Here is a 45,679-nt window from a genome sequence, read left to right as displayed (position 1 = left end):
CCTTCAGCATCAAAATCTGCCCGCAATGAAATTCCTGTTCGCATCCGACACCTCCGCTTTGCACCAGAGATTCAGATTCATCGACTTTTGAAAGGCAAAAGGAGTCACGATCAGTGAGGAGCCGTATCAATGGGCCAGAGCTTACTTCAAAATGGATTATTTCAACGGGGCAAGGTCAGCCGACCTTAATGTTGAGTTTCGAACGACGAGCTCTCCCCGGAGAGTGACCGTCTTTAAATCCGAGTGCCCCTTGACCATACTCAGAATTGCATCAATCATTTCGTCGCGCGGTTGCTCATAGGTGGTAATGCCATATCCGAACGAACCGGATAGCTCGTAGTTGTCGAAGCCCACTATCGCAATGTCTTCAGGCACTTGAAGGTGGAATCGCGCCCTGATTTCATCCATGGCGCCCATCGCCAGAATGTCGTTTTCGCACATCAGGACATCGATGCGATCGTCAGGAGACGCCTCACTCAAGTACTTCCTCACCGAGGCGGCGCCAGCGTCCAGGCTGTATTTTTCCGCGCTCATGTGGACAATGTCCTGGATACCTTTTTCCGCCCAAAACTCCGTGAAATAGTGACTTCTTTTTAAAGCTGTAGACAAAGCCGTAGCACCACTCATGAAGCCTGGGCGCTTATATCCCCCCGCATGAAGGTGGTCTACGATTTCCTTGAGGGCCAGTTCCGCGTCGCAGACAACAGCGGGAACGCCGTCGATCTGACTGTCGCGTGCAAGCACGAACATAGGCGGCATGCCTTGCCCCTGCTGCAGGTCTGTCAGAGTTTCGTCACGAAACGCTGTACCAAAGAGAATGATGGCATCGACCTGACGCTGGTCCGCGTGGAGAAGGGCGTTTACATGGTCAAAGTGACTGTTGATATTGATCAGCATCACCACCAGGCCGGCCGCCTGGAGCTTCTCGGTGAGCGCCTCAAGGAAGGGGAGCTTCTGCGGGTTGGAAAAGTCATCCACGAAGACGGCGATCTGTCCCGTCGAGTTGGTTGCGAGGCTTCGTGCAAGGAGGTTCGGCGTATAGTTCAAAGCTGCAGCAGTTTCCAGTACCTTCCGCTTGCTTTCGTCAGTAATAGAGGCGCCCGGTGTGAAAGCGCGTATTACGGTCCACTTCGAGACTCCCGCCGCATCCGCTACCTGTTTTGCCGTTGCTCTCTTGCGCATGAACTCTCCGGTAATGGAACATAAATTCCATTTTTCTGATCCAGTGAAATGAATGCTTGCTTTTAACGCATTGTGACGTAACATGCACCTGCTTGCACCCGGTAGCAAACAAATTTGCACCCGGTAGCATTCGAATTTGTCATCCAGAGGAGTGGGTGACATTGAGGAGGAAAAAATGAAATCCATTTGGAAGAATGTCGCTTCTGCGGCTATTGCTGTGTCACTGGCTGCAGCGGGGTCGATAGGCGTCAGAGCCGATGAACAGCCCAGCATCATTGCTGTCACTCATGGGCAAGCGTCCGACCCCTTCTGGTCGATCGTGAAAAACGGTATGATGCAGGCCGGCAAGGACATCAATGCCAAGGTTGACTATCGTGCACCGGAGACCTTCGACATGGTCGCGATGGCTCAGCTCATTGAAGCTGCAGTCAATCAGAACCCGGCGGGTATTGTAATTTCCAATCCCGATCCGGATGCGCTGGGCCCGGCGATTGCCAAGGCTATTGCGGCCGGTATCCCCGTCATTTCCATGAACTCCGGCATTGCCGCAACGGAAAAGCTGGGCATCAGGCTCCATGTTGGCCAGGACGAACTTACCGCAGGCGTGAAGGTCGGCGAAAAACTGAAGTCGCTCGGCAAGAAGCACGTCCTTTGCGTAAACCAGGAGGTCGGAAATGCCGCTCTTGACCAGCGTTGCGCGGGGACGGCGAAGGGCTTCGAAGGTGGAAAGGTTACGGTCCTGCCGACGACAGCCGACCCGGCGGAAATTGAATCAAAGATTCAGGCTGCTTTAACCTCAGATCCTTCCGTCGATGTCGTACTTGGCCTGTCGGCACCCCTCGTTGGTGAGCGGGCGGTCGCTGTTGTCGAGAAGATGGGCAATGGTGACAAGGTCAAGGTCGCTTCTTTCGATCTTTCGGCGAATTTCCTGAAGGCTGTTTCGGAAGGCAAGGCACTGTTTGCCGTGGACCAGCAACCCTATCTCCAGGGATATCTGCCAGTCACATTCCTCGCGCTGAATGCAAGATATGGCACGATTCCTGCTGGAAACGTTGCCTCGGGTCCGAGCTTTGTCGAGAAGGATACCGCCGCTTCGGTGATTGAGAAATCCTCCCAGGGTATCCGCTGAGCGGGACCCATCTAGCAGCTCTCGCACCTCCGGCGGGAGCTGCCCTCATCGCCTGGCATCCGATCCGCGTGACGCGTGAACGGCAACCGATGGCGCACGTAGAAAACTTACATCTGAGGTATGCCCATGACGCTGGCCAACGAACAGAACGGGTCACCGACTCGATCCGACGAGCGCCTGAAAAAGGTTTCGACTTTGACCGCGCTCGCGCGACGTCCGGAACTCGGCGCCGTCGCAGGATTGGTGCTCGTTACGATATTCTTCATGCTCACCGCAAACCCAGCCATGTTCACACTTGCCGGTATTGTAAACTTCATGGCGCCAGCAGCCCAGCTCGGAATTCTTGCGGTTGGTGCGGCACTTCTAATGATCGGCGGCGAGTTCGATCTGTCCATCGGCTCGATGGTCGCATTCGCGGGGCTGGTTTTCGGCACGGCCCTTGTCGTCCTTAATCTCCCGCTCAGTGTCGCGATCCTGATCGCGCTTGCTTTTGCCGTGGTCATAGGTGTCACCAATGCCCAGCTCACCATGCGCACCGGGCTTCCATCGTTCATAGTGACGCTTGCGTTTCTCTTCATTCTTCGCGGCTTAACGCTCGTCGGCCTGAAGTGGGCGAGCGGCGGTTCAACCCAGCTTCGCGGGATGAGAGAGGCTGTTGCGGACAGTCCCCTTGCGCCGCTCTTTTCAGGCGATGCCTTCCCGGGTCTCTTCACATGGCTTGGCAATGCAGGAATTATCGAGACCTTCCCTAACGGAACGCCGAAAGTCCCGGGTATTCCGGTGGAAATCCTCTGGTTTGTGCTCATTGCACTCGTCGCGACATGGGTTCTGCTTCGCACACGATTTGGAAACTGGATCTTTGCATCGGGCGGTGACCCGAAGGCTGCCCGCAAGTCGGGTGTTCCTGTCGCCCGTGTAAAGACCACTCTATTTATCGTAACCGCGATGTGCGCCACTCTTGTCGCCATTCTAACTGTCCTCGACGCCGGTTCGACTGATGCCCGACGCGGTTTTCAGAAAGAATTCGAAGCAATTATCGCGGCCGTTATCGGCGGATGCCTTCTCACCGGCGGCTACGGTTCGGCGATCGGCGCATTTTTCGGTTCGATCGTCTTTGGTATGGTTTTGATCGGCCTCACCTACACGTCAATCGACCAGGATTGGTACCTCGTCTTCCTCGGCGGGATGCTGCTGACTGCAGTTATTTTCAACAACATCATTCGTAAGCGTGTGACGGGAGAACGCTGATGAGCACGACCCAGACACCACTCGTCGAGGTCAAGAACCTCGTCAAGCACTTCGGCTCGATTATCGCACTTAACGGCGTTTCGCTGAGTGTCCACGCAGGAGAGGTTCTGTGCCTTCTCGGAGATAACGGAGCCGGCAAATCAACCCTGATCAATACTCTTTCCGGCGTTCACAGGCCGACATCCGGCGACTTCCTCGTCGAGGGGAAACAATATCTCTTTACCGGGCCAAGAGATGCGCTCGATGCGGGGATCGCGACCGTTTACCAGGATCTGGCGATGATCCCGCTGATGTCTGTCACAAGAAACTTCTTCATGGGTCGCGAGCCATTGAAGGGCTTCGGTCCGTTCAAATACATGGACATGGAATTCGCGGATCGCGTTACCAGCGAAGAAATGAAGAGAATCGGCATCGATGTTCGTGAACCCGGACAGGCCGTCGGCACGCTCTCCGGTGGCGAACGTCAATGCGTGGCGATCGCACGCGCCGTGTATTTCGGGGCAAAAGTCCTCATTCTTGACGAACCGACATCTGCACTCGGTGTTGCGCAAACCTCGATGGTCCTGAAGTACATCGATCAGGTTCGTAGCAAAGGTCTGGGCGTCATTTTCATTACCCATAACGTCAGACACGCTTTTGCCGTCGGCAACCGTTTCACAGCTCTGAACAGGGGAAAGACGCTGGGGACATTTGCCAAGCATGAAATCGACCTCGATGGCCTGCAGAATCTGATGGCCGGCGGCAAGGAACTACAGTCGATCTCCGCGGAGCTGGGCGGCACCATCTGAAGACACTTGGAAACATCAATTTTGGCTCGGCGTATTCGCCGGGCCTCGGGACAGCCATATCCAAAATCCAGGAAACCACCCCAAATGAGCAATGCGAATAATACCCAGTTTCAGTTAGCCGCCTGCGCGGAGATGCTGTGGCGGGACAAGCCGATCGAATGGCGCGCCTCCCGATTGAAGGAGCAGGGATTTGGCGTCGGCCTCTGGAATTGGCCAGAGCACGACATCAACAAGCTCGAAGCCACCGGTGCAACCTTCACAATTATGAACGGTTATCTGACAGGCCGCCTCACCGATGATGAGGGCGCAGCCGAACTTTTGAGAACCGCACGCGAAACGGCTCAGATTGGCAAACGTCTTGGCGTTCAGCGCCTCAACCTTCACGGCACAGGCCTCGGGGATCGTGGACTGCCGGTTCAGCCTGTCGAGGTCGTCACGGGAACCATGTGGCTGAAGGCTCAGGAGACGCTATGCCGTATCGTTGACCTCGCGGAAGAAGAAAATGTGGTTTTCACACTGGAGAACCTGAACCTTCCCGTCGATCACCCCGGCGTGCCGTTCGGGCGCGCCGAAGACACGTTGGCGCTTGTATCCAGCATCGATCACCCGCGTCTGCGTTTGAACCTTGACCTCTACCACGCGCAGATCGGTGAGGGGAACCTGATCGAACTTTGCCGCAGGAGCCTGTCGTGGATCGGTGAGATTCAGGTGGCTGACGTACCCGGCCGATTTGAGCCGGGCACCGGCGAGGTGAATTGGAAGGGGATCGCAAAAGCCCTGAGCGATATGGGCTACTCCGGCCCGATCGGGATGGAAGCTTGGGCATCCGGAGATGCCGACGCCGCGCTCGCTGCCTTCCGCGAAGCCTTCACTCTCTGATTTCAAAAACAGGACTAAAAATCATGACCAAGGTCAAAACAGTCAACGTCGGACTTATCGGGGCAGGGCGCATCGGTTCATTCCATGGGGAGAGTGTCGCAAGAAGGCTCGTAGACGCGGAGCTTGTGGCCGTCGCTGATCCCGCTCCCGGGGCCGCCGCAAAACTTGCAGAGGCGCTGGGCGCCGACGCTTCTTATCCCGACGTCGCAGAAATGCTTTCTCACCCCGGTCTGGATGCGGTCATCATTGCCACACCTGCACGCTTTCACACCAATATCCTTGTGCAGGCGGCGGAGGCCGGTAAAGCGATCTTCTGCGAAAAACCGATGGCACTCACGCTTGAAGATGCGGATCGCGGCATTGCAGCCGCCAAGGCCGCGGGTGTTCCCCTGCAGGTCGGTTTTAATCGCCGTTGGGACCAGGCATTTTTTGAAGGCCGCGCAACGATCGACGCTGGAAAGATCGGTGCGGTTCAACTCATCCGGTCGCTGACACGCGATCCGGGTCCGTTCGGCGGTGATCCTGACAGGATTCCGGCGTGGACGATCTTCTATGAAACCCTTATACACGACTTCGACACATTGCTTTGGTTGAACCCCGGCGCAAAGCCTGTCGAAGTGTTTGCAATGGCAGATGCATTAGTTCGCCCGGATGCACGCGACAAGGGCTTCCTAGACACGGCGGTCGTCAATATCCGCTTTGACAACGGGTCTATTGCGGTTGCGGAAGCAAACTTCTCTGCAATGTACGGCTACGATATTCGCGGCGAAGTATTCGGCTCCGGCGGAATGGTCACGATGGGCGACGTACGACGTTCGAGCATGACGCTGTTCGACGCGACTGGCGTATCCAACGACACATGGCGGCGCGACACGGACCACTTCGTCCAAGCCTACACGGCGCAGCTTGCTTCTTTCGTTGAGGCGGCTCGTCGCGGTGTCGTTCAGAACGCACCCACGGGAGCTGATGCTCGCAACGCTCTGGCGATCGCCCTTGCTGCCATTGAATCCGTGTCGAGAAAACAGCCGGTTCCTGTGAGTTGAAGGCCTAGCTGACAGGGGCGCTGTCGGCCTCTGTCAGCACATATATGCTGGAAAAGTTCGTGACCAGAAGCCTGTTGGTGAGGCTAGGAGGATCATCATGGAAGCGAAAGCAGAAGTTCAGAAGCCAAAAACAGTTCTTGATCTGGAAAGCTTGCTTGCGGTCCAAGGTGTGACGCTATCTTTCCGTCAAGAGCGAGTAGCGCGATTTGCGGTCGCCTATCCGGAAATCGTCGCCTTCGGTACAGCAAATTCCCTTGCTGTTCGTTGTTCAGTCACCCAGTCGACGGTGGTCCGGCTGGCAATCTCTCTTGGGTTTGAGAGTTATCGCGAATTCAGGCGCGTTTTTCGGCAGCACGTGAAAGTCAACGCAACCTACCGTTAGGTTATTGATTTTTGATTCTCGTCGCGCCTACCGTCAGAGAAAGCTGCTATTGCCAGATTTGTTGGCCCGTGTCTCGCCGCTCGGATAGGAGCATGTGTGGACGGCTCCTGCGGCACAGTGGTGGTTCATGCGATATCGTTCGGTCGATTGCAATCATGTGTCCGGCCTACTCGTGCGACCGCACGGGTCGCTGGCCATGATGAAGTCCGCAGACAAGGTCCCAAACGGGCTTGTCGCAATCATTTCTGCACGTCGCAATTACCCTCTGACCGCCGCTGCTTTCACGCTTTGTTAAGCTTTTGAAGTCCGAAGAGGCGCGCAAGGAGATCATTCGGGTCGTTTACGGTCCAGCCGCGTGAAAAACCGAAGCCCTTCCTCAGCCACAGCATCGCCTCGAAACCCGCGATCGTTCGCCGCACCGTGTTGAATGACTGGAAGCCACCAATCTTCGGCATGTTCTTCTTCACTCGGAAATGGTCGCTCTCGATGCCTTGCTGCAGGTGTTTGGTGACGTAGTGCACGGGATCCGGATGCAGAAGCCCATCGTCAACCGACGTTTTAATCGCCGATGGAAACGTATTGGCGCCATCCGTGCCGATCCTGCCGGGCGACAATAACGGATCATCTTTCAGCATTTTGCGGAAGAAACGCTTGGCGGCATCGAGGTCGCGCTTGGCTGTCAGCAGGAAATCAACGGGATTTCCTGCTTTGTCGATGGCGCGATACAGGTATCGCCATTTGCCGCGGACCTTCACATAAGTCTCGTCGATCCGCACCGATCCACAATGTGGTCGCGAAACCGGCGAAGCCGCTTCTCGATAATGGGCGCATAAACCAGAACCCACCGATTGATCGTGCTGTGATCGACCTCGAAGCCACGCTCACGGAACATCTCGTCCAGATCCCGATAACTGAGCGGGTATCGCAAATACCACGTAACCGCCTGCACGATCACCCACGCCTCGAAAAGCCTTCCCTTGAAATCGTCCTTTGATTGTCGCTTTAGCTTTTCGGCAATGGCATTCAGATTCATTGGCTTGCTCCGCAACTTTTGGAGCGCGAATTTCTCTTCCGATGGTCAACTTTCCGTCAAGCTAGAAAATTTGCGACAAGCCCAATTATTGCCTGAAACGGTTCGGCAGAAACGGAAGCGCCTCGCCGCTGATGCGATTTTCGAGCGCGTCGAGCACGAGATCTGCCGTCTTGGGGGCGGCCGCAATGCCGACATGCCCGTGGCCGAATGCGGCGACAAGACCAGGGTGCCGCGACAGCGGGCCGATCACCGGCAGGCCATCCGGTGTGGAGGGACGATGCCCCATCCAGAGCCGAAGCCTGAGTGTCTTGTCCGTGGACAGATAGGGGTAGCTCGCCAGGGCATGCCGTTGCAGCACCTGCGCGCGCTCCCAATTCGGAGGTTTATCGACTGATGCGAGCTCGACCTGGCCCGAAAGGCGCAGACCCATGTCTGTCGGTGTGTTGGCCATCCGGCCGGTGCTCGGCATCACGGGGATCTCGAAAGGCGTTTGCCCCGATGTCACGGTCACATGGTAACCCCGTTCGCTCTGCATCGGAATGCGCACGCCGAGCGGGCGCAGCAGATGGCCGGAATGTATGCCCGCAGCCACGACGATGCGGTCGGCAGATAACGTTTCGCCGCCCTCGAGAACGGCCTGCGGTGTCGCGCCGTCGAGGATGGCCGTCACGGCGGATTGGTGGAATTGGACGCCCCTGCGCCGCGCGGCGTCCACAATGCCGGCTACATAGCGCCCGGTGTCTCGGCAATGGGCACCGTTGACCACATGGATGGCGAACCGGTAGGCAGGGCCGAGTGCCGGCAGCCTTTCGCGGATTTCAGCCTCATTCCATTCCGCATAGGCAACGCCATTCTCGCGACGCAGCTCCCAGCTCAGTGCTTCCGCCTCGAAGGAGGCTCGGTCGGGATAGGCGTAGAGCAGCCCCTTTTGAAGAATGAGCTGCTCCTGTCCGGTCTTCCGCGCGAGCTCCAGATGCCGTTCGGGTCCATCGTGCAGCAGGAAGTTCAGTAATTTCGCCGTCCGGCGCACGCGTGCCTTGCTCGCACCTGCCCACAAAAAACGGAGGAGCCACGGCGCCAGCTGCGGCAGAGACGCCCAATCGATCGTCAGCGGCCCGTTTCGGTCGAGGAGGAAGCCGGGGACTTTCCGCCACAGGCCAGGCATGCTCATCGGGATGATCGATGCCGGGCTGATCCAGCCGCCATTGCCATAGCTTGCGCCGGCCTCGCTGCCTGGCGCATTGCCATCGCAAAGGACTACATCCCAGCCCGCTTCCGCTAATCTTAATGCTGTGGTGGCACCGATGATGCCCGCGCCGACCACGATTACCTTGCCTGTCATTGCCGTTTTCGTCCTGCTCTCAGGAAAGTCCGCCATGGAAATGGCTGAGGAATTCCCGCGTTTTCGTCTCGCGGGGTTCGTTGATGACCTGGCGCGCATCGCCCGACTCGATGACGAAGCCGTCCTGCATGAAGATGACGGTGTCGGCGACATCGCGGGCAAAAGCCATCTCATGGGTGACGAGGATCATCGTCATACCCTGCTCGGCGAGCTGGCGGATGACCGCCAGAACCTCACCCACCAGTGCCGGATCGAGTGCCGAGGTGGCCTCATCGAACAGCATGACCTCCGGTTTCATGGCCAGTGCCCGGGCAATCGCCACGCGCTGCTTCTGTCCGCCGGAAAGCTGCTCCGGGCGTGCATCGGCTTTCTCGACCAGCCCGACTTTGGAGAGCAGCTCCATCGCGAGTGTCCGCGCAGAATTGCTGTCCTGTTTCAACACGCTCACCGGCCCGATCATCACATTGTCGATGACGCTCATGTGCGGGAACAGATTGAAGTTTTGAAATACCATTCCCGTATTGGCGCGGAAGGTTGCCAGATCCCGGTCGTGCATGGCGACGTGGCCCGAGGAAAAGTCCATTCGCCTTCCGCCGATGGTGATGCAGCCCGCATCGGGCAATGACAGCAGATTGAGGCTGCGCAACAGGGTGGATTTTCCCGAACCGCTCGGCCCGATCATCGCCACGACATGACCGCGTGGCACGGAAAGATTGATATCTTTCAGGACCTCCAGCGGTCCGAAGGACTTCTTCAAGCCCACGACCTCGATCATCGGTTCCGTGTCGGCCATCGTCTGGATCTCGTTATTCATGTCCTGCGGCCCTCCAGCCAATGCGCCAGGCGTGTCATGGGAAACAGGACGGCCAGATAGATGGCTGCAATCAGGGTGTATGTTTCGAGTGGTCGGTAGGTGGCGGATGTCACCAGTTGACCTTGATAGAGCAGGTCGGGCACCGCGAGCACGGAGAGAAGCGAGGTGTTCTTGAGCTGCAGGACGGACTGGTTCACCAGCGGCGGCACCATGCGGCGCAAGGCCTGCGGCAGGATGATCTTGGCCATCAACTGGCCTCGCCGCATGCCGATCGCGCGTCCCGCGTCCCATTGTCCCGTATCGATCGAGACGATGCCGCCCCGGATGATCTCGGCATAAAACGCGGCGCCGTACATGGTCAGCGTGATGAAGGCCGCCATCGCTGGCGAAATCTGGATACCGACCAGCATGGGCAGGGCATAATAACACCAGACCAGTTGCACGAGGACAGGTGTACAGCGGAACAGTTCCACGATCGTCATGATCGGAACGGTAACGACTTTCATCCCGGAGAGCCGGGCAAGAGCGAAGACCGTGCCGACGACGATGCCGGAGATGATGGTCAGAACAGTAAAGCCGACCGTATAACCCAAGCCTTGAAGAAACAGGCCGCGGTACTGCCAAAGGCCGGAGAAGTCCCATTGATACTGCATCACAGCGCGCTTTGTTCGGCCCCGCGGAATATCCGGGGAGAGGTTGATGTAAAAAGCCACTCGCCAAGCGTCAGGATGTCGAATACCGGAAGGCCGAGGGCTGCCGAGATCGCCTGTGCAAAGGGCGGCATGTTGGTGCATTCCAGCACGATCGAGCCGACCGAGGGATGCTCGGCGATGAGCTTTCGGGCAACATCGATCACTTCGGCCTCCAGCGCCGCATGATCATATGCCGCGGAGCCCTCGATGAGCGCATGAAAAGCGCCGCCGGAGGGCACGCCGCGCACGGGCACCGATGGATCGGCCCCACAGGCTTCGAACACGTCATCACCCAGGCTGGCGGCATCATAGGTTATCACGCCGGGACGCAGCCCGGCGCCAAGCGTCATTTCCACCATGGGCAGCTGCATCAGGCTGGAGGCGGCGACCGGCACGCCGAGCGCCTCGGCCAATTTCCGCTGATGTCGCGCCATGAAGCCGCAAGACGTGATGATTGCGCTGCAGCCCTCCGAAATAAGCTCTCGTCCGGCGGCGATGAAATCTTCAACGAGACCCTCGCCGCCTGCACGGACGACGAGGGAAACGGACGCACCGCGCACTTTGCGAAACTTGACCGGAAAACGCCATGACCCGGCATGGCCGACATCACCAGGTGGACGCTCGAACGTCGTATCCAGCATGATGATGCCCAAGGCACCTGAGGAAGCGGACATTGGGTTCCTGTCAGAACGTCAGATTTGCAGGCAACGCAGCCTTGTCGACCCCGACGAGTGCGAGGCTTTCGACAATCCAGTTCGAGATCTTGCCCTGCTCGCGGCGCTCCGCAAGCCAGGTAGCGACATAATCGCGGAACTCGCCATTCGGATCGCGGCGCACACCAATCGTGGTCGGCTGGCTTGCATGGGGTCCAGGAATGATAAGCTTGACATTCGGCGCAAGGTTCTTCGTCGTCACGACAGCAAGTAGGGCGACCTGAATGATGGCGTCGGCGCGGCCCGATTGAAGCGCCAGAATGGTCTCATCCGCAGATTTGAGCGCGACCAGTGTGCAGTTCGGCAGGTTCTTGCGGGCGAAATTGTCCTGCGTCGAGCCAAGGTCGACCGCCACCCGCATCTCCGGCCTGTTCATCTCCTCCCACTTCGTCACTTCCAGGTCCTTGCGGGCAACGAGGGTGAAAGTATTGTCCATCAACGCCTTGGTGAAGTCGACAACCTTGGCGCGCTCCGGATTGTTGCTAAGCCCGAACATGATGTCGATCTTGTTGCTTTGCAGATCGATCACGGAATTGCCCCAGGTCGTCTCGACCAACTCCAGTTTGACGCCGATATGTTGCGCCAGATCACGGCCCATTGCGACGCAGAAACCTTCCCACTCTCCGGTCGCCAGGTTCTTGTGATAATAAGGCTCGGTGCCTGCAAACACGCCGATCCGCAACGTACCGCGGGCTCGGATCGCTTCGAGCGTTGCGCCTTCGGTTGCTGCGAGAAGTGCGGAAGATGGGAGGAGTGCTGCAGCCCCTGCAAGCAGCATTACTCTTCCGAAGTCACGTCTGTTCATGGCCATATCCCCAGTTGATTATTCGTTCCCTATTGCGCCTTGCGGGCGATCAATGCGTTGTCGCGATTGATTTTATTGGAAAGCACGACCGAATAGGTCACGCTCTCGATTTCCTCGATCCGGGCAAGCTCTTCGATCAGGGCTTCCAGATCTTCCAAAAAATTGACGTTCACACGGCAGAGGATGTTTGCCGGGCCGCTGATCGCATCGGCTGTCAAGATCTCCGGGTAGCCGCGCAATACCACGAATAACCTTTGCGTGGCGCGCATGGCGGTGGTGATGAAGATATAGGCTGAAACGCTCTGATCGATCTCGCGGCGACCAACGATCGCACGATAGCCGAGAATGACGCCGCGGCGTTCCAGCCGCTCGAGGCGCTCCTGGACACTCGATCGTGCGAGGCCGACACGTCGGGCCAATTCACTGGCAGGCACGCGTGCGTTTTCCTCCAGGATGCTGAGCAGATTGCGGTCAATGCTGTCGCCGTAGTCCATGTCGTTCCCACTTTCTTTTGTGGAAAGACTGCGTTCAAACTTTCCCAAAGAAAAGCATTGAAAAATGGGTTCTTCATGACTTTTATTCATGATCCCAACAGGAGCTTCGTCATGCGCCGTTTTCTGCCATCCTTGAGTGCCCTGCATGCATTCGATGCATCCGTGCGTCACTTGAGTTTTACCAAGGCGGCCGAGGACATGGGGATCACCCAAAGCGGCATCAGCCGGCAAATAAAAAACCTTGAAGATTTTCTGGGTCTTACCCTGTTCGAGCGCGCCGGGCCTAAACTGATCCTGACGGAGGAGGGCACGCGGTATTATGATGAGATTTCGCGCCTTCTCGATAAGCTGGAAGATGTCTCCATCGATGCCGTCCGCGGTCGAAAAGCACAGAGCATGCTGAAGATCGGCTTTCCGCCGACACTGATGCGGCGTTGGGGCGCGTCGATGCTGACCGCGTTTGCAGCCGCGCATCCCCAGACATGGTTCGAGGTTTATCCCTGCCGTCACGATCTCGATTTTGCGACATCCGAGCTGGATCTGGCGTTTCTGCGCGGCACCGGAAATTGGAGCGGAGCGCGCAGCCAGCTGCTCTTCGACGAGGAATTGGTTGTAGTTGGCGCGCCGAAGCTGATGCCGCTGCAAGGTCTCCCGAACGACGAGGCGCTGCTGGAATATCCGCTGATCCAGAATTCCAGCCGCCCGAGCCTGTGGCTGCATTGGCTGCGGGGTGCAGGCGTGCACTACAAGAGCCGCATTTATGGCCCGCGCCTGCCGAACTTCGATATGATCCTCGAATGCGCCATCAACGGTATGGGACTGGCAATCGTTCCCGAATTCCATGTGCGCACCGAACTGGCCGCGGGGATTTTGAACCCCGCTCTAAGCAGGCTTCAGACATCGGGCGAGGGCTTTTATCTCTGTTTCCCGCAGGCGCGGATGAACTCGGCCAATGTGCGGATCTTCCGCGACTGGTTTGCTACCGAATTCGCGCGCCGGCGGCAATTCCTGCCTCTGACGCATCCCTTAAGTCAAAAATAGGACTTTTCTATGGGCTTCAGTTCAAGCGGATCTTCTCCCCGCTTCAATAGCCAGGAATAGACCGGCGGCACTCGGTCTGCGATGGATTCGACGTGAACGTCAATGAAGCACGGTCCGTCGTCATGGGTAAAGGCGGCTGTGAGTGCGGCATCGAGTTCCGAACCTGTCTTGGCTGTCCATGCCTTGAGGCCATAGGCTTCCGCGATTGCCTGACCGCGCGGCGCCAGAAAGTCCACGCCAAAGCACTGATTGTGACCTTTGAGCCGGTGGAGGCCCTTGATCCAGCCGAATGTGCCGTTGTTGAAGAGGATAAGGATTGCCGGTACCTGCAAGCGCACCAGCGTTTCCAATTCGCCGACCGTCATGCCGAACGATCCGTCGCCAAAGAGACCGATCGGCCTCTTGGATGGATCGGCCCGCCAGGCTCCGACCGTGGCGGGAAGTGCCGAACCGAGTCCACCGAAGGCGCGCGGAATGGCAAAACGCGTTTCACGATCATTGATTTTAAGGAAGCGCGTCATGTAGGGCGTCGGCGTGCCGGCGTCGGAGTAGATCAAAGCCGGCTTGCAGGAGTCATGGAGCGCCTCATTGAAGGCACGTACGGCCCTCTCCGGCCGCAAGGGAACCCGCTCGTCGGAAAGCGCTTCCTCGGCGTGCTCCCAGAAAACCTTTCGACGATCATTGAGGCTGCCGATCCACGCTTCGTGTCGGGCGGGTTCTATTGCAGCGTCCAGCGTCAGGAGTTCTTCCAGAACCAACAGGGCATCGCCCTGGATGGACAGCAGATTCTCATAGTTGTTCGCCATGATTTCCGGGGAGATATCGATCTGCGCCAGACGGCGATTGAGGGTGATCCGCGGGAAGGTCCAGCCAATGGTGACGACCGAGCCGATGCGCGAGCCAACGAAGAGCGTGAAATCCGAATGCTCCAGCGCCCAGTTCGCATGGGGATGAAAGCCGTTGTCGCCGATGACGCCGATGGCGAGGCGGTGGTCGTCGTCAATGGCGCCTTGGCCGGTCATTGTCGTGCACATGGGCACGTTGTATTTTTCGGCAAGCTGCGTGATCCGGTCGCCGGCACGCGCGCGGTTTACCCCGCCGCCTGCCACGATCAGCGGCCTCTCGGCCCTGGCCAGAAGTTTGAGCAGGTCCTCCAGCTTCGAGCGCGGCGGCAGTGTCGGGTAAGCGGGGAAGGTGCGGCATTCCTCTTCGACATGAAGGGAGATCCGCCCCGGGTCCACTTCGGCAAGCAGCATGTCCTCCGGAATTTGCAGATGCACGGCGCCGGGTTTGCCGGAGCATGCGACACGAAAAGCCCGGCGGATGATTTCCGGCAGTTTTTCCGGCGATTTCACCTGAACGGACAGTTTCGTCACCGGCTCGAAGAGCTTAGCGCAGTCGAGTTCCGTCAGAACGCCGCGGCCTTCGCCGGGAAGCGGGATGTCGATGGTGAGAAGGATTACTGGCACGGACGAGCCGTTCGATTCGGCGACCGGGGGCAGCGAATACATCGCGCCCGCGCCTGAGGGGCACTCGAAAACCCCCGGTCTATTGGTGAACCGCCCATAGGCGTCAGCCATGTAGCCGGCTGAACGCTCATCGCGGGCCATGACATGACGAATCTTGTCTTCACGCAACTGAAGGGCCTCGTAGAGAGGAACGTTGGTGTCCCCCGGGACGCCGAAAATCGTGTCGACCCCGTAACCGATGAGCATTTCCACCAAAATATCCGCTCCACGCATTTCGTTCTCTCCTGTCTGTGCTGCAGGAGGATAGGACCGTCGGGAGCCGGCGGGGACCGGCGATGTGTCGGGTCTATGAAGCGTGAACCGTCAGATTGCCGGTCTCGGCCGCTGCACGGCCTGTCGCCCACGGAAATACTCAGACGAAATTCACTATGTAGGCCGCTACTCGCTTTGCGCCTGGTGCAAAGAATTCCGGTCGCTGCCGAGGCGGCTGCCGAACTCTCACCGCGAGGCAAAGCGCTATTGCCAGATTTGTTGGCCCGTGTCTCGCCGCTCGGATAGGAGCACATCAATCTCAACGGACAATATCGTTGGCCAAAGTCTAAGCGTAGGACCTCTTCGAGGCATCTTTGGCATTCACGGCAGCCAAAGCCTGTTCAATCGACGTGTAAATCTCGGTATCGATGCCTTTAGCGCGCCACGAGACGACGCTTAGGACGTCGCCACGCCTGTTTTTTCTGGCAAAGAGAACCGTTCCAGGCGGTAGGTCGCTGTGGTGGATCATTGAGAGCACCTCCGTTCGAACGTATGGCCAGAATTCGTTGGGTATCCCCATTGCCAAAAGCGCCTGCAACTCGTTCCAGAACAGTTTCGAGCTAATCGTGCGATCGTCTTTCTGAACTACAACTACATAACGGCTTGCCTGTCGCAGGCGGAGCAGTACAGGCAAGCTTGTTGACTGGGGTGAGACGTGTTGTCGACAGTTCATCAGCGGTGAAATTCCGTCTATCTTGATATGATTTTCGAAGCCAGCGGTGAGAACCAACCGGTTGACGCCTTTGCGATGGCGATCTTCTGGTTGGGCACTCGACGTCTCTACCGGGCAGTTTGAACGTCCTGTTGCCTGCCAAGATGGAAAATGCGGCGCGGCAGCACGGCGACGGCCGTTAATCCACCGTATGCGATGGCCGCCACCGCCACGATCTGGAAAAGGGAATTGAGACTCGCCTCAAACCAGATCACCGAAGCCCACCCGACGAAAGCAGCCAGGATCATCCTGACTGTTCCGGCAAGAACCGGGAGAAGAACACGCTTCAGTCCCTGGCTTGCAAAATAAAGTGCCAGTCCCAATCCAACCGCACCATAGGCCGGTGCGACGATTTGCAGATACTGCGAGCCTAGCTGCTGCACATCCGGGTCTGCCGTGAACAATCTCATCCAAATCATTGGGAACAGAGTGGCGAGAATGCCAATGGTCTGTGTGATGCCAAAAGCAATGGCTGCGCCAACCCAGGCGACCCGGCGGGCGCGTTCAATCTGGCCCGCTCCGATATTAATCCCGACCATGGTGACGATAGCGGTTCCAAGACCGAAGATGATGGGGATTTGCAGATAATCAAGCCGCGATGCAATGCCGAACCCCGCAATCGCGTCTGCGCCGAAGTGACCAACGGCTGCCGTTACGAACGTAACCGTCAGATTTACCTGGATCGTGCCGACAGCGGAAGGCAGGCCGACACCCAGAATGTCCTTGAACAGTCGACCTTGCAGCGGAACGATTTTAAGCTTCAGCGGGCTGCTTGACGAGCGCAGGTAAAGGGCAAGCACCAGTGCCGCGATCAGATAATAAATGAAGACCGCGGCGCCTCCGCCTGCCACGCCGAGCTGCGGGAAGGGCCCCCAGCCGAAAATCAACGGCGGCGACAGGACGAGGAGAAGGAACGCGCCGGAGATGATGACGAGTGCAGGCACGTTCACGTTGCTAGCGCCCCGCAGGGCTGCCGAAAGCAAAGCCGTGATCCAGATCGGAATGGAGCCTGCGAACACAATTCCTGAATAGATGAGGGCGGCCTTCAGGGTTTCTCCCGTCCCTCCCATTGAGCGGTAGAGCAGAGGTCCAAGGAGGATTGCAGCGACTGAGAAAATGGCTCCGAATACTGTGGCCAGAACAATCGAATGCCAGACGAGCCCATCGGCATCAGCGTGGCGGTTGGCACCCAGCGCTCGCGCCACGGCTGAGGAAACTCCGCCTCCAATTCCGCCATTCGACATCATTTGCATCAGCATGAGGACCGGAAAGACGAGGGTCACACCTGCTAAAGCCTCGGTCCCAAGGAAACTGACGAAATAGGTTTCCGCGACCCCAACAAAGGTCTGGACCACGAGAACGACGACCGTGGGCAATGCCAGCCGGAACAGCGCGGGTGTGATTGCTCCATGAAGAATTCCATATGGTGTCTTCTGTGAAATTGTTGAGACGTGAGAATTTTTGCTGTCCGGCATATCGGCCATGGCTGATCCTAAAAAGTTCTCCGAGGCTCTGCTCCGCTCCCAAGGCCGGGGTTCGCAACCGGTTCTCAGAATTTAAAAATAGATTGGTTTCGAAATCTAAATTATATAGAGTTCATTCGCAATCTAAAATATCGCTTACGAGCGTGAGACCGGAGCCCGTGCAGGTGTTCAAAACCCATGTTTCCGATCAAGGATCGATAAAAGCTGAAATGGTGGAAAACCCACTTGCCGGGGACCTATGCTTTGCCGTGCAGCGGACAAACCGCATCATCTCCCGCCAGATCAACGATGCATTGCGCTCGACAGGACTAACGGCAGAGCAGATATTTCTTCTTGCAGCGATTGGTGAAGCAGGTTCCCCTCGAATATCGGAAGTTTCGCTACTTCTTGGCCTTGACCACTCAACCGTCGTTTCAAATCTAAAACCCCTGGTGAGAAAGAATTGGGTGACGATGTCCGTGGATGTCGATGATCGCAGGGCACGAAGGCTTCTGCTCACCTACAACGGGAGCGCTCGGCTTGTAGTGGCATTTGAACGTCTTCGGAAACTTGAAGACACACTGGTGAAAAAGGTTGGCGGGGTACAGAATACTCTTAGCCTTTGCCGGATGCTTAGCGAGCTATCAACAGCGTGCGCTGGACCTAGGCCGCGCGCAGCCGACACCGGCACCTGACTGCAAGGATACAGCCATCACCCTCTATTTTCGGCGCCGTCTTCCCGTACTATCTCCTCATGGGGCTGTGCCTTTAAGCCAGCCACTTCGGTCTCCAGCCGGTCCAGCCGTTTCTCCAGCGCGATGAGGTAGTCTCCCTGCGGATCGTCGATACCCAGGACGACATCTTCCCACGATCGCCATTTTTCTCGAAAACGTTTCAACATTTAAAATCTCCATCGCCATCAACTTTATAAGTCGGCATTTGCATGCCTGGCAGTTTGAGCGAGCGTTATGCCATTCTCTCTGAAAGAGAGATCACCTCTGCCGGTTGCCGCAAACCGGTTGCGACAACGGAAACTCTTAACCGCCCTGTCAGCGCATCATTGAAAGTCGCGCCGACGACGATATTCGCGTCGTCGTCGACTTCTTCGCGAACACGAGTTGCAGCTTCGTCGACATCAAAAAGGGTCATGTCCGGTCCGCCAGAGATCGAGACGAGAAGCCCTTTCGCTCCCCTGACGGACGCTTCATCGAACAGCGGATTGGCAATTGCTGCCTCGGCGGCATGTCGGGCGCGGGCGTCTCCCGTTGCCTCGCCCGTACCCATGACCGCTCTGCCCATGTCACGCATGACTGACCTTACATCGGCGAAGTCGAGATTGATCAATCCTTCCTTGACGATCAGATCGATGACGGAACTGACCCCGGCATGCAGCACATGATCTGCCATTTCGAATGCATCCGCGAAGGTCGTCTTCGCATCGGCAACCCGGAACAGATTCTGATTGGGGATGACGATCACCGTGTCTGCGCATTCGCTGAGACGCTCGATTCCCTGCCGCGCTGTTCGCATTCGCTGCGTACCTTCGAATGTGAAGGGCATGGTGACGACGCCGACCGTCAGTATGCCTGCCTTGCGCGCAGCATGGGCGATGACGGGTGCGGCACCTGTTCCCGTTCCGCCCCCCATGCCCGCCGTCACGAAACACATATGCATTCCGTCGAGGTGGTCCATGATCTCATCAATCGACTCTTCGGCTGCCGCCTGTCCAATGTCAGCCAGTGATCCGGCACCAAGTCCTTCCGTGACGGTCAGGCCAAGCTGGATAAGGCGTGGCGCTTTTGACATCGACAAAGCCTGGGCGTCGGTGTTCGCAACGACAAACTCTGCGCCCTCGAGATCGTGCATGATCATGTTGTTGACAGCATTGCCGCCGCCACCGCCGACGCCGATGACGGCAATCCTTGGCTTGAGGAGCGTTATGCCGGGCGGTGAAACGACCGTCGTTGGTTGCATAGTGGGAGTGTCCTGGTGGAGACTTTGTTCAAAGGTGACCACGCGCGGGGGTTAGTCAGCCAATGGCGTTCGACTGCCTCTCTTCGGCCAGCGTCGAAACACTGCACTTGCATTGACCCCACCGAAGCCGAAGCCATTGGATATCGCATACTCAACATCGAGAGGTCGGGCATCGTTTGCGACAAAGTCGATGCCATTAGCCTCAAGGTCAGGTGAACTGAGATTCAAGGTCGGGGGCGCGATCTGGTGCTGGAGCGCCAGGATCGTAAAAATAGCCTCAAGGCCGCCGGCGGCCCCCAGCAGGTGCCCCGTCGCCGACTTCGTGCCGCTGACGGCGATCGACTTCTTTTGGCCGAACAGGCTCTTGATTGCTCTGAGCTCTCCGAGATCTCCAACCGGGGTCGAAGTCGCATGTGCGTTCAGATGGCCGATTTCGTGCGGGGCGATACCCGCCTGGGCGATGGCGATTTGCATTGCCCTGCGGGCGCCGCTTCCGTCTTCCGGCCCCGACGTAATATGATGGGCGTCGGCCGTCGTTCCGTATCCAACGAGTTCTGCTATCGGCGTCGCACCACGAGCAAGGGCGTGGCTCAACGCTTCAATGACGAGGATGCCTGCGCCTTCACCCATCACGAAGCCGTCGCGGGCGGTGTCGAAAGGACGTGAGGCCTTGGCCGGGGTCTCGTTAAAGCCTGTCGATAGCGATCTTGCCGCTGCGAAACCACCAAGGCTTACAATGTTCATACAGGCCTCGGTTCCGCCACAAACCGCAATGTCGGCTTCATTGGACCTGATCAGTCGCGCTGCATCGCCAATCGCCTGAACGCTGGCGGCGCATGCCGTCACCGGCGCTCCCAGCGGGCCTCTGAAACCATGCCGGATAGAGACTTGTCCGGCAGCGAGATTGACGAGAAAGGATGGAATGGTGAAGGGCGAGAGGCGGCGGACGCCGCGTTGGTCGACGGTACGCACCGCCTCCGTTATCGCGGGAAAGCCACCGATGCCCGATGCGATGATTGTCGCCGTTCTCAGTTTTTCTTCTTCGGAAGCTGGCTTCCAGTTCGCCTGTGCGAGAGCCTCTTCCGCCGCCGCCAGCGCAAAGATGATGAAGCGGTCGACCTTACGTTGATCCTTCGAGGGCAGGGTCTTGTCAGGATCAAATCCTCCTTCAGGATCTTCAGCCAGGGACGGGACCACGCCTCCGATTTTTGAAGGCAAATCCCCGACGATGTCGTCGCCCAGCCGTCGGATCCCGCTTTTGCCAGCAAGAAGCCGGGACCAGGAGATATCGACATTTGCACCAAGGGGGCTGACGGCTCCCATTCCCGTGACAACGACACGACGCATTTGCATTTCCACCTGTTAACGATCAAAATTTTGGCATGCCTTCGGCACCCGACCGAATGACCGGTCGTGAACTTGGGACATGCGGTTCGCGCTATTCTCTTCTGATAGCGTGGGGCTACGGCCGAGCTGTGCCAGCTATCGGCGACGAATATCCAAAAACCATCCGTTAGCCGCCATCGCGGCCAGCAATGCGCCGGACCTCGCTCGCTGCCGCATCGAGTACACTCGTCGAAAGCGCTTCATCCCCAATGATCCTGGACAGCGTCACCGCACCGACCATCATGGACAATATTGCCATGGCCTTTTCGCTTCGAGCTTTATCGCCACCCTCTCCGATAAGCTCTTCAAGCACCTCGAAGTGTGCTCGGATACCGTCTTCAAACGGGCGCCGAACTTCGGCGGTTTGACGCGCAGCGTCGGAGCCGAGAGCAACGAGCGGGCATCCTTCTGCCTTCTCGCCACTATGGTCTTTGGAAAGGTAGAAGATGATGATCGATTCCAGCGGATCCGACGTGTCTGCTGCGGCATCAGACCACCTTCTCGTGGCGCTCTCGAGAGCACGCCGTGATGCAAGCGCCGCAAGATCGTCCTTGGATGCGAACTGCTTGTAGAATCCACCCTGGGTGAGGCCCGCACCCTTCATCAGGTCTTTCAGGCCAATCCCGTCGAAACCATGCTCTCGAAACAAGCGGCTGGCGACGTTGATCACCCGTTCCCGGTTTTCCTCTGCCTGTACACGGCTCACTCGCATGTGGACCTCCAATTAGATTTCATTTGACATCTATATGTCTTTTAGAGTTAGAGTGCAATCTAATATTTTCAGGATGGCCGTCAAGAAGGGGCGATGAAATGAAACGGAAACTTGTTGTCACTGCAGCAGCAGTGCTGGCGCTGGCCGCAGGCGGAGCCGCAGCGCTGCTGCTTCCGACGCAGGCACCCGAGGCAAAGGCTGCCGATCCCCGGACTTTGGCGCCACTGGTCAACCTCGCGACGGCCAGGCTTCCTGGCAATTCGAGCAGCAGCTTTACCGGAACCGTTGGTGCCCGGGTCCAGAGCAATCTCGGCTTTCGCGTTCCCGGAAAGATCGTTGAACGTTTTGTCGACGTCGGGGAGCAGGTAAGCGCTGGACAGCCATTGATGAGGCTTGACGAGACCGATCTTCGTCTTGCTCTGACCGCCAAGCGAAACGCTGTCATCGCAGCACAGGCGACATTTGTCCAAGCGAAAGCCGATGAGAAACGCTTTGCCGTGCTGGTGAAGACCTCTGCTGCCTCGACGCAGCAATATGAACGATCGAAGGCCCTGCTGGATACGGCGACGGCACAGTTGGCCGCCGCTCAGGCTGAGGCGAATGTTGCCGAAAACGAGGCCAGATATGCGGTTCTCGTTGCCGATGCGGATGGAACCATTGTCGAGACGCTCGGTGAACCGGGTCAGGTGGTAACCGCCGGGCAGCCGGTTGTCCGGCTCGCGAAGTCTGGTCCGCGCGAAGCCATTGTCTGGCTTCCCGAAACCATGCGCCCTGAAATCGGAGCTCAGGCTTCCGCATCGGTTTATGGCAGAAACAATGCGGAAAAGGCCAAGCTGCGCCAGATCTCCGATTCTGCCGATCAGCAGACCCGCACCTATGAAACGCGCTGGGTGCTTGAAGGGGCTGCGTCCAATGCTCCACTGGGGGCGACCGTCACTATCGAAATCGAGAACAGAGATGCGCAAAACCACGCCGAACTGCCGATAGGTGCCCTGTTGGATGACGGGACGCGCACTGGCGTCTGGGTGATCGATCAGCAATCGTCCGTCGTGAAGTTTCGTGATGTGAAAGTAGAGCGGGTAAGCGAAGAGAAAGTGGTCGTCACTAACGTCAAGCCGGGAGAGGAGGTCGTTGCGCTTGGCGCACATCTTCTGAAGGATGGAGCGCAAGTTCGCACCAGCGTTGGGACAAAAGAGGTGACAAACTGATGAACCTCAATCTGTCCGCCCTTGCGGTTCGCGAACGCGCCGTCACGCTGTTCTTCATCGTCCTTCTGTCGCTTGCCGGCGTCTATGCTTTCGTCAAGCTGGGACGCGCCGAAGACCCCTCCTTTACCATCAAGACATTGACTGTCACGACTGTCTGGCCGGGCGCAACCGCACGCGAGATGCAGGATCTGGTTGCCGAGCCGCTGGAGAAGCGCATTCAGGAATTGGCATGGTACGACCGTGTCGAGACAACGACGCGTCCCGGCTTTGCCTATCTTACCGTTACGCTCAAGGACAATACGCCGCCAAGCGCCGTCGCTGAAGAATTTTATCAGGCGCGCAAGAAGCTCGGCGATGAAGCCAGAAACCTGCCGCAGGGTGTGCTGGGACCGTTCGTGAACGACGAATACTCCGACGTCAGCTTCGGCCTTTACGCTCTCAAGGCGCAGGGCATGCCGATGCGCGATCTCGTCCGGGAAGCGGAAAAGATCAGGCAGGACATGCTTCATGTTCCCGGCGTGAAGAAGATCAACATTCTCGGCGAACAGCCCGAGCAGATATTCGTAGAGTTCTCCTATGAGAAACTCGCCACGCTCGGCATATCTTCTCAGGACATTGCCGCAGCTCTTCAACGGCGCAATACCGTTACGCCCGCTGGCTCGATCGATACGCAGGGTCCGCAGGTCTTCATTCGCCTCGATGGTGCCTATGACAGTGTTCAGTCTATCGCTGATACGCCCATCGTCGCTTCCGGCCGCGCGTTGAAGCTTTCCGACATTGCTGAGGTACGCCGGGGTTATCAGGAGCCGGCAGGCTATGTCATCCGTCATGACGGCGAGCCGGCCATCATGCTCGGCGTGGTCATGCAGCAGGGCTGGAATGGTCTGGAGCTTGGCAAGGCTCTTGAAGAGCGCTCGAGCCAGATCGCACAATCATTGCCCCTTGGCATAACGCTGACGAAGGTCAGCGATCAGGCCGTCAACATTGACGCGGCAGTGGGTGAATTCATGGTGAAGTTCGCCATGGCCCTCGGCGTCGTGCTCTTCGTCAGCCTCATTGCGCTCGGCTGGCGGGTGGGCATCGTGGTGGCTCTGGCCGTGCCTCTGACGCTTGCTGTCGTCTTCATCATCATGCTCGAGACAGGGCGCTTCTTCGACCGCATCACGCTCGGTGCATTGATCCTGGCACTTGGCCTGCTGGTCGACGACGCCATCATCGCCATCGAGGTGATGGTCGTGAAGATGGAAGAGGGTATGGATCGCATCAAGGCGGCTGCCTATGCCTGGAGCCACACTGCGGCACCGATGCTGTCGGGAACGCTTGTGACCATTATCGGCCTGATGCCGGTCGGTTTCGCCGCCTCTGCAGCGGGTGAATATGCGGGCAATATCTTCTGGATCGTCGGTTTCGCACTGATTGTTTCCTGGTTCGTGGCGGTGATCTTTACGCCCTATCTCGGCGTAAAGCTGTTGCCCGATATCAAGCCGGTGGCAGGCGGCCATCATGCGATTTACGATACGCCGAACTACAGACGCCTGCGCGGTGCGATTGAATTCACCGTCAAGCACAAGTTCCTGACCTGCGCCATTGTTGGCGTTGTCATGGCGCTTTCGGTCGTCGGGATGGGTGCGGTGAAGCAGCAGTTCTTCCCCACATCGGACCGTCCTGAGGTTCTTGTCGAAGTCCGCATGCCAGAAGGCACGAGCATCGAAACGACAACCGCCACGGTCAAGAAACTCGAGGCGTGGTTGAAGCAGCAACCCGAAGCGAAGATCGCCACCAGCTACATCGGCCAGGGCGCCCCCCGCTTCTTCTTCGCCATGTCGCCCGAACTGCCCGATCCTGCCTTCGCGAAGATCGTTGTGCTGACATCCGACGCCCATGAGCGTGAGGTGCTGAAACTGCGTCTTCGGGAAGCCGTTGCGCAAGGGCTGGCGCCCGAGGCATTCGTCCGCGTGACGCAACTCGTCTTTGGCCCCTACACGCCATTCCCCGTCGAGTTTCGGATCAAAGGACCTGACGCCGAAGAGCTGTACAAAATCTCCGAGCAGGCACTTGCTCTCATGAGCTCGATACCTGATGTCAGAAATGCCAACCGTGACTGGGGTAATCGAACACCCGTTGTCCGGTTCGTTCCCGATCAGGATCGCCTGAACCTCATCGGCATGTCGTCCGCCGAGGCTGCCCAGCAGATACAACTCCTGCTGAGTGGCGTTCCCGTCACGCAAGTCCGTGAGAACATCCGAAACGTTCCTGTCGTGGCGAGAAGTGCCGGCGAAATCCGCCTCGATCCTGCCAGACTCGGGGACTTCTCGCTCGTGACGAGAGACGGCCGTGCGATCCCCCTCGATCAGATCGGCCACACGGAGGTGCGCTTCGAAGAACCGATCCTCAAGCGTCGTGACAGAACGCCTGTGGTGACGGTCCGGTCTGACATTAACGAGGCGACACAACCGCCGGAGGTTTCGCAACAGGTGATGACCGCTCTTCAGCCACTCATTGCATCTCTGCCTGCTGGCTACACAATCGAGATGGGCGGCAATATCGAGGAATCACTCAAGGCGAATACTGCCCTGGTGAAGGTCTTCCCACTGATGATCGCAGCGACCCTGATCGTCATCATCCTTCAGGTGCGCAGCCTGTCGACGATGACGATGGTGATGCTGACAGCACCGCTCGGTCTTGCAGGCGTCGTGCCGACCCTGATCCTGTTCAACCAGCCTTTCGGGTTTAACGCGATCCTTGGTCTTATCGGCCTGGCGGGCATCCTCATGCGCAATACGCTGATCCTGACCGAGCAGATCAAGGAAAACAAGGCCGCGGGTCTGGACGACTATCATGCCGTTATCGAAGCCACGGTGCAGCGAACGAGGCCCGTCATCCTGACGGCGCTTGCCGCGGTCCTAGCCTTCATTCCCCTGACGCATTCGGTTTTCTGGGGTTCGATGGCCTACACGCTTATCGGCGGAACGGCGGTGGGTACGCTCATCATCCTGCTCTTCCTGCCGGCGCTCTATGCTGCATGGTTCCGCATCAAGCCACCCAAGGCAGACATGGGTTCGACGGAGCACGGAAACTCGGAAACAGCGCAGCATTCGCTTGCTGCGGAATAGCCAACCCGTCCCTCCGCAGCAGATGATGCCGCGGAGGGATCATACTGCCTGGCGAGAAGTGGCGTGTGTTTTGCGTGCCCACTGGACCCTTTCGGAAACCATGCCCTCGTCCCGCTTCAATCCTGCCAATGAGGAGCCTTGACATGAACTCTGTCGTATCCATCTTCAAACATCCGCCGGACGGGGGTAGGGGATATCATCGGGATATGCGCGTCAGGTGGGCTCTCGAGGAAGTCGGCCAGCCTTACACTCTACGGTATCTGACTTTTTCCGAGATGCGCCGCCCCGAATATCTGGAAATACAGCCATTCGGCCAGATGCCGATCTACCAGGAGGGCGATCTCATTCTTTTCGAATCCGGTGCGATCGTGCTTCACATAGCACAGCGTTTCGCTGGCCTCCTTCCCGATGAAGCAAATGCGCGCTCGCGTTCCATCATGTGGATGTTTGCAGCGGTCAATACGATCGAGCCCTGTATCGCCTCTGGCAGCGTTGGTCATCTCAGTCAGCGGCTCCAGCAACTGGGTGATACGCTTGGAGGGAAGGAGTGGCTTGAGGGGGCTCAGTTCAGCGCCGGTGATCTCATGATGGTGAGCGTACTGCGGCCGCTCAAGCACTCTGATGTTCTGCTGGATAGCCCTGGCTTGCAGGACTACGTCGAAAGAGGCGAGCAACGATCCGCGTTCCAGCGTGCGCTGGGCAATCCACCAGCGGACAGGCGAACGGCGTGAATTGACGGCATAAGCATCCGTCACACCTGTCACTCCCCAGGCGAGAATCCCGCATTAACTCGACCGATGTTTCCCGCTTCTGACCATGTGCCTCCTCAATTTCTGCAAGCGCGTTTTATTTCGCTTGCAATCTAACGGAGTTATAGATTACAAACGAAATCTAAATTGATTTCTAGTCCAACGCTAGTTTTGGAGAGCGTAGATGTCGACAGACAAGATTGTTGTGGTGACCGGAGCATCCTCCGGCATAGGGCAGGCGACCGTGAGGTTGCTGTCACAGAATGGGTTCAAGGTGTTTGCAGGATCGCGCAATCCGGACAAAAGTGGACCGGTTCACGGTGTCGAGTACGGGCGTCTCGATGTGGACAATGACGAGTCGGTGAGGCAATTCGTCGATTGGGTTCTGTCCCGTTCAGGCCGGATTGATGTCGTGGTGAACAATGCAGGCGTCTCTCTTGTCGGGCCGGTCGAAAGCACGTCGGACGATGAGGCGAAGGCCCTTTTTGAAACCAATCTCTTTGGCCCACTGCGCATGATACGAGCGGTATTGCCTGCGATGCGACAGCAGAATTCCGGTCTGATCGTCAATGTCAGTTCGGTTCTCGGCTTTCTCCCCGCACCTTATATGGGCCTTTATGCCAGCAGCAAGCATGCGTTGGAGGGACTGTCTGAAACGCTTGACCACGAAGTTCGGCAATTCAACATTCGCTCCGTCTTGGTCGAGCCGACGTTCACGAGGACAAGTCTCGATGTCAATGCGAAGCAGACGGAGATGCGTATCGACGACTACGCCACTCAATTAGCCAAATCCAATGAGGCCGTTTTTTCCGCCATTAGGACGGCAAGCAGTCCTCAGACTGTCGCCGCCGAAATCATGGCAGCAATCACAGGTCCTCACAAAATGCGCAGACCGGTTGGAAAACAGGCTACGCTTCTGAGCCGCCTGAAACGGTTTATTCCAGCCAAGGCATTGGATGGCGGCATCAGGAAAACGTTTGGGCTCTCCCGGCTGTAGGCATTCGCGGAGCTTGCGCACCACAAGCAGAAAGTAGGGCGTCGGCATTCGGAAACTTCACGGCTTGTCTCGGACACATTTGCTTACCTTCAGCTCCGAGGGCGGAGAGTCGATGACTGTGCGCCTGAAGGGCAAGACACCGATCGGCCCGAAGAGCCCGGTTTACCGCTTGGTGGTCACGCGCTTGCATAAGAGTGTCCGACGCAACCCACGGATTGCGTCGCGGACGGATCACCGCCGGCGCCAGCAATCAATGTTGCACTAGATGTTTGTCGCTGAATAAAACTCAAAGGGGAGAATGTGCTGAGAAAGAGTAGTTGGTCTATCAGCGTCAAGCGCTTCTGCCATGGCTCGGACCAGAGTCTCCGCCAGTAGCCTTGCAGGATGGGATAGGACCACCTTGATCAACCCCTCCGCAAGACCTGCCCTCGTTTCATTCGTCAGCTCGTGAGCAATGACGACAGGGCGTTGTGCCACAGGCCCGCCATTCTCGCGAAGGGCTTGCATTACGCCGGTGATGCCGCCGCCGGCAACGTAAAGTCCGACCAAATCCTGTTCGGTTTGGAGAAGACGGCAAGTGGCTTCATATGCGATCTCGGGTTCCTCAAGAGTGGCGACCGTTTCCAGCATTTGAAAGCCGGGCGCGCTTTCTCGAAAATACGACCGGAATCCCATTTCGTTGAGCTCCTGGGCCAGATACCGATGGCTGCCAACGAAGACAGCGACCTTGCCGCCGTTGGCATTGAGTCCCGCTATGAACCAAGCGGCGGTCCGACCCTTCTTGACGCAGTCGTTGCCGACATAAGCCGCGCGTGCGGCAGTTGAGAGGTCAGAGATCATCGTCACGACGGGAATGCCTTCGGCGGCAAGACCGTCTACGGCGTGGTTCACCTGCGGATGATCTGACGTAATTATCCCAATCACGTCCGCCTCCCGGCTGAGGGAGTAGATTGCCTCTGCAGCTTTGTCTGGTGCGAGATCGTTCATAAACCTCACGATCGGTCGCCCATGCGCATCCGGAAAAGCTTCTACGGCCGCCGTCAGCAGTTCGCCCCACATCTGGTAAAGCTTTCGATGCGACTGCTTGAGAAGGAAACCGAACTTGATAACTGGCTTGTCGTGTTCCAGCCGCCGCTCAATCGCCGTGACTCCGTGATAGCCTATCTCCCGGGCGGCATTGAGAACCCGTTCGGCGGTCTGTGCGCGGACTGGGTCGCGGCCATTCAAAACGCGATCGACCGTTGAAATACTCACGCGGGCAGCTTTGGCAAGATCTGGGATAGTCGGTCGGGACATCGAAGCCTCTCATAAAATGAAGTCAATTATGAGAGTATTTGAGAGTAAAATCCATCCCTAAGTTGACAATCAGGTCGGTTTTAGTGATTTGTTCCTCATGAAATACCGCCGTTAAGGCAGAGAGGACTTGGGAGAGTCCTTTCATTTGGAGGAAAATCTTTCATGTCCGCGACCTTGAAGGTGGCGCCGCTATCGGGCGGCGGCGGCGCTCGCGCGCCTATAAATGACGAAAACGACTTTGTCCTTGAGATGCGGTCAATCACCAAGGCTTTCCCCGGTGTGCTCGCGCTTGACGAGATGAACCTCCAGGTCCGTGCCGGTACCGTGCACGTGCTCGTTGGCGAGAACGGCGCGGGCAAGTCAACCCTTATGAAGATTCTGAGCGGTATGTACGCGATCGATGGCGGCGAGATCTATTTTCGGGGCGAAAAGCTCGATCATCAGAATGCTGCAGCGGCACTCGATCGCGGCATTTCCATGATTCATCAGGAGCTTAGCCCGGTGCTCGATATGACGATCGCCGAAAACATCTTTCTCGGTCGCGAACCTGTCCGCGCCGAAACCGGGCTTCTGTCCAAGTTCGTTGACTTCGACAGGATGAACAACGAAACAAAGGTCCTGCTCGCCCGCGTAGGCCTGCGCTACAGCCCCGACACGAAAATGCGCGAACTGTCGATCGCGACCATGCAGCTCGTCGAGATCGTCAAGGCAATCTCGCGCGAAGCCTCTCTTGTCATCATGGACGAGCCGACATCAGCAATCAGCGACACCGAAGTCGCGATGCTCTTCCGGCAGATCGCCGAGCTGAAAGCCGCTGGTGTCGCCATCATTTATATCACGCACAAGATGGATGAGATCTTCCAGATAGCCGACGACATTACCGTCATGCGCGACGGTCAATATATCGCTGCGGGACCGGCTAGTGACTACAATACAGGCACGCTTATCTCTAAGATGGTCGGGCGGACGATTTCCGAGGTATTTCCCAAAGAAGAAGTGCCGATCGGTGAGGTCGTCCTGTCGGTCGAAAACCTGACCCGCCACGGCGTCTTCGAAAACGTGAGCTTCAGTGTTCGTGCTGGCGAGATTGTAGGCTTATCGGGTCTCATAGGTGCCGGCCGAACCGAGGTCGCGCGCGTGATTTTTGGACTTGATGGCGCCGACGCCGGAGTGGTCCGACTGAACGGCGCTGCTTTGAAGCTTGGCTCGCCGAGGGACGCGATCGCCAGCGGCATTGCCATGGTGTCCGAGGATCGCAAGTCGGAGGGCCTGGTTCTGTGCCGGTCCGTGGGCGAAAACATCTCTTTGGCAAACCTCAAGAAGTTCACCTCGCGGCTGTTCATCAGCGAACGGCAGGAGGAAAGCGCTGCGCAGCACATGATCAAGATGCTGCAGATCAAAACGCCCAACACAGCGATGACTGTGGAGAACTTGAGCGGCGGCAACCAGCAAAAGATCGTTCTTGCGAAATGGCTGCTGGGCGATCTGAAGCTTCTCATTCTCGATGAGCCTACGCGCGGGATCGACGTGGGATCCAAATCGGAAATTCACAAGCTCATGACCGAATTCGCCTGCCAAGGGCTCGCGATCATCATGATCTCATCCGAGCTGCCCGAAATTCTCGGGATGAGCGACCGCGTGGTGGTGATGAGCGGAGGCCGGGTGACCGGTGAACTTACAAGGAGCGAGGCGACGCAGGAAAGCATCATGCGCCTCGCCACGGGAGGACATTGATGAGTATAGATCCAGTAGCAGGAGCAGAAAAGCGGGAGGGACGGGTGTTGCGGGGTCTACGGGAGATGAGCTTCTCCCAGATCTATCGCAAGTACGGCACCGTCCTGATCTTCGTCGGCATCTGCATCCTGGCCTCGATGTTGAGCCCGACGTTTTTGACGGAAGCAAATCTCACTAACGTCCTGAGACAGGTGGTTGTTGTCAGTCTTTTGGCCTGTGGCATCACCTTCGTCATCATCCTGGGGCATATCGACGTTTCCCTCGGTTCGGTTCTTGCTCTTTGCGGGGTAATCGCGGCAAGCGTGATGTCGATGACCGGCAGCATCGTACTTGCGGTCGCAGCCGGTCTTGTCGTGGGTGTCATAACTGGCACGATCAACGGCTTCGTAATCACGTTCTTCCGAATCCCCTCGTTCATTATGACGCTTGCCATGACGACGGTCGCACGCGGAACCGTTCTGCTCTATACGGGCGGATCGCCCGTAACTGGCCTCGGTGACTTCAAGGTCATAGGACAGGGTTCACTAGGCCCAGTCCCCATCTCCGTGCTCATTCTGGCGGTAGTGGTCGTCCTGTCGTGGCTTCTGCTCAACAAAACCAAGTTCGGTCGATACGTCTATGCCGTCGGCGGGAATCAGCGTGCCGCACTTGCCTCCGGAATCAACCCCGACAGCATCGTCATCAAGGCGTTCATTTTCAATGGCGTCCTCTGTGCCGTTGCCGGCATTGTTCTGATGTCGCGTATCAATTCCGGCCAGCCCGCAGGCGGCGTTGGCTACGAGTTTGACGCGATCACGGCCGTGGTTGTCGGTGGCACCAGTCTGATGGGGGGGACCGGAACCATCACCGGTACGATCATTGGCTCCATGATCATCGGCGTTATCAACAACATCCTCAATCTCATGAATGTCAGCTCCTACTGGCAGCAGATCATCAAGGGTCTGATCATTGCGATCGCGGTGATCCTTGATGTTTGGACGAAATCAGCCCGCGGCAAGAAGAAGGCATAAACCCGTTCCAGGGACCTTCTGTCCCGGAAATAACTCTGTGTCGGCGGGATTTCCGCCCCTGCACCAACACACACCCTTTGGGAGGAAACCATGAAAGTTATCGCAAAATTTGCTTTCGCCTGCGCAGTCTCTCTGGCCGCGCTTTCTGCAACCGCCGCAACAGCAGCCGACAAGTTCGTCGTCGGTTATGCTAACATGGCCGACACCGACGTGTTCGTCATGGCACGTAAGAATGCCTTCATCGAGGCTGCCAAATCTGACCCGGCAGTGACGGTCAATTTCTCTGACGCGAATAACGATGTCAGCAAGCAACTCGACCAGATCGATAACTTCATCGCGCAGAAGGTAAATGCCATCGTTGTCGTGCCGGTCGACTATCAGGGCATTGTGCCTGGAGTTGAAAAGGCCAATGAGGCGGGCATTCCCGTGATCGCTCTCGGGATCCAGTCTGCTGGCGGCAAATATACATTTGTGGGCTCAAAGAACATCGATGCCGGCCGCCTTCAGGGCGAATACATGAAGGCGAATCTGCCGAAAGATGCGAAGATCCTCTATCTCGAAGGCACGCCGGGTCTCTCCCACACGCAGGAGCGGAAGAAGGGGTTTGAGGATGCGCTCGGCCGATCGGATGTTACGACGCTCGCAAGTCTATCGGGCAACTATGATCGCGCCGAGGGCATGAAGGTCACGGAAGACTGGATCCAGAGCTTCCCGAACTTCGATGCCATCGTTGCTGCCAACGATCAGATGGCGCTTGGTGCTCTCGAAGCCCTGCAGGGAGCCAATCGCCTTAAGGGCGTACTGATCTCGGGCGTCGACGGCACGGCCGACGCGCTCAACGCCATCAAGGCCGGCACGATGTCCCAGACGATCTTCCAGGATGCAGCAGGGCAGGCCAAGGCTGCCTTTGAGGTTGTTGAAGGCCTGAAGAAGGGCGAACAGGCGCCGGCGGAAAAGCTGGTTCCGTTTGCCTCGATCACCAAGCAAAACGTCGATCAGTACGCAAAGAAATAACCCTCCCAAGGGAAGCGTGTCGGGAAACGAGGCCCGGCACGCAACGACACAGGCCGGTGCTCTGCTGGCGCCGGCCATCCCTTTCATCAGTTACAGAAAGATCATAGGAAATGGGTACCAGGATCGCAATCATCGGGGCGGGACTGATGGGGGCAGACCATGCAAAGATCGTGGCGGAAGATCTGCCGGGCGCAACGCTACAGGTCGTGTGCGACATGGACGCTGATCGGGCGAGAAAAGTCGCTGACCGCTACGGCGCTCGGGATGTGGACGTGAATCCGGATGGTATCGCGGCACGACCGGACGTCGATGCGATCATCATTGCGAGCCCGGACTTTACGCACGCGACCCTTTCGTTGTCCTGCATCAAGGCGGGCAAGCGGGTCCTTTGTGAAAAGCCCCTTTCGCAATCGTCATCGGAGTGCCTCGATATCCTCAAGGCGGAGGAGCAGGCTGGTGAGCGCTTCATCATGCTTGGCTTCATGCGCCGCTTCGATCAGTCGTACGTCGAGATGAAGCGAGCCGTGCAGGATGGCGCGATCGGCCGAGCCCTCATGATGCACAACTTCCACCGCAACGTGGCGACCCCGGCTGCCGACTTTACCGGTGCGATGGCTATTACCAATTCGGCACCCCATGAATTCGACGTGGTGCGCCATGTCCTTGGCACCGAATACATTTCGATTTCTGCGTTCCAGCCAAAGCGCTCCGACACCCTCGTCGCGCCCGTTCATATGGTGCTTGAGACGGTGGACGGTCAGCTTGTCAACATCGAGATCAACAACAACGCAGCCTATGGCTACGATGTTCGTGCCGAACTGGTGGGCGAAAAGGCGACTATAGCGATGAACCCGGTGAACTACACGCGGGTCGACCGTAATCTGGGACAGAGCACGAGCTACGAGGCCGACTGGCGTGGCCGCTACCATGAGGCCTACCGGCGTCAGAACAGGGCATTCCTGCGCTTCGCGGAGAGCGGCTTGTTCCCAGAGACGGCGTCCAGCAGTTGGGACGGGTACTGCGCCGCCGTCGTTGCCGAGGCGGGAGTGCAAGCGCTGAACAAGGGACACAAGATGCCCGTGGAGATGATCATGAAGCCGGAGTTCTACGCATGAAGCTGGGTTTTGTTTCAGACAGTCTGGGTGGTCTGCCGTTCGACGAGATGCTCGACCATGCCCGCCGGCTCGGGGTTTCCGGGGTGGAAGTCAACACCTGCGGCTGGTCCACCGCTCCGCACTTTGACCTGCCGGGGATATTGAAGGACGGTAACGTGCGGAAGGGCTTCCTCGCGTCCTTCGCAGACCGTGGACTGGAGGTCATCAGCCTCAACGCCAACGGAAACCCGCTGCATCCGACTGACCCCGCGCAAGGGCAGGGCCTTGAGGATACAATCCGAGCGGCCGGCGAGCTCGGGGTTAGTACTGTCTGCTCCATGTCGGGCCTCCCCGCCGGAAACGCAACGGACACCATGCCGAACTGGGTGGTTTCCTCCTGGCCTCCCGAAACGCAGGCCATACTCCGGTATCAATGGGAGGAGAAACTTATCCCGTACTGGACGAGGATCGCTGCGCTGGCAAAGGAACACGGGGTCGAACGCATCGCGCTGGAACTTCATGGCAACCAATGCGTCTACAACGTTCCGTCCCTGCTCAGACTGCGGGAGGCGGTGGGCCCTGTCATCGGCGCAAACCTGGACCCCTCCCATCTTTTCTGGATGGGCGCCGATCCTCTTGTGGCGGCGGAAGCGCTCGGCGAGGCCGTCTATCACGTCCATGCCAAGGACACATTCCTGAACTCTCCGAAACAGGCCGTGGGCAGCCTCCTAGAGAACGGGAGCCTGATGGACATTCCCGCCAGGAGCTGGTCCTATATCACGCTCGGTTTCGGCCACGGAGAGGAATGGTGGCGACAGTTCTGCTACAGGCTGAAGATGGCAGGCTACGACGGCTGGCTTTCTATCGAGCATGAAGACGTCCTTCTGAACAGCCTGGAAGGTCTGGAGAAGTCTGTGGCGCTGCTCCAAGCCGTCATGCCAGTCGCCAAGAGCGACTTCAAACCGCAGGCGATCTAGGAGCCGCCAAACGGACCCCTGCTCAAGATCAATTCGCTGCCGGCGGCATGCTTCCGGCAGAAAGTCGTCTGCGCCGAGGCGGGCGCGGTTCAACACGTATCAGAGACGCGAACATGCAGAAAACGCTCGACGTCATCACCATCGGCCGTGCCGGAGTAGACCTTTACGGCGCTCAGGTCGGCGGCCCACGTAATCCTTCATTTCAGTGATGATCCAGTTGCTCGCCCGTTAACAGCGAAAGGATAGACTTAGTATAGGGGAAATCCCGTGCGCGGGTAAACTTGCACCAAATCGGTAAATGTTATGGGACAACAAAGCGGCTGCTCTTCGCATGTGCGAACCGAAAGCGGACCGCCATCTTGCGGCCCTAAATCGCTCAGTTCATCACTTGAGGTGGATGTCCGAATTGGGGCACAATGGACCAAGTGGAAACGATTTCCGCAGATGTGCTTATTAACTAGCTGAATTTGCAAGTCTCTATAGAATCAGGCCCCCGCAACCAAATCCCAGTTTCTGTCCGGCCAGCACGGTCGATATGTTGATCTTCTTGCGATAGAGGCAGGCGCGTCCACAATTGGTGACGATGATGTCCCGATCATGGAAGGGGTAATCAATCTCCGGCAGGCCAATGTAGGGTCGCAAAGAGGCGGTGTAGAGATCGGCCGGCACTTTCATGCCGATAGCCTCATGCGGCCTTTCACCATTGAATTCGCTGACGAATGCATCGAAGCGTGCCTGTTGCTGAAGAAGGTTACCTTCGGGCGGGCGAGTTGCCTGCTTCTTCAATGTCAGATGCATGCGCTCATGAGCATGCGCTGCAGTGCGCTGATCGGTGTTGGGATAATCGTCGGTGGCCTCGGCACTATCAGGCCCATCTGGCCTGCCGGTCAGGCTTCAGGACTTGTGTGCCGGGACAATATGCAGGCGACCATAACGCACGGAACGCTCGGCGATAACGTGATCGGCAAAATGCTGAACCTCGCCCATCGGCCCCTTGAGTACGCCGACTTCAAGACAGTTCTCGGCATCGAGATGCACATGCATGCTGGCAATGGTCAAGTCATGGTGGTCATGGAACGTGCTGGTCAGTCGGCGGGCCAGATCGCGGGCAGCGTGGTCGTAGACATAGGACAAGACGCCGACGCAGTTCTGGTTGGAGCCCTGTTCCTGCGCCGCCTGCTTCAGGCCAGCGCGTGCCAGGTCTCGCAAGGCTTCCGATCGGTTCTGATAACCTTTGGTCTCGATGGCACGGTCGAGTTCCGCCATGAGGTCGTCATCGATGGTGATCGTAATCCGGTGCATAGCCAAATCCTTCCTGACATCAGCCCACAAGGTCAGATGGTTCTGGCCTCCGCGTCGCCTATTGTCCAGTCGGAAGTACGGCAAACAGCGTATGTCGGGATTGACGGCACTGCAAGTATGATGTTCTTTGCAAATCAGCATACTTTCCATCGGATTTCCTGAGAGATCAGTTTCATGTTCAAGAACACATTGCGCGGCCTCGCATTCGCATTGTCGCTTGCCGCTTCGTTTTCCGCGTCCCACGCCCTTGCCGAGCAGAACCTCAATTTTTCATGGCCGATGAATGTCGGGCCGCTCAATCCGCATCTGTATTCGCCCAATCAGATGTTCGCGCAGAACATGGTCTATGAAACGCTGGTTCGCTATGAAGCCGACGGCACGATCAAGCCGTGGCTTGCGGAATCCTGGGAAAGCTCCGCCGATGGGCGCAGCTATACGTTCAAGCTGCGCGAAGATGTCAAATTCTCCAATGGCGAGACATTCGACGCTGCAGCGGCAAAGGCGAACTTCGATGCGGTGCTCGCCAACCGCTCGCGCCATGCATGGTTGGAGCTTGCCAACCAGATTGTCTCGACCGAGGTCGTCGATCCCTACAGGCTGAAGGTTACGCTGAAGGAGGCCTATTATCCGCTGCTGCAGGAACTGGCGCTTCCGCGCCCGTTCCGTTTCGTCGCGCCTTCGCAGTTCAAGAATGGCGGCACCAAGGACGGTATTGTGGCGCCGGTCGGCACGGGGCCTTGGAAGCTAACCGAAACCCTTCTCGGCGAACGCGACGTCTTCACGCGCAATGACGGCTATTGGGGACAGAAGCCGGCCTATGACAAGGTCACCGTTAAGGTAATCCCCGATGCGAACACCCGCGCCATTGCCTTCGAAACCGGCGAGATCGATCTGATCTACGGCACGGACGGCCCGATCTCACCTGATACCTATGAGCGGTTCAGCAAGATGGGCACCGTTACGGCAGCGCTGTCCGAGCCATTGGAAACACGCGTTCTCGCCATCAACACCAATCAAGGTGCCACCCGCGACCTGGCCGTCCGCAAGGCGATCAATCACGCGGTGGACAAGGACACGATGATCGCGACCATCCTCTATGGCACGCAGCGCCGGGCAGACACCCTGTTCGCCACCAATGTCCCCTATGCGAATATCGGCCTCAAGCCCTATGCCTATGATCCCACCGAGGCGAAGCGGCTACTCGACGAAGCCGGCTGGAAAAGCGAAGGCGGCGGTGTCCGCAGCAAAGATGGGCAGCCGCTGTCCATCGAACTCTGCTTCATCGGCACGGACGCTATCAGCAAGTCGATTTCCGAGATCGTCCAGGCCGATCTTCGCAAGATCGGCATCGATGTGAAGCTGACCGGCGAAGAGGAGAGCGCGATCTATGCGCGCCAGCACGATGGCCGCTTCGGGCTGATCTTCAACCGCACCTGGGGCGCTCCTTACGATCCGCACGCCTTCGTAAGCTCGATGCGCGTTCCCTCCCATGCTGACTATCAGGCGCAGCTCGGCCTGCCGGACAAAGCCGAGATCGATGCCAAGATCGGCAAGGTGCTGATTTCCACCGACGAGACGGCACGGCAGGCGCTGTACCGGGATATCCTGGCGCGGCTCCATGAAGAGGCGGTCTATCTGCCGCTGACCTATGTCACGGCCATCGCCGTTGCCAAGCCCGAAGTCGGTGCAATCCCCTTTGGCGCGATGTCGAGCGAGATACCCTTCGATCGCCTGGCGCCGAAGGCGAACTGAGTTCCATGACCGGGTTCATTCTCCGGCGGGTCATCCTGCTCGTGCCCATGTTGCTCGGCGCCTCGCTCGTCATCTTTCTGATGCTGCGATTGGGGCCGAGTGACCCGGCCATGGATTACCTGCGTCTGTCCAAAGTGCCGCCGACGCCGCAGGCGCTCGCCGATGCGCGCCAGATGCTAGGACTCGATCGATCCATCGCCGTTCAGTATTTCGATTGGCTCGGCAACGCGGTGCGCGGTGATTTCGGAGTATCCTATGCGACGCAGCGGCCCGTGCTGCCGGATCTCCTCCATTTCGTCCCGGCGACGCTGCAACTCGCCGGTGTGGCGCTGGCTTTGACAATCGGTATTTCCGTCCCGCTCGGTGTCTGGGCCGCGCGATATCGTGAGCGCTGGCCCGATCAGGCGGTCCGTTTCCTCGCCTTTCTCGGCGTTTCCATGCCGAACTTCTGGCTCGGCTTCCTGCTGGTCATGGTGTTTTCGGTGCACCTTGGCTGGTTGCCACCGATGGGCCGCAGCGGTATCGCAAATATCGTCATGCCGGCAATTGCGGTTTCCTTCATGTCGCTCGCCATCAATGCCCGGCTGCTGCGCGCCAGCATGCTTGAAGTCGCGGGCCAGCGACATGTCCGCTACGCCCGTCTGCGAGGCCTCTCGGAGAGAGAGGTGGAGAGGTCACATATCCTGCGCAATGCCTGGCTGCCGATCATCACGGCAATGGGCATGCATATCGGCGAACTGCTGGGCGGTACGCTGGTGATCGAAAGCATATTCGGCTGGCCCGGCGTCGGACGTTATGCCGTTTCGGCCATCATGAACCGGGACTATCCCGTCATCCAATGTTTCACGCTGGTCATGGTAACGATCTTCGTCGTCTGCAACCTGATCGTCGATATCATCTATGCCTGGGCCGATCCGCGCATCCGGCTATCCGCCGAAGGGGTCGAATAATGACCGTCTCACCGACACGGGCGAAAATCCTCGCGCCGCGCCTCAGCACCTATATCGCTTGCTGCATCATCGTCCTTCTTGTGCTGGCGGCAATCGCGGGGCCGTGGATATCGCCGCACGATCCCGACCAGGTCGAATTGACCCAGCGGCTGCGGGCGCCCGACGCGACCTTTCTGCTCGGAACCGATCATCTCGGCAGGGATATTCTTTCGCGGCTGATCGCGGGCACGCGCGTGTCGCTCGGCTCCGTGGCAATCACCCTCGTGGTGATCCTGGGTCTCGGTATCACCATCGGCGGCATATCCGGTTTTATCGGCGGTCGTGTCGACCAGATCATCATGCGGATCACCGATGTGTTCCTCACCTTCCCGACGCTGGTTCTGGCACTCTTCATGATTGGCATGCTCGGAACCGGCCTCGTCAATGTCATCATCGCGATCGCGCTATCGCACTGGGCATGGTACGCGCGCATCGTCCGCGGCATCGTGCTGTCGCTGCGGCACAGGGAATTCCTGCTGGCGGCGCGTCTCAGTGGCGCGGGGCCAATCCGTATCTTCGTCGAGCACCTGCTGCCCGCTACACTGTCGCAGCTCCTGGTGCTCGCGACACTCGATATCGGCCATATGATGCTCCATGTCTCCGGCCTGTCGTTCCTCGGCCTCGGCGTGACGCCGCCGACTGCCGAATGGGGCGTGATGATCAGCGATGCAAGGCAATTCGTCTGGACCGCGCCGATGCTGATCTTCTGGCCCGGTTTTGCGCTGTTCATCGCCGTCATGGCCTTCAACATCCTCGGCGATGCGCTGCGCGACCGCCTCGACCCGCATCTGAGGGCAGAACATTGCCACTGACAGCGAAGAGCCTTTCCATTCGCAACGTGACGGTGACCGCGCCTCATGGCGACCATGCACATGTTCTTGTCGATGACCTGTCTTTGACGCTGCAGCCAGGCCGCGTGCTGGCCCTGGTCGGCGCCAGCGGATCGGGCAAATCCATGGCCTGTGCGGCAAGTCTCGGGGTATTGCCGCCGGGCGTGCTGCTCGAAGCCGGCGAAGTGCTGCTAGACGGCAAATCGATGCCAGCGCGGGAGTTGCGTGGCAGGCATGTCGCGACGATCATGCAAAACCCGCGCAGCGCCTTCAATCCCGTCCTTACCATGCGCGACCACGCGGTCGAAACGTTGAAAGCGCTTGATCGCCATGGAGCGGACGCGGAGCACGGGATTGAACTGGCCATGGCCGAAGTGGGCCTGGAGGAGCCGCAGCGGGTTCTTGACATGCATGCCTTCGAGATGAGTGGCGGCATGCTTCAACGCATGATGATCGCATTGGCGTTGCTGAGCGAAGCCCCCTACCTCTTTGCCGACGAACCGACGACCGACCTGGACCTCGTCGTGCAGATGCGCATCCTTGAGCTGATCGAAAAGCTTGTGCGGGAGCGTGGCCTCGGCGTCCTGCTGGTTACGCACGACATGGGCGTGGTGGCAAGGCTCGCCGACGACGTCGCGGTGCTGGATTTCGGCATGCTGGTGGAGCAGGCGCCGGTCGAGGAGATCTTCAGCACTCCACGCCATGAGGTCACGCGCATGCTGGTGGAGGCCCATCTCGCGCTTTACGGAATGGAGCTTGCCTGATGATCCTGATCAGCGCCGATAACATCAGCAAAACCTATCGGACTTTCTCGGTGGTCGGGGCCAGCGCGCCGCGTAAAGTGCTGGATCAGGTTTCGCTCTCGATCAACGATGGTGAGACCGTTGCCCTTCTCGGCCGCAGTGGTTGCGGCAAGAGCACGCTCGCCCGCTTGTTGTGCGGGCTTGAACGGCTCGACAGCGGTGCGGTGTCCTACCGGGGCACGCCAATCGATAAGCTTGGAAAAGGCGAACGGCTGTTTCGCCGCGAAGTGACGCTGGTGTTTCAGGACTCCCTGAGTGCGGTAAACCCGCGCCTCGATGTCCGGGCCGCCATCAGCGAGCCGCTCAGGCACCTGACAGGCCTCGATGCATCCGCGCGTGACGCCCGCGTCGCCGAACTGCTCGACATGGTGCAGCTGTCGGCCGACATCGCCGATCGGCTGCCATCGCAGGTCAGCGGGGGCCAGTTGCAGCGGATCTGCATCGCCCGCGCGCTCGCGCCGAAACCCAAGCTGATCATTCTCGACGAAGCCGTGTCGAACCTCGATATCCACCTTCAGGCCTCGGCGCTCGCGTTGCTATCCGAATTGCAGAAGAAACAAGGTATTGCTTACCTCTTCGTCACCCACGATCTAAGGCTGGTCGAGCGTTTTGCCGACAGGGTTATCGTGATGGAGGAAGGTAAAATCGTCGAAGAATGTGCGACGGGGGAGATCGAGCGGCTGTCGCATCCGGCGTCTCGTCTCCTGAAGGACGCCGTTTTGCCGGCTCTACCCCACAAGCGCTCCGGTTGCGTGTAGGTCTCGACGCGTTAGAAGGCACTGCTTCGCGTATGTTGAGTATCGAGTATAACCAATAACTTAGTCCTCAACTCAGCAAATCCGCTCTTCACTGCCTGTTCTCATCCGCCAATCCGCCCCATGTTGGTCCAATTCTCAACCTAGCTGGACGACGTCATCAGCCACCGCCCGGACAAGACGGAGGTCATGGCTGGTCAGCAGAAGGCTCATGCGCTGCTCATCCACGAGAGCGCGGAGAAGCTCTATCGTCTGCCTTTGCACCAGCGGATCGAGCCTTGAGGTCGGCTCATCGGCTACCAGGCAGGTTGGCTTGAACAGCAGGAAACGGGCAATTGCAAGACGCTGGAGCTCTCCTCCAGACACCTCATCTGGTTGTGTACAATGCGGCATTTGAACGCCATCATTGGTCGCTGAGCTCACCTGAGGCGATGGCGCTATCATTGAGGGATGATTGATGTCAGCAAACGCGACGAGTTTTACCAGCAGGCATATTGCGGCGGCGTCTGTTCCCTGCGCGACAGCAATATCCACCGCCGCAGCCAGGGCCGTGAGCCGATCGAGATCGGCAAGCTCTATTACAGCAATGTCGATGCTGACAACGACGTGTCAGGCTGAGGCCATGCGCGACGTCGCGAGAAAACCGGCGATGAAGTCAACGGCCTCTTCGCCGCTTCTCAAACCGAGGTGAATACTCTTCTGTATCCCTGATTTGCCGATACTGACGGGACGAACTCCGAGCTCGGCGGCTTCCCGACGCACCAGCCAGTTCGGGATGGCGCTGACGCCGCGACCGGCTGCGACGAGCTGTAGCATCATTTCTGTGGTCTCGACATTCCGGTGGTGGCGCGGGCGGCAATTTGCAGGCGCAAGGAAATGCGTGAACACATCCAGCCGCTCGGGTGGCACAGGATAGGTGAAGAGCGTTTCATCCAGCAGATCCGCAGGTTCGGCATGGTCCTTGGCCGCCAGAGAGTGATCGGCCGGTACCGCAAGAACCAGTTCGTAGTCGAACACCGGTAGATAATGGATGCTAGGCGCTTCGATCGGGTCCGGGGTGATCAGGATATCGATCTCGTATCCGGTCAGCGCCGCCACGCCGCCAAAAGCAAATGATGTCGTCAGTTCCAGGTCCACATGCGGCCAGTCTACCAGATAGGGCTTTGTCACGCCCATCAGCCATTGGTGACAGGGATGGCATTCCATCCCGATCTTGAGCGAGCCTCGCTGTCCGTAGCGGTAGTCGGACAAGACATCCTCAGCCCTTTCGATCTGTGGCAGGACGCGCTGCGCCAGCGCGACGATGTAGCGGCCGGCCTCGGTGAGACGAAGATTGCGGCCGTCCTTTTCCCACATGGCGACGCCATAGCGTTCTTCGAGCTTGCGAATCGTGTGGCTCAGCGCGGACTGGGTCACATTCAGCCGTTCTGCCGCCGCCGTCAGACTGCCCATGCGATCGACTTCGCGCAGGATCGACAGATGTTGCCTGTCCAGCATCGTTATGCGCCTCCTTGGTCGAGGGGAAAGACTTCTATCTGTTCGCTGTCTCGAACAGTAACCGGCCGGTGATCTTCGTCGACCGCGACCATGGTGAAATGTCCGGTAGCCGTGATATGCCGCTCGCCCGTCAGAAGGTTTTCCGACCAGAGTTTTGTCTCGACGGACATGGAACTGCGGCCAACGCTCGCGACACGTGCCTCCGCCTCGACGATTTCGCCGATCTCGATTGGCCTTGCGAAGTCGATACGCTCGGATGATGCCAGCACCACTAGCTTGCCGGAGTAGCGCGATGCCGTCACGAACGCAGCTTTTGTCATGTAGGCGATTGCCTCGCCCCCGAACATCCGGCCGACGCTGTTAGCCTGATCCGGAAAGACGATTTCGACCATGGCAAGCATATCGCTTTCGCCCGGCGCGTCCTCGGGAAGCAGTTTGGGTAAGGCGTAATGCGCCGCGTTCTCGCCCTCTGGAACGGCAACCATATGGAAGACGCCGCGCGTACAGGTATGCCGTTGACGGCCGACAATCGTCTCTGCCACCATCTCGACCTCAACAGTCAGGGAACGGCGGCCAGCCTTGACGGGTCTTGCCGTGAATTCGACGATGTGCCCGATGCGTGCGGGCTGTTTGAAATCGATACGTTCGCAGGACGCGGTCACAAATGGTGCGCGCCCGAAGCGGGTCGCCGCGATGAAAGCGACTCGATCCATAAGGGCGAGGCCGGTCCCTCCGAACAGGGTTCCGTGATGGTTTGTGTCACCAGGGAAGACGATATCGACGAGTTGTGTTGTCGACAGGTGCTGCATGGGCTTGTCTGTCGTGTCGGTGCTGATCATCGGCGCTGCCATCAGGTTGTGGCAGGGCTGGGCAATGACGCAGAGACGACGGCGCGGAGATGCCGATCGCGAAAGCGGCACTCCGGGACACCCCGCCCGTGGACGTTATCTGTCGTGGCAGGTCTCCTGGCTCGCGGATGACCGCTCCCGCCCGTCTTCCCGGGATAAACCCAGTGACAAAAATGGACGTTCGCTAGCCGCTTACAGTTGCGGGGGCAGCTCCGGCATCTGACCGAATTCCCTCTTAGCTCCGGACTGTCGTCCACAGAACCACGACGGTAAACCAATGTCCCATGCCGCTCGTGGGGTCAAGGCCTCGTTTCCGGTCGGCGGGCCAGACCCACTTGTCCCGCAAGCCATGCCGCTTACCCAAAACCATGAGGACGGCTCATGCTTCAATGAAATGAAATCAATTTTTCTCCATCAACGGCTCAGGCATAAGAGGGGCGCGCTCCAGGCCATAGACAAGCTAAAGATTGTTGATTGAGAAACACGAGAGAAAAATGAGAGCACTGAAAGAAAAAGAAACAGATTCAGGGTTTTTCTCGGTCCATGAGAACAATATTGCCATGAGCGGTGAATTTACGTTCTCTCTCAAGAGCATTCCTTTTGACGAGGATTATCAACCCTCGGAAAATACGCGGCTCACGACTAACTTCGCCAATCTGGCCAGAGGGGAGAGCCGCCGGGAGAATTTGCGCAACGCGCTGAGGATGATCGACAATCGCTTCAACGCCTTGGCGCATTGGGACAATCCGAAAAACGATCGTTATTCTGTCCAGCTCGAGATCGTTTCCGTCGAGATGAGGATTGATGCTGAAGGCAACACTGATGCTTTCCCCCTGATCGAAATCCTGAAAACGAATATCGTCGATCATAAGACAGGCGAACGCATCGAAGGCATCGTAGGGAATAATTTCTCCTCGTATGTTCGGGATTATGACTTCAGCGTCGTGCTGCCGGCTTACAATAAGGATCGCCTGGCATTTGGCACGCCGGAGAATTTTGGTGATCTGCATGGAAACCTGTTCAAGTGTTTCCTGAATTCAGATGCCTACAAAGAACACTTTCAAAAACTTCCGGTCATCTGCCTGAGTGCCTCCAGCAGCAGGACATACAGCCGGACCGGTAATCAGCACCCTGTATTGGGTGTCGAATACCAGCAGGATGAATTGTCGTCGACCGATCGATACTTCCAGAAAATGGGATTGAAGGTTCGCTTTTTCATGCCGCCGAACAGCGTCGCGCCTTTTGCATTCTATTTCCTCGGTGATCTGCTCGACGATTACACCAATCTCGAGCTCATCGGCACAATCAGCACCATGGAGACTTTTCAGAAGATTTACCGGCCCGAAATTTATAATGCCAATTCCGCGGCAGGGGCCTGTTATCGTCCGAGTCTCGGGCATCAGGACTACTCATTGACGCGTATCGTCTACGATCGCGAAGAGCGTAGCCGGCTGGCTGTCGAGCAGGGAAGGTTCGCTGAGGAGCACTTCATCAAACCCTATGGGACTGTTCTTGAGCAATGGTCTACCAAACACGCCCTTTGATGAACTGAAAGCATAAGGTCCCCCATCATGAAAACACTGTTGCCCACGTCAACCGCCGGCAGCTTGCCGAAACCTTCATGGCTTGCAGAGCCTGAGAAACTCTGGTCGCCTTGGAAATTGCAGGATGACGAACTGATCGAGGGCAAGCAGGACGCCTTGCGCTTGTCCTTGGACGACCAGCGGCAGGCAGGTATCGATATCGTCAGCGACGGCGAGCAAACGCGCCAGCATTTCGTCACGACATTCATCGAGCATCTCGATGGTGTCGATTTCGAAAAACGTGAGACCGTCAGAATCCGGGATCGCTATGATGCGAGCGTTCCGACAGTCGTCGGCGCCGTGTCGCGCAAACAGGCGGTTTTTGTCGAAGACGCCAAGTTCCTGCGTCAGCAGACCAAACAGCCGATCAAATGGGCTCTGCCGGGGCCGATGACGATGATCGATACGCTCTTCGACGATCACTATAAAAGTCGCGAAAAGCTGGCCTGGGAATTCGCCGGGATCCTGAACCAGGAGGCTAGAGAACTGGAGGCTGCCGGGGTGGATATCATCCA

The 45,679-nt window shown here is 58.0% G+C and carries 43 protein-coding genes, 2 pseudogenes and 1 riboswitch (1 of these 46 running past the window's edge); of the genes and pseudogenes, 25 read left to right on the top strand and 20 right to left on the bottom strand.

Features of this window, described 5'->3' with window-relative positions:
- Positions 1 to 156: 156 nt before the first annotated feature.
- The gene (locus tag PL599_RS20000; RefSeq protein ID WP_142914327.1) at positions 157 to 1,182 is read right to left on the bottom strand and encodes a LacI family DNA-binding transcriptional regulator; all 1,026 of its coding nucleotides are present in this window, start codon (positions 1,180 to 1,182) and stop codon (positions 157 to 159) included.
- Positions 1,183 to 1,357: 175 nt separating this feature from the next.
- Between PL599_RS20000 and PL599_RS19995 the strand changes: the two genes are divergently transcribed.
- The 6 genes from PL599_RS19995 to PL599_RS19970 all read left to right on the top strand — a co-directional run bounded on the left by PL599_RS19995 (position 1,358) and on the right by PL599_RS19970 (position 6,651).
- Entirely contained in the window at positions 1,358 to 2,311 is a 954-nt protein-coding gene (locus PL599_RS19995; RefSeq protein ID WP_142914328.1) for a sugar ABC transporter substrate-binding protein, read from the top strand.
- Between the two features lie 126 nt (positions 2,312 to 2,437).
- Positions 2,438 to 3,559 carry an ABC transporter permease gene (locus PL599_RS19990; RefSeq protein WP_077984632.1) on the top strand — a complete coding sequence of 374 codons (1,122 nt, stop codon included), beginning with the start codon at positions 2,438 to 2,440 and terminating at the stop codon, positions 3,557 to 3,559.
- Positions 3,559 to 4,347, top strand: coding sequence for an ATP-binding cassette domain-containing protein (locus PL599_RS19985; RefSeq protein ID WP_217003483.1), 789 nt, complete (start codon positions 3,559 to 3,561; stop codon positions 4,345 to 4,347). Before PL599_RS19990 ends, PL599_RS19985 begins: the two co-directional genes overlap by 1 nt.
- Before the next feature lie 84 nt (positions 4,348 to 4,431).
- Complete coding sequence (locus tag PL599_RS19980; protein WP_269824960.1) at positions 4,432 to 5,226, top strand: TIM barrel protein; 795 nt, start codon at positions 4,432 to 4,434, stop codon at positions 5,224 to 5,226.
- A 23-nt stretch (positions 5,227 to 5,249) separates the two neighbouring features.
- A complete protein-coding gene (locus PL599_RS19975) occupies positions 5,250 to 6,269 on the top strand; it encodes a Gfo/Idh/MocA family oxidoreductase (RefSeq protein WP_269824910.1) in 1,020 nt (339 codons plus the stop codon).
- A 97-nt stretch (positions 6,270 to 6,366) separates the two neighbouring features.
- The gene (locus tag PL599_RS19970) at positions 6,367 to 6,651 is read left to right on the top strand and encodes a MurR/RpiR family transcriptional regulator (protein ID WP_269824911.1); all 285 of its coding nucleotides are present in this window, start codon (positions 6,367 to 6,369) and stop codon (positions 6,649 to 6,651) included.
- 281 nt (positions 6,652 to 6,932) lie between these two features.
- Here the strand turns inward: PL599_RS19970 and PL599_RS19965 are convergent.
- The 7 genes and pseudogenes from PL599_RS19965 to PL599_RS19935 all read right to left on the bottom strand — a co-directional run bounded on the left by PL599_RS19965 (position 6,933) and on the right by PL599_RS19935 (position 12,544).
- Positions 6,933 to 7,684, bottom strand: a pseudogene (locus PL599_RS19965) (IS6 family transposase).
- An 85-nt stretch (positions 7,685 to 7,769) separates the two neighbouring features.
- Positions 7,770 to 9,026: an NAD(P)/FAD-dependent oxidoreductase gene (locus PL599_RS19960; RefSeq protein ID WP_173991307.1), complete on the bottom strand. Its 1,257-nt coding sequence runs from the start codon at positions 9,024 to 9,026 to the stop codon at positions 7,770 to 7,772.
- Between the two features lie 19 nt (positions 9,027 to 9,045).
- Positions 9,046 to 9,819: an amino acid ABC transporter ATP-binding protein gene (locus PL599_RS19955; protein ID WP_416172506.1), complete on the bottom strand. Its 774-nt coding sequence runs from the start codon at positions 9,817 to 9,819 to the stop codon at positions 9,046 to 9,048.
- A gap of 17 nt (positions 9,820 to 9,836) precedes the next feature.
- A complete protein-coding gene (locus tag PL599_RS19950; protein ID WP_077984671.1) occupies positions 9,837 to 10,493 on the bottom strand; it encodes an amino acid ABC transporter permease in 657 nt (218 codons plus the stop codon).
- The gene (locus PL599_RS19945; protein ID WP_269824913.1) at positions 10,493 to 11,206 is read right to left on the bottom strand and encodes an aspartate/glutamate racemase family protein; all 714 of its coding nucleotides are present in this window, start codon (positions 11,204 to 11,206) and stop codon (positions 10,493 to 10,495) included. The genes PL599_RS19950 and PL599_RS19945 overlap by 1 nt, the downstream gene beginning before the upstream one ends.
- Positions 11,207 to 11,216: 10 nt before the next feature.
- Positions 11,217 to 12,050 (bottom strand): transporter substrate-binding domain-containing protein, encoded by an 834-nt coding sequence (locus tag PL599_RS19940; RefSeq protein WP_269824914.1) that lies wholly within the window; start codon positions 12,048 to 12,050, stop codon positions 11,217 to 11,219.
- Between the two features lie 29 nt (positions 12,051 to 12,079).
- Entirely contained in the window at positions 12,080 to 12,544 is a 465-nt protein-coding gene (locus PL599_RS19935) for an Lrp/AsnC family transcriptional regulator (protein ID WP_077984673.1), read from the bottom strand.
- A gap of 111 nt (positions 12,545 to 12,655) precedes the next feature.
- Between PL599_RS19935 and PL599_RS19930 the strand changes: the two genes are divergently transcribed.
- Positions 12,656 to 13,585, top strand: a complete 930-nt coding sequence (locus PL599_RS19930; protein ID WP_244614259.1) for a LysR substrate-binding domain-containing protein — start codon at positions 12,656 to 12,658, stop codon at positions 13,583 to 13,585.
- On the opposite strand, the gene PL599_RS19925 is transcribed toward PL599_RS19930, so the two are convergent.
- Together PL599_RS19925 and PL599_RS19920 are read right to left on the bottom strand one after the other, a co-directional pair.
- Positions 13,576 to 15,327, bottom strand: coding sequence for a thiamine pyrophosphate-binding protein (locus tag PL599_RS19925; RefSeq protein ID WP_269824915.1), 1,752 nt, complete (start codon positions 15,325 to 15,327; stop codon positions 13,576 to 13,578). The two genes, PL599_RS19930 and PL599_RS19925, sit on opposite strands and share 10 nt — an antisense overlap.
- Positions 15,328 to 16,146: 819 nt before the next feature.
- The gene (locus PL599_RS19920; RefSeq protein WP_269824916.1) at positions 16,147 to 17,562 is read right to left on the bottom strand and encodes an MATE family efflux transporter; all 1,416 of its coding nucleotides are present in this window, start codon (positions 17,560 to 17,562) and stop codon (positions 16,147 to 16,149) included.
- A 164-nt stretch (positions 17,563 to 17,726) separates the two neighbouring features.
- On the opposite strand from PL599_RS19920, the gene PL599_RS19915 reads away from it, so the two are divergent.
- Positions 17,727 to 18,236, top strand: coding sequence for a MarR family winged helix-turn-helix transcriptional regulator (locus tag PL599_RS19915; RefSeq protein WP_271359764.1), 510 nt, complete (start codon positions 17,727 to 17,729; stop codon positions 18,234 to 18,236).
- 17 nt (positions 18,237 to 18,253) lie between these two features.
- Here PL599_RS19915 and PL599_RS19910 read toward each other — a convergent pair whose 3' ends face one another.
- The 4 genes from PL599_RS19910 to PL599_RS19895 all read right to left on the bottom strand — a co-directional run bounded on the left by PL599_RS19910 (position 18,254) and on the right by PL599_RS19895 (position 21,613).
- Positions 18,254 to 18,442, bottom strand: coding sequence for a hypothetical protein (locus PL599_RS19910; RefSeq protein ID WP_142913336.1), 189 nt, complete (start codon positions 18,440 to 18,442; stop codon positions 18,254 to 18,256).
- A gap of 65 nt (positions 18,443 to 18,507) precedes the next feature.
- The gene (ftsZ, locus tag PL599_RS19905; protein WP_269824918.1) at positions 18,508 to 19,515 is read right to left on the bottom strand and encodes a cell division protein FtsZ; all 1,008 of its coding nucleotides are present in this window, start codon (positions 19,513 to 19,515) and stop codon (positions 18,508 to 18,510) included.
- A gap of 51 nt (positions 19,516 to 19,566) precedes the next feature.
- Complete coding sequence (gene fabF, locus PL599_RS19900) at positions 19,567 to 20,862, bottom strand: beta-ketoacyl-ACP synthase II (protein WP_269824919.1); 1,296 nt, start codon at positions 20,860 to 20,862, stop codon at positions 19,567 to 19,569.
- A gap of 166 nt (positions 20,863 to 21,028) precedes the next feature.
- Positions 21,029 to 21,613 carry a TetR/AcrR family transcriptional regulator gene (locus tag PL599_RS19895; protein ID WP_269824920.1) on the bottom strand — a complete coding sequence of 195 codons (585 nt, stop codon included), beginning with the start codon at positions 21,611 to 21,613 and terminating at the stop codon, positions 21,029 to 21,031.
- A 98-nt stretch (positions 21,614 to 21,711) separates the two neighbouring features.
- Here PL599_RS19895 and PL599_RS19890 point away from each other — a divergent pair, with 98 nt between their 5' ends.
- From PL599_RS19890 to PL599_RS19875, 4 genes are all read left to right on the top strand, one after another.
- Positions 21,712 to 22,821, top strand: a complete 1,110-nt coding sequence (locus tag PL599_RS19890) for an efflux RND transporter periplasmic adaptor subunit (protein WP_269824921.1) — start codon at positions 21,712 to 21,714, stop codon at positions 22,819 to 22,821.
- Positions 22,821 to 25,934 (top strand): efflux RND transporter permease subunit, encoded by a 3,114-nt coding sequence (locus tag PL599_RS19885; RefSeq protein WP_269824922.1) that lies wholly within the window; start codon positions 22,821 to 22,823, stop codon positions 25,932 to 25,934. Before PL599_RS19890 ends, PL599_RS19885 begins: the two co-directional genes overlap by 1 nt.
- Positions 25,935 to 26,077: 143 nt before the next feature.
- Positions 26,078 to 26,665 carry a glutathione S-transferase family protein gene (locus PL599_RS19880; RefSeq protein ID WP_269824923.1) on the top strand — a complete coding sequence of 196 codons (588 nt, stop codon included), beginning with the start codon at positions 26,078 to 26,080 and terminating at the stop codon, positions 26,663 to 26,665.
- Positions 26,666 to 26,867: 202 nt separating this feature from the next.
- Positions 26,868 to 27,680 carry an oxidoreductase gene (locus tag PL599_RS19875; RefSeq protein ID WP_269824924.1) on the top strand — a complete coding sequence of 271 codons (813 nt, stop codon included), beginning with the start codon at positions 26,868 to 26,870 and terminating at the stop codon, positions 27,678 to 27,680.
- A gap of 261 nt (positions 27,681 to 27,941) precedes the next feature.
- On the opposite strand, the gene PL599_RS19870 is transcribed toward PL599_RS19875, so the two are convergent.
- A complete protein-coding gene (locus tag PL599_RS19870; protein WP_142913342.1) occupies positions 27,942 to 28,976 on the bottom strand; it encodes a LacI family DNA-binding transcriptional regulator in 1,035 nt (344 codons plus the stop codon).
- A gap of 162 nt (positions 28,977 to 29,138) precedes the next feature.
- Between PL599_RS19870 and PL599_RS19865 the strand changes: the two genes are divergently transcribed.
- The 5 genes from PL599_RS19865 (at position 29,139) to PL599_RS19845 (ending at position 34,805) form a co-directional block, all read left to right on the top strand.
- Positions 29,139 to 30,710, top strand: a complete 1,572-nt coding sequence (locus PL599_RS19865) for a sugar ABC transporter ATP-binding protein (RefSeq protein WP_216331586.1) — start codon at positions 29,139 to 29,141, stop codon at positions 30,708 to 30,710.
- Positions 30,710 to 31,720, top strand: coding sequence for an ABC transporter permease (locus tag PL599_RS19860; protein ID WP_142913344.1), 1,011 nt, complete (start codon positions 30,710 to 30,712; stop codon positions 31,718 to 31,720). Before PL599_RS19865 ends, PL599_RS19860 begins: the two co-directional genes overlap by 1 nt.
- Before the next feature lie 195 nt (positions 31,721 to 31,915).
- Positions 31,916 to 32,734 carry a sugar ABC transporter substrate-binding protein gene (locus tag PL599_RS19855; protein WP_245289637.1) on the top strand — a complete coding sequence of 273 codons (819 nt, stop codon included), beginning with the start codon at positions 31,916 to 31,918 and terminating at the stop codon, positions 32,732 to 32,734.
- Between the two features lie 110 nt (positions 32,735 to 32,844).
- A complete protein-coding gene (locus tag PL599_RS19850; protein WP_142913346.1) occupies positions 32,845 to 33,849 on the top strand; it encodes a Gfo/Idh/MocA family protein in 1,005 nt (334 codons plus the stop codon).
- Positions 33,846 to 34,805 carry a sugar phosphate isomerase/epimerase family protein gene (locus PL599_RS19845; RefSeq protein ID WP_142913347.1) on the top strand — a complete coding sequence of 320 codons (960 nt, stop codon included), beginning with the start codon at positions 33,846 to 33,848 and terminating at the stop codon, positions 34,803 to 34,805. Before PL599_RS19850 ends, PL599_RS19845 begins: the two co-directional genes overlap by 4 nt.
- 504 nt (positions 34,806 to 35,309) lie before the next feature.
- Here PL599_RS19845 and PL599_RS19840 read toward each other — a convergent pair.
- Both PL599_RS19840 and nikR read right to left on the bottom strand, forming a co-directional pair.
- A pseudogene (locus PL599_RS19840) lies at positions 35,310 to 35,612 on the bottom strand (integrase core domain-containing protein); the annotation flags it as partial.
- 87 nt (positions 35,613 to 35,699) lie between these two features.
- Positions 35,700 to 36,107 (bottom strand): nickel-responsive transcriptional regulator NikR, encoded by a 408-nt coding sequence (nikR, locus tag PL599_RS19835; protein ID WP_269824925.1) that lies wholly within the window; start codon positions 36,105 to 36,107, stop codon positions 35,700 to 35,702.
- A 174-nt stretch (positions 36,108 to 36,281) separates the two neighbouring features.
- Between nikR and nikA the strand changes: the two genes are divergently transcribed.
- From nikA to nikE, 5 genes are read left to right on the top strand one after another with little or no spacing between them, the layout of a single operon-like run.
- On the top strand, positions 36,282 to 37,859 hold the full coding sequence (gene nikA / locus PL599_RS19830; RefSeq protein WP_269824926.1) for a nickel ABC transporter substrate-binding protein: 1,578 nt from the start codon (positions 36,282 to 36,284) through the stop codon (positions 37,857 to 37,859).
- 5 nt (positions 37,860 to 37,864) lie between these two features.
- Positions 37,865 to 38,809 (top strand): nickel ABC transporter permease subunit NikB, encoded by a 945-nt coding sequence (nikB, locus tag PL599_RS19825; RefSeq protein WP_269824927.1) that lies wholly within the window; start codon positions 37,865 to 37,867, stop codon positions 38,807 to 38,809.
- Positions 38,809 to 39,660: a nickel ABC transporter permease subunit NikC gene (nikC, locus tag PL599_RS19820; RefSeq protein WP_269824928.1), complete on the top strand. Its 852-nt coding sequence runs from the start codon at positions 38,809 to 38,811 to the stop codon at positions 39,658 to 39,660. Before nikB ends, nikC begins: the two co-directional genes overlap by 1 nt.
- Positions 39,657 to 40,442, top strand: coding sequence for a nickel import ATP-binding protein NikD (locus PL599_RS19815; protein ID WP_269824961.1), 786 nt, complete (start codon positions 39,657 to 39,659; stop codon positions 40,440 to 40,442). Before nikC ends, PL599_RS19815 begins: the two co-directional genes overlap by 4 nt.
- On the top strand, positions 40,442 to 41,239 hold the full coding sequence (gene nikE, locus PL599_RS19810) for a nickel import ATP-binding protein NikE (protein WP_269824929.1): 798 nt from the start codon (positions 40,442 to 40,444) through the stop codon (positions 41,237 to 41,239). The genes PL599_RS19815 and nikE overlap by 1 nt, the downstream gene beginning before the upstream one ends.
- 135 nt (positions 41,240 to 41,374) lie before the next feature.
- Here nikE and PL599_RS19805 read toward each other — a convergent pair whose 3' ends face one another.
- Entirely contained in the window at positions 41,375 to 41,629 is a 255-nt protein-coding gene (locus PL599_RS19805; protein WP_269824930.1) for an ATP-binding cassette domain-containing protein, read from the bottom strand.
- 57 nt (positions 41,630 to 41,686) lie between these two features.
- Between PL599_RS19805 and PL599_RS19800 the strand changes: the two genes are divergently transcribed.
- Positions 41,687 to 41,854 carry a hypothetical protein gene (locus PL599_RS19800; RefSeq protein ID WP_244614260.1) on the top strand — a complete coding sequence of 56 codons (168 nt, stop codon included), beginning with the start codon at positions 41,687 to 41,689 and terminating at the stop codon, positions 41,852 to 41,854.
- Here PL599_RS19800 and PL599_RS19795 read toward each other — a convergent pair.
- Together PL599_RS19795 and PL599_RS19790 are read right to left on the bottom strand one after the other, a co-directional pair.
- Positions 41,846 to 42,733, bottom strand: a complete 888-nt coding sequence (locus PL599_RS19795) for a LysR family transcriptional regulator (protein WP_191218404.1) — start codon at positions 42,731 to 42,733, stop codon at positions 41,846 to 41,848. The two genes, PL599_RS19800 and PL599_RS19795, sit on opposite strands and share 9 nt — an antisense overlap.
- Before the next feature lie 2 nt (positions 42,734 to 42,735).
- Positions 42,736 to 43,572, bottom strand: a complete 837-nt coding sequence (locus PL599_RS19790; RefSeq protein WP_269824931.1) for an acyl-CoA thioesterase — start codon at positions 43,570 to 43,572, stop codon at positions 42,736 to 42,738.
- Between the two features lie 99 nt (positions 43,573 to 43,671).
- A riboswitch (cobalamin riboswitch) is annotated at positions 43,672 to 43,862 on the bottom strand.
- A gap of 279 nt (positions 43,863 to 44,141) precedes the next feature.
- On the opposite strand from PL599_RS19790, the gene PL599_RS19785 reads away from it, so the two are divergent.
- Together PL599_RS19785 and PL599_RS19780 are read left to right on the top strand one after the other, a co-directional pair.
- On the top strand, positions 44,142 to 45,125 hold the full coding sequence (locus PL599_RS19785) for a DUF1852 domain-containing protein (RefSeq protein ID WP_269824962.1): 984 nt from the start codon (positions 44,142 to 44,144) through the stop codon (positions 45,123 to 45,125).
- A gap of 27 nt (positions 45,126 to 45,152) precedes the next feature.
- Positions 45,153 to 45,679: the 5' portion of a methionine synthase gene (locus PL599_RS19780; RefSeq protein ID WP_077984688.1), read on the top strand. Its footprint extends 502 nt past the window's final position; the window shows 527 of its 1,029 coding nt (coding positions 1-527); its start codon is at positions 45,153 to 45,155; its stop codon lies beyond the right edge, outside the window.

It is taken from the genome of Agrobacterium sp. ST15.16.055 (assembly GCF_027956555.1).
GTDB classification, from domain to species: Bacteria; Pseudomonadota; Alphaproteobacteria; order Rhizobiales; family Rhizobiaceae; genus Agrobacterium; species Agrobacterium salinitolerans.
Note: the sequence above shows the minus strand (reverse complement) of the source record. Positions and strands in the feature narration are given on the sequence as shown.

What these genes read in the sequence shown, in the direction of transcription:
- PL599_RS20000 (WP_142914327.1), bottom strand. Translation starts at nt 1,182, where the DNA reads ATGCGCAAGAGAGCAACGGCAAAACAGGTAGCGGATGCGGCGGGAGTC.
- PL599_RS19895 (WP_269824920.1), bottom strand. Translation starts at nt 21,613, where the DNA reads ATGCGAGTGAGCCGTGTACAGGCAGAGGAAAACCGGGAACGGGTGATC.
- PL599_RS19990 (WP_077984632.1), top strand. Translation starts at nt 2,438, where the DNA reads ATGACGCTGGCCAACGAACAGAACGGGTCACCGACTCGATCCGACGAG.
- PL599_RS19860 (WP_142913344.1), top strand. Translation starts at nt 30,710, where the DNA reads ATGAGTATAGATCCAGTAGCAGGAGCAGAAAAGCGGGAGGGACGGGTG.
- PL599_RS19980 (WP_269824960.1), top strand. Translation starts at nt 4,432, where the DNA reads ATGAGCAATGCGAATAATACCCAGTTTCAGTTAGCCGCCTGCGCGGAG.
- fabF (WP_269824919.1), bottom strand. Translation starts at nt 20,862, where the DNA reads ATGCGTCGTGTCGTTGTCACGGGAATGGGAGCCGTCAGCCCCCTTGGT.
- nikA (WP_269824926.1), top strand. Translation starts at nt 36,282, where the DNA reads ATGTTCAAGAACACATTGCGCGGCCTCGCATTCGCATTGTCGCTTGCC.
- PL599_RS19805 (WP_269824930.1), bottom strand. Translation starts at nt 41,629, where the DNA reads ATGCCGCATTGTACACAACCAGATGAGGTGTCTGGAGGAGAGCTCCAG.
- PL599_RS19945 (WP_269824913.1), bottom strand. Translation starts at nt 11,206, where the DNA reads ATGTCCGCTTCCTCAGGTGCCTTGGGCATCATCATGCTGGATACGACG.
- PL599_RS19845 (WP_142913347.1), top strand. Translation starts at nt 33,846, where the DNA reads ATGAAGCTGGGTTTTGTTTCAGACAGTCTGGGTGGTCTGCCGTTCGAC.
- PL599_RS19785 (WP_269824962.1), top strand. Translation starts at nt 44,142, where the DNA reads ATGAGCGGTGAATTTACGTTCTCTCTCAAGAGCATTCCTTTTGACGAG.
- PL599_RS19800 (WP_244614260.1), top strand. Translation starts at nt 41,687, where the DNA reads ATGATTGATGTCAGCAAACGCGACGAGTTTTACCAGCAGGCATATTGC.
- ftsZ (WP_269824918.1), bottom strand. Translation starts at nt 19,515, where the DNA reads ATGCAACCAACGACGGTCGTTTCACCGCCCGGCATAACGCTCCTCAAG.
- PL599_RS19790 (WP_269824931.1), bottom strand. Translation starts at nt 43,572, where the DNA reads ATGATCAGCACCGACACGACAGACAAGCCCATGCAGCACCTGTCGACA.
- PL599_RS19985 (WP_217003483.1), top strand. Translation starts at nt 3,559, where the DNA reads ATGAGCACGACCCAGACACCACTCGTCGAGGTCAAGAACCTCGTCAAG.
- PL599_RS19960 (WP_173991307.1), bottom strand. Translation starts at nt 9,026, where the DNA reads ATGACAGGCAAGGTAATCGTGGTCGGCGCGGGCATCATCGGTGCCACC.
- PL599_RS19935 (WP_077984673.1), bottom strand. Translation starts at nt 12,544, where the DNA reads ATGGACTACGGCGACAGCATTGACCGCAATCTGCTCAGCATCCTGGAG.
- PL599_RS19850 (WP_142913346.1), top strand. Translation starts at nt 32,845, where the DNA reads ATGGGTACCAGGATCGCAATCATCGGGGCGGGACTGATGGGGGCAGAC.
- PL599_RS19910 (WP_142913336.1), bottom strand. Translation starts at nt 18,442, where the DNA reads ATGTTGAAACGTTTTCGAGAAAAATGGCGATCGTGGGAAGATGTCGTC.
- PL599_RS19885 (WP_269824922.1), top strand. Translation starts at nt 22,821, where the DNA reads ATGAACCTCAATCTGTCCGCCCTTGCGGTTCGCGAACGCGCCGTCACG.
- nikB (WP_269824927.1), top strand. Translation starts at nt 37,865, where the DNA reads ATGACCGGGTTCATTCTCCGGCGGGTCATCCTGCTCGTGCCCATGTTG.
- nikE (WP_269824929.1), top strand. Translation starts at nt 40,442, where the DNA reads ATGATCCTGATCAGCGCCGATAACATCAGCAAAACCTATCGGACTTTC.
- PL599_RS19875 (WP_269824924.1), top strand. Translation starts at nt 26,868, where the DNA reads ATGTCGACAGACAAGATTGTTGTGGTGACCGGAGCATCCTCCGGCATA.
- PL599_RS19950 (WP_077984671.1), bottom strand. Translation starts at nt 10,493, where the DNA reads ATGCAGTATCAATGGGACTTCTCCGGCCTTTGGCAGTACCGCGGCCTG.
- PL599_RS19870 (WP_142913342.1), bottom strand. Translation starts at nt 28,976, where the DNA reads ATGTCCCGACCGACTATCCCAGATCTTGCCAAAGCTGCCCGCGTGAGT.
- PL599_RS19880 (WP_269824923.1), top strand. Translation starts at nt 26,078, where the DNA reads ATGAACTCTGTCGTATCCATCTTCAAACATCCGCCGGACGGGGGTAGG.
- PL599_RS19930 (WP_244614259.1), top strand. Translation starts at nt 12,656, where the DNA reads ATGCGCCGTTTTCTGCCATCCTTGAGTGCCCTGCATGCATTCGATGCA.
- PL599_RS19955 (WP_416172506.1), bottom strand. Translation starts at nt 9,819, where the DNA reads ATGGCCGACACGGAACCGATGATCGAGGTCGTGGGCTTGAAGAAGTCC.
- nikC (WP_269824928.1), top strand. Translation starts at nt 38,809, where the DNA reads ATGACCGTCTCACCGACACGGGCGAAAATCCTCGCGCCGCGCCTCAGC.
- PL599_RS19975 (WP_269824910.1), top strand. Translation starts at nt 5,250, where the DNA reads ATGACCAAGGTCAAAACAGTCAACGTCGGACTTATCGGGGCAGGGCGC.
- PL599_RS19920 (WP_269824916.1), bottom strand. Translation starts at nt 17,562, where the DNA reads ATGGCCGATATGCCGGACAGCAAAAATTCTCACGTCTCAACAATTTCA.
- PL599_RS19855 (WP_245289637.1), top strand. Translation starts at nt 31,916, where the DNA reads ATGGCCGACACCGACGTGTTCGTCATGGCACGTAAGAATGCCTTCATC.
- PL599_RS19865 (WP_216331586.1), top strand. Translation starts at nt 29,139, where the DNA reads ATGTCCGCGACCTTGAAGGTGGCGCCGCTATCGGGCGGCGGCGGCGCT.
- PL599_RS19795 (WP_191218404.1), bottom strand. Translation starts at nt 42,733, where the DNA reads ATGCTGGACAGGCAACATCTGTCGATCCTGCGCGAAGTCGATCGCATG.
- PL599_RS19940 (WP_269824914.1), bottom strand. Translation starts at nt 12,050, where the DNA reads ATGAACAGACGTGACTTCGGAAGAGTAATGCTGCTTGCAGGGGCTGCA.
- PL599_RS19970 (WP_269824911.1), top strand. Translation starts at nt 6,367, where the DNA reads ATGGAAGCGAAAGCAGAAGTTCAGAAGCCAAAAACAGTTCTTGATCTG.
- PL599_RS19925 (WP_269824915.1), bottom strand. Translation starts at nt 15,327, where the DNA reads ATGCGTGGAGCGGATATTTTGGTGGAAATGCTCATCGGTTACGGGGTC.
- nikR (WP_269824925.1), bottom strand. Translation starts at nt 36,107, where the DNA reads ATGCACCGGATTACGATCACCATCGATGACGACCTCATGGCGGAACTC.
- PL599_RS19890 (WP_269824921.1), top strand. Translation starts at nt 21,712, where the DNA reads ATGAAACGGAAACTTGTTGTCACTGCAGCAGCAGTGCTGGCGCTGGCC.
- PL599_RS19995 (WP_142914328.1), top strand. Translation starts at nt 1,358, where the DNA reads ATGAAATCCATTTGGAAGAATGTCGCTTCTGCGGCTATTGCTGTGTCA.